Consider the following 57,671-nt stretch of genomic DNA (forward strand, 5'->3'; position numbering starts at 1 on the left):
CCAAAAACGCACGATTCTACGTAAACGCTCTCTAGGGCTAGAACCGCTTCGAACACGCAAACTCGCTATCATATAACCAATGGCAGCGCTTAAACAAAGCAAAAGAAAATTAGCGTAGTGGTTCTTATATACATAACTTCCCGTGGCGATATGCGAAACAGGTAACTTAAACACCAAGCTATATTGCAAACCAGACAATACTTCTAACGAGCCATATATAGCCTGAAACACGCCGGCAGCACTTATCACTATTAGTATATACCTAAGTCGCTTGCCGGAATTAACCAGAGTTAGCGTTATAAAAAATAAGAAACAATAGGCGAGGGACTTAAAGAATATTACGTCGCTTTGGCCCACATCGAAGCTAAGAGGGAGCCATTGCGAGCTTATACTTTCCATGCCCAGTGCATTTTTATTAAGTAGAAGACTTGCGCGTTCGGGGCGCAGAGTTTCAACCAAAGAAAAGGGCAGAGGGACTATATTGATAAGCTGCCACGTTAAGAATACTAACCAAACAATTACCAGCAGTTTATATTGTTTGTATAGCTTTGAAAGTAGAGACTCGCGAGTGAGTAATAAAATGCCGCCAAGAAAGAAAACCGACATTTGCATTAGTGCCCACGCCCACGGGCGGTTGGCACCTAGTGATAAAGGCAGCCAGAACAAGGTAAACAAAAGAAAACCGAAAAGAAACTTTTCGGTTTTCTGGGTATTAAAAATAGGCACTTACAACGTACTAGCGCAAAATTTAAATGTAATGGGCTTTAGTTCGCTGAAATAGTGGTATCGCCACCGCCAGCACCAGCAGCACCAGTACCTACACCTAGCGGAGAGAAGGTATTTCCAGCAGCGCCTGCAGCGGTTGCCGTTAAGGTGCTAGGGTCTACACCTGCATTAATAACTGCTAATAGCGCATCTTCTTCACTGATGACTTGCATCTGAAGGGCAATATTGTAAATTTCGTTAGCGTCTTCTGGGAACATCAAAATAGCGATAGTTACTACTTGTTCTGGTTGCTCAGGTAGTTCACCAAAACCTGCTATAGCAATTTCAAAGCCGGTTGCGTTGTCGTTCAGTAGGCTCACCATCAATTGATAAGCAGCTTGGTTCTCGCTTAAGTATGATAAGCCAGCGGCATCAAAAAACATACCTTCGTCAAGTACGGTCTGGCTTACTTCACTAGCGGCTTGCTCAACCGCGGCACCTTCTTCAATTTCAGTAACTAAAAGGTTTCTAACTTGTAGGCCTGGTACGCTACCTTCTTGTGCAAAAGAAACTGTCGAAAAAGCGATTAAAGCGCTTAAAAGCACAGATAAAAAAACGTTGCTACGCATAACTTATCCTTAGATTAAAAACGTCGGGTTAGCTTCTTGCTAACGCCATATGGCCATATTGTACAACAAGTAAACGTACAATATCTCGCTTTTGTTGTACATCTATTTACGTTTGCTTATTTTACGCGTGTATTAATACTGCCACAGCGAAGGTTTCGCGAAATAAAACCCTTGCTGATATGAAACATCTAACTTACACAAAGCGACACATTCCGCTTCATTCTCAACAAGCTCAGCAATAATGTTAATACTTAACCCACGAGCGATACTCAATAAACTACTTACAAACAGCTGACTGTCTTTGTCTGAGTGAATATCTTTCGTAAGTTTGCCGGAAATTTTTACAAAATGAGGCTGAATAGCCCTCAACCCAACTAACGATGCAAGATTGTCTCCAAAATGTTCAATGGTAATCTTGCAGCCTAAATTAACCAGCGACTTACAAAATGATACCGCGTCGTTCTTGTGGTGTATTAACGCAGAATCTTCTAATTCAAAGATCAAATAAGTGCATAGCGCTTCATTTTGGTTCAGTAAACCTAATAACCACTGTCTAAACGAAGCATTGGCTAGCGACGCGTTCGCAATGTTAATGGCAACATTGCGTTTATCTTTTGCTAGCTTATTAAGCACTAGGCTTACCACCAACTTATCTACCTCAGGAATTAAGTTCAAGCGCTCTGACGCCGGAATTAATTGAGACATTGGTATAGGGTTGCCAGTATCTTTATCTTTAAATCGTGCAAATGCTTCGAAATAAGCGGGCGTGTTTTGGTCAATGTTCATTACAGGCTGAATAAGTATATCGGCATACTGCTGGTGTAATATTTGGTTCAAACGCTCTTTCCACGCCGTATTACTGTGAATATGAGAAAGCTCAGACGCAAATTGCCAACCGTTTGGTTGTTTTGTAGCGGCCATAAGCGCGCTATCAGCATTTTCCATAATTTCAGAAAAAGACTGTTCATCATTAAAATGCGCAGCGCCAATCCATACCGCTTTACTGCCATCTTTAAGCGAGTTGCAGTGAGACAAAGTGGTATTGAGTACCTGCAGGTGCGCTTCGCATTCTTGCTTTGTCATTGCCTCTGTAACTAATACAAAATCAGCGCCCGATATCCTAAACAAAAATGATGTTTCTTGAGCGCTAGATGAGAAGTTTTTAAGCTCTTCAGCTACACCCGTAACGTACTTATCGCCATCTTGTGCGCCTAATGTCATGTTAATAGCGTTTAGTTGTGCAAGACGTATTAAAATTACATAGCCTTCATCCGAGGTGGCAGTTTTACTCAGTAGCGCGTTCATATGACGGGTAAAAGCGTTTCTATTTTGCACACCGGTCAGACTGTCTTCAAAAGCTTGAATTCTGAACTGCTCGGCTTTTTGGGTTAACTCTTTAAACATAACCTCAACAGACGAAGAAAGCCGGTTTACCGCCTGGGTTATAAAGGAAAGTTCTTTGGTGAAAGGTTCGTAGTTAATGTGGGAAAACTTTTGGTTTTGAATATCTTCAATTTTGTTCACTACAATGCGAAGCGGTTTCGTAATAGCAGTGATAATAAAGAGTAGGGCAATATAAGCAAAAACAAAGGCTGCAAAAAACATAAACGCACTTTGTTTAACGCTTTCCCATAAAGTTTCATTGGCAAGCCCCGGGTGACTTTGAACCGCAAGCTCGCCCGCCATCGTCCAACCATTATTTAATTCGGTTTTCTCTACCGGTGGTGTAACTTCCACAATATTAGTAAACCAGTCTGGCACCGAGTCAATGGTATTAGGGTTGCGCCTTTCAATTAGTAAATTCCCTTCCATATCCGTAATGGTTATGTATTGATAAAAACCTCTGTCGAAAATAGCGTTTACCATGGTTTCGGCTACCGCAATACCGTTGCCTTCACTTAAATATGGGGTGATAGATAGCCCCAACGAAGTCGCGGTATCTTGCGCGTGGGTGGCAAGCTGCTCGTTTACATATTCTCTGGTTAACTTAACGTTTATTATGAAAGAACCAGCAAACACTAGTATCAAAAAAACGAGTAAGCTTGTACTTAGTTGGGTAGATAGTCTCATTATTCTTCTTTATCTCCGTACATAACGCGGTCTAGCCGCTCTACCATATCGTCCCACATCTTCATCGGGCCGCTTCCCCTCAGCTTACGGCCCGTTCCCATAGCTTTTGCGGCCCACAAGCCGTTACCGTTAAAGCTATAAATGGGTGACAAATCTCTTCTTTTATTAGCAGGCAATATACGCCTATTTATATTATCCAAAACAAGTGGAATAGAGGTTGGGGTTTCATAATACGCCAAAACCATGTGGGGTTGGCGTAATTCTAAGGCGGTTACATACATTAATCGCAACTGTTGTTCAGGAACACCAAGTTCAATTAAGGAGAAGTATTTGGCTATAGTGTAGTCTTCACAGTCGCCCGCACCCGTGGAAATAAATTCAATTGGCGTTGCCCAATAATCTTTTTGTTGCCAGTGAACAAGGTCGTCTACAAAATCAAAACGATTGAAAAAGCGGTTTATTTCGTAAAGCTTTTCGTCTAGGTCTTCATTTTGTAATTCAGCAACTAATTGTCGCCAATTAGCAACGTCTTCGCTAGCTTCAGTGCCATAAATTGAACCAATACGTGCATAAACTTGCGGCGTAAATACGGTTTTTTGTTGGGCAATAGGCGATGTAACCGCTAGTAAGATAAGACCTACAACAACAGCCGAGCGAACAGCGGTTAACATGCTGCGCACAGTAAAACGGTTAAGAAAAGGAGAGTAAAAACGTTTCTTTTGGTGCAAACCGTGGCTACTTTATGCAATAGATTAAGGCAAGTGTAAAAAATCTTTCACCACTATGCGATAGCATAGCTTGCCGACCAATAAAGCAATGATGGCAAACTTATTAGGAACTTGAAAGGTATTTCAAATACCCAAAAGTTTTTTTGTTTGTTTTTGATCTTTTTGGCACATTTTATGTTTAATCTATCTTCGAATAGAGTTTTGAACATATAAGTAAAGGGTGTGGGTTATGCACTAACACACCTTCTGGTATCATTCCCCAGCTTTGTAGTAAATTTACAACGAAAAGGAACTTTCATGGAGTACTCAGCGCGTCCAGCGGTGTTTATCATTAATTCACTTGAAGGCGGTGGCGCTGAACGAGTAATGGTTAAACTGTTAACCATAATGCAATCTTATTTCGTTGCTAAAAACATTCCCGTACATCTTATTCTGCTAGATGACTTGCCTGAATCTCAAGTTTGCCCCGAGTACGTTAATAAAATAGTGCTTAATTCCCAGGGAAGTTTAGTTTCAGGTTATCAACAGCTTAAGCCCGTTGTAGCAGAATTAAACCCAGAATATTGCTTTAGCTTTTTAACGCGAAGTAACTTCTTAAACGTTACGTTAGCCAAGCGCTTAAAGTTTAAAGCTATAATTAGCGAGCGGGTTAATACAACAAGCCATCTTTCTGGCGGCCTAAAGGATGGTGTAAGCCGTTTGTTGGTTCGTTTGCTTTACAATAAAGCCGACAGCGTTGTAGCTGTATCTGAAGGCGTAAAAGCCGACCTTATCGATAACTATTCAGTATCAAGAGACAAGGTATCGGTGTTGTATAACCCTTACGATATAAATCAACTTCAGGCCCAGGCATCAGAAAGTGTGTCGGACCTACCCACTAAGCCTTACATTATTGGCGTAGGGCGCTTAGTTAAGAATAAAAACTTCTCCTTACTACTTAACGCCTACGCCAAAGCTAACATAGTCGAAAACCTGGTAATTCTGGGCGTGGGCGATGAAGAATCGAACCTTAAAGCGCTAGTTAAAGAACTAGGAATTGATAGCAAGGTTCAGTTTCTTGGCTTTAAAGCAAACCCATATCCTTATTTAAGCAATGCCGAATACTTTGTAAGTACGTCGAACGCTGAAGGCTTTCCTAATGCTATTGTTGAAGCTATGTGTTTAGAAAAAGCAGTAATAGCAACAAACTGTGAGTCGGGCCCTGCGGAAATTATTGCAAAACAATACCCTTACAGAGTAACTGGCGCTAGCGAGGAAAAAAACGGTATTCTGTGTGAGTTAAATAACGCTGAAGGCATTGCAAGAGCGTTAAGCTTATTCAGTAATGAAAGCGTTCGGGTATCTTACGCCGCAAAAAGCAAAATCTGTGCAAAGCAATTTTCTTACAATGCCTTTCAAGAAAAAGTAATAGCCATTATTGAAAAGGTTTGCAAATAAACATGTTTGAAGGGTTAAAGGTAGTTGTTGGCCTAATAAGCTTCATTATGGTGTATCGCACCATAACGGGGAACTGCAATAAATATTTAGCGTTTGCTATTTGCGCTATATGGCTGCGATTCTTTTTGTCTGCGTTTCATAGCATTACTTACCCGTCATTAGTAGCTGGATTTTCAATAAATGCTTTGGGAAGTATTGGGGTGGCTGGCTTAGGTTTGCTTTTAATACCTACCGCCGTTTTTACGTTAAGAAAACTATTTCCCTATTATCTTTTCTTCGCTGCGATAGCAGCAAGCGGCATAGTAAATTTAGAAATACCCGGTACCATCAATGTTTTAGTTAAATGGTGTTATTTCTTAGTTCTATCTGGTGCGCTGTTTCTTTCAATCCGCATGCAGGGGCATTCTGAAACGTTCAAAAAGCTTGTGGTTGCTTTTGTTATGCCTGTTACTTTACAAGCTTTTTCTCTGCTATTGGGTGAGGTTAAAGCTACTGAGGCAGATGGTTCGGCCAGCTACATTGGCGGTTATAATCATGAAGCGGCCTTTTCTATGATTATCGCAAGCTTCGTTTTTGTTATTGGATTAACTGAGCGGGGTAGTATTAGGTTTCGCAGCACATTGTTCACATTAGCCGTGATTTTACTTATGTTGGTTAATTATAGAACTGCAATGCTAGCAGTTTTGCCTATAGTTGCTGTTTTCTATTACAACCTCATTGAACAGCGAATTAAACCATCTCAGAAAGTATCAGTAATGACGCTTGTAACTATGGTTATTATTTTGTCCTTTATGGCGGTGTCTATATCAATGCGTGAGCGATTCGCTGACGTCGGAACCTTAATTTCAAACCTAGATTTGGTATTAAAAGCACCTATTTATTTTAGCGAGGCTGAAAAGGATATTATGTCAGCTAGAGTTTACATTTGGAGTTTGTATATAAATGCCTTTGTAAACGCTGATCTCTTAAATCAAGTTTTCGGATTTGGACCTGGTGCCTGGAACAAAGCATTTGACCTTTACGCCCACAACACATTTGTGTCTTATTTATATGAATACGGAGTTATTGGGCTTTCGCTATTTATACTGTTGTGCATTTCTATTGTACTTCAAGCAATCTCGGTATTTGATCAGGGATTGAGAAAGTTATTATTGCTATCATTCATAGGCTTTTTGACCATGAATATGGCTACAATGCCCTTGTGGAATATAGAAGGGCTTATTTTCTTTAGCTTAATAGGCGCTCAGGTTTTCGCAAGTAAACCGAATAACCAACGCAAAACACCAGCTTCGGGAATTGAGAAAATTATGGGAATCAATCCAACACAGGGAAATGCTACTTAATGAATATTGTTGTAATCGGGTTGCGCGGAATTCCTGACGTAATGGGCGGAATTGAGTCTCATTGCCAAAATATTTACCCTCGAATGAAAAGTGGTGATTTCAATATTACTGTTATTGGGCGCTCGCCGTATTTAAGTAAAAAAGCTTACGAGTATGAAGGCGTTGAAGTGCGGTCAGTTTGGGCAGTGCGAAACAAATTTCTAGAAACTTTTCTGCACACTTTTATCGCAATTTTTTATGCACGTTTGTTTTTGAAACCCGATGTCATTCATCTTCACGCTATAGGCCCAGCACTCTTCACACCTGTTGCACGATTGCTGGGTATGAAGGTTGTAGTTACCCATCATGGTGCAGATTACGACAGGCAAAAGTGGAATAGTTTTGCAAAAAGCATTTTAAAATTTGGGGAAAAAATGGGCGTTGTTTTTTCTCAGAAGATGTTTGTGGTTGGCAAGTCTCTAACAGCGCGGCTAAAAGAACAGTACCCAAAACATGCACACAAAATACACTATGTACCCAACGGTATGTTGCCATCGTTTACTGGCCAATCAACAGCGAGTGACTTGCCTGCTGAACTTAGCCTTACTAGTAACGGGTACATTGTAACTGTAGGGCGCTTAGTACCCGAGAAAGGTTTTCATAACCTAGTAAACGCTTATAAAAATGCAAACACCCAACTTAAACTAGTGATAGTAGGTAGTACCGACCACGAGGACGAATACTCAGCCTCGCTAAAAGCAATGGCATCTGAAAATATCATTTTCGCAGGGCGGCGTTCTGGCAGCGAACTAAAAGCATTGTACCAACATGCAAAAGTTTTCGTATTGCCTTCTTATCACGAAGGCCTTCCAATTGTTGCGTTAGAAGCAATCAGTTCAGGCACTAATGTATTACTAAGTAATATTACACCTAATTTAGATATAGAAGCGCCTGAAGATACGTACTTTGAAGTAGGCAACGAACAAATGCTTGCGGAAAAGATAGAAGAACTTGATGGTCTAGACCTGCATATAGACAGAGATAAATTTTTGATTCAGTTCGATTGGGATCAAATTGCGTTTTACACTAAAAAATACATCCGATCTGTAAATCAGAGCAATAGGAATGCTGATTAAATGAGAGACCTTAAAATAGATACTCTTCGTGGTTTAGCTTGCATCTTATTGGTTGCATATCACGTGGTAGGGAATAATCCTTCTATAGGGCTTCAATTAGAGTCGGGCTTCTTACGTGAAATAAGCGATCTCTTAAAAACGGTTAGAATGCCTTTATTCACTTTTTTGTCAGGCATGGTATACGCTTACCGCCCTCTTACCGAAAATTGGCCAACATTCATAAAAGGGAAAGCACGTAGGTTACTCATCCCCATGCTAGTAGTCGGAACTGCATTTGCCATTATACAATCGCTTGTTCCGGGCACTTCGAATAAGGTAGAAAACTGGTGGCTGTTGCATATTGTCCCAGTCCAACACTTTTGGTTTGTAGAGGCGTTGTTTTGGGTATTTATATTTATTATTCCTTTCGAATTAAAAAGGTTATTCGATAATAAGATCATCGTAGCGACAGTTATTTGCCTTTTTATCTTATTAGCACTCCAGCAACCTTATTCAAAATATTTTGGGTTCAAGGGATTCATTTATTTAGCGCCATTCTTTTTGTTCGGGATGAGTATGGTACGTTTTGAACTTCGTACACTGTCGGTATTGCAAAGTATTTTAGGGTGTACTTTGTTAATGCTTGCTGTTTATTTTTTCGTAAATGATGTGGACGGCAGAAGCTTTGTAGGCTGTATAACAGGTATGTTTGGCTGCTACTTTTTACTTGGGCTTAAACTTGAAGTTCGTTGGCTAGCTAAAATCGGAATCTACTCATACAGCATATACATTTTTCACGTATTTTTCACTGCAGGTAGCCGAATTATCTTGAAGCGACTACCAGAGTTTTACATAGAAGTAGACTTTTTAATCGGCTTAATACTGGGCATAGTCGGGCCAATAACTGTCTATTTCATCGCAAAAAGAATTCCTTTTGGACGCTTATTGTTACTAGGTGAAAAAGGTAAGAAAAAGACAGTTACACAGGGAGGTGCCTAGATGAAAATTTCAGTTGTAATAACGACATTTAATCGCCCCGACTTTTTGCAAGAAGCACTGATAGGTGTGAGCCAGCAAGAGCTCTCTGCTTACGAAATAATTATTATCGATGACTGTTCGACAAAATCATACGATGAGGTTTTTCCGTTGGTGGAAAAGCTGGATGCGCGATATTTGAAACAGAAATCAGGTGTGGGAGCAAATGCCGCCAGAAACATTGGTATTAAAGAATCGTCAGGTGACATCGTCGCCTTCTTAGATGATGACGATATTTGGTTGCCTAATTATCTCAAGGTGATTCATGAAGAATATTTGGGTGGTGCAGATGCTATTGTTAGTGGCTTTAAACAACTAGGCAAAGAAGAAGTAGTTGTAACAAATAAAGATTTAACTGTTACGAAATCTTCTCTTCTGAGAGGTAATACTTACTGCGGGATGAGTGGATTCAGTGCCAAGCGTGATTTACTTCTGCAAAATAGCTTCGACGAAACATTAAATAATGGGCAAGACTGGGACATGTATGTTCGGCTGTTCCAGAAAGAAATCAAATTTAAGAATATTCCAGAACCTATATTTTTATACCGTTTCCAAAATGAGGATGGTATAGGTGCAAAAGTACGTAAAATGAAACCCTCTGACATTGATAAAAGGCTAGGTTCTGCATATAAGCATAAGGTTTTTCTCGGTGACTATTGGTTTAAAAAACGTGTTTGTGAGCAAATCTTGTTTTCTCTGAAGCATAAGAATGAAAAGTCTCGCTGGATAATACAAGCTTTAAAAATGGCAGGTTTTAAAGCTACCTTCGTTTTCTTTTTTAATGCGTTGAGACGTAAAGTACTCAATAAGCCAATGTCCATATAAGAGTGTCTTACATGACTTCAAACGTAAAAGTTTCTGTAATTGTTCCCGTATGGAATGATGAACGAAGAGTTGTTAAATGCATTAAGGCGCTAAAGAATCAACAGTTTGCTCCTGAAGCTTACGAAATAATAATTATCGATAATGGCTCTACAGATAGGACTTTTGAAGAAATTCAAGGGATTGAAGGTATCACTGTTTTACAAGAGCTTAAGCCTGGTTCCTATGCTGCACGAAACAAAGGGCTTTCGGTTGCTAAAGGACACTACGTAGCATTTACAGACTCTGATTGCGTTCCAGATAAAAACTGGTTGGCTTCGCTTATTGAGTGTGCCGATACTCAGAGAGATATAGGTGTAGTCGCGGGTGATGTTAGCTTTTTCAAAGATGACGCTGAAACTATTGATGATGCATCTCTAGCATACGAGAGCTTTTTCTCAATGAATCAAGAAGATTATGCGAGGAAAGGCGTTTGCATCACAGCAAATTGGCTATCGAAAAAAGCGACACTTCTCGATTTAGGTGGGTTCAACGCCAAACTTAAATCGGGAGGAGATCATGATATGGCAAAGCGACTTACTAACAATGATTTAAGTGTTGTTTTTTGTAAGCAGGCAGTAGTTGCTCACCCAGCCAGAAATAAGCAAGAAATTCTTAAGAAAAGAAGGCGGGTTATCGGTGGCGCTTGGGATAAAACAGACGGCAAGCTCAAGTCCATAAAGCTGCTCTGGGAGGCCGTTAAACTATATATCAAACGTACGCTTCTTGTGTTTTTTTCGAATGAAGCCTCCCTTAAACAAAGGTTGTCGGTCTTTGGAATCATATCAGCGATATTCTTTGTATCGTTATCAGAAATAGTGAAGCTCACAGCTGGTCAACAAAGTACAAGAAGCTAAAAGGAATAATATAAATTGAGCAGGATAGTAAGTGCTACTTCATGGACGACATTATCTACTATTGTTAACCTGGCATTAACAATGATTCAGCTTGCTGTACTGGCGCGAATTCTCGCACCATCTGTATTTGGGCAGTTTGCCGTTATTAACATGGTAATGGAGATATTTGTTGCATTTGCACTTGGAGGTATTTCAAATTTCCTTATTTTTAGACAAGATGCAGATCAGAGTACTAATAATGCGATTTACTACTTAGCACTAGGAATTGGCAGTGTTTTCAGCGTAGTTTTTTACCTAGTTACACCAATATTAGCGACAGCGCTTGGCTATGAAGAAATAATACAAGAACTTAAGGTTGCGACCTTAATGTTGGTAATATCTTCTCTAGCCTCACAATATCAGGCTGTTGGAATGAAGTGTTTTAAGCATAAGCGCGTTGCACAGGTTGATATTATTGCTAAAACAGCTTCATTTATTTTTGCAATCAGCAACACACATTTAGGATTACTATGCTTGGTCGGAAGTGTTGTTATATACCAGTTGGTTAGATTGATTGGTTTTATGGCTGTACTGAGCAAAGATATGAATCTTTCACTTCATGTAAACAAGTCTATTTACCGAGAGGCATTTAATTATGGTATTTTTGATTTTGGTTCTCAAGCCCTCAATATTCTCGGCAGGCAGTTAGACGTTATCATCCTTTCTATTACTTTATCCAGCAGTCAGTTAGGGATATATCACGTACTTAAGCAGCTAGCAAGCAGGCCCGCCCAGGCATTACAGCCAGTAATCAACAAAGTAGCGTTGCCGGCGTTTGGAGAGATTAAAGAAGTCTTACAGAGGCTCAGTAGAACATACAAAGACTTTTATATTTTACAGCTGTTTGTTCTTGCATTCATTTATGTCCCTTTAATTATTTTCCCAGAACTAGTAGTTAGTCTATTCTTTGGGGAAGAGTACTCTTCCCAATATTTAGTATTTGCTCTTCTTTCCTGTTTTTGGTTTGTTAGAGTCTTTAGTTCAAATTTGGTAGGGCCGCTTGTTCAGGCTACAGGCCAAACTCGGAAGCACTTTATTTGGAATATAGCCATTCTTATACCAAATGCATGTGTTATCTATTTTTCTTCAAGTTATGGAGTTTTGCATTTAGTGGTGAGCATGCTCGCTTTTCAAACGATTCTTTTCCCTTTAGTCAATTATTATTTTGCTGGACCAATTGCCAACGTGACATTCAAATTTTCGTTTGGTGCAATGTTTATAGTTGTATCATTTATTACCGTTCCGTTACTAATCACAAGGTTTTTTATTACTAGGGTAGTTCCAGATGTCTTTCTGCTTAAGGAATCTTTAGTTGCCTTATTTACGGTCGGAGCTTCATTACTTTTATTTATTCAATACAAAGAAATAAAATCTTCTATTCAAAGAGTAAAAGGCTTTTAATATGTCTAATAACAAAAGAGTGTTATTTTTTGTTAGATCATTCCCTGTTTTATCTCAGACGTTTGTTCTAAACCAGGTAAAAGACCTCATTGCGAGGGGTATGGATGTTCACGTTCTTAGTGTTAATCCAACTATAGAAGCAGAAGTTACTCTTCGCTCTATCTTTGGCAGTAACTGGCGAGAAAAAGTCAGTTACCTTAAGCCATATAAAGAGTCTAAAATGTTTTATGTTTGGTCGCTACTAGGATTATTTTACTCATTAACATCAGTACACCGACTTAAGCTCGTTAAAGTTGCATTCTCTTTTGTCAAAAAGAAAAACTTTTTTCTAGCCAAAGAAATCCTCTCGATTGCTTGGTTGTTAAGAAATAAAGAGATAAATGCGAGTGTATGCATTGCTCACTTCGGTAGTAGCGGCGTCATATTTGATTATTTTCGCCAGGCCAAGCTTTTAAAATGCAACAGGCAGTTTACTATATTCCACGGATATGAAATAAGCCGATACGATGAATTGAAAGTATGGGAAAATGAATACGGCAAACTTGGAGGGGTTTTACTACCAATAAGTAACCATTGGAAAGAAAAGTTAATCTCTTTAGGCGTTAAAGAAAATTCAACTAAAGTTTTGCATATGGGGGTGAATGTCGAAAGGTTTACGTTTAACGATAAAGCAATCAGTAAGCCTTTACGCGTTCTTTCTGTTGCGAGGGCTACAGAGAAGAAAGGTCTTAAATATGCTATAGAAGCGATACTCGATTCTGACTTGGATGTTGAATACAATATTGTTGGAGATGGTAACCAACTTCCGGAGCTAAAGTCTTTAGCGTCGGCTCATGTAAATGGTTCGCGTATTAAGTTCAAAGGCGCTCAGTCTTCTGATTATGTTGCTCAGTCACTTGCATCTTCGGATGTATTTTTACTTCCTTCAATACGTGATAGCAACGGCGACAAAGAAGGTATACCCGTTTCATTAATGGAGGCTATGTCGTGCGGCGTAATTGCTTTATCAACTTATCACAGCGGAATTCCTGAACTAATAGAAGATAGAAAAACTGGCTTCTTGGTACCTGAAAAGTGTGCTGATGGTATTCAAAAAAAGTTAGTAGAAATAATTGAACATAAAAATTTAACTGATATAAGAAGACAGGCGCGAGTAAAGGTAGAAACAGAGTTTAACGCAAAAACCTTGATCGATGACCTAGTAAAAATTACCGAAATGAATCCTTAGTAATATCGAGGTTAGCTAGCACCTATCTTGATGACAAAATTATTCACCATTCAATAAAGCCCCAAGTTTGAAGAGGATTATATATTTAAACTTTTGGTGTCAGCTAAATTTACACTCTAATTAATCTTTATTTTGAATTTTAGGTAAGTTGTTGATGTATAGGTTGAATATTGGGTTGGCCTGTGTTTTGCTTTAATGTTTATCAGTTAGTGATAGTTCAAACAGTTATCGAGGTTAATAATGAAGAAGTACATAGCAGCGCTATTGGTTATGCTAACAACGACAGTATCCCATGCAGCGTTAATTGAATATAAATTTACCGCAGTAGACAGCACGTTTGACCCAAGCGAGAGTCTATTGGACTATATTAACAACAGTACGTCAGTAACGTCCTCTAATGTAACTTCGTTTGATATGGTGAACTCTGAAACTCAGTCTGTTTCACTTGTATCTTTTGAGTTCGATTTCTCATCTCTTGTCGAATTTACACTCTTTGCTGGACTTGACGCCGATTATGGTGCAGAAATCTACATCAACGGTGTTAACGTTTTAGACACAGAACAGAACCTTTGGTGGAGACGTTCATGGAATAATTCGTCTGTTCAAACCGTTGATGCAACAACTATCGGTCTGACACAAATTGACATAGTATGGGCAGAAGACTGCTGTGGTGGTCAAAGCAGCATAGCGTTTTCGTCAGATATTCTTGGTGGAGATTTGTTGGTTCTAAATGATCAAAATATTCAAGCGTTTAATGCTGCATCATCTAGCAATGCCACTCAAGTGCATGAGCCTTCAATTCTACTTCTTTCACTGATGGGAGCATTTTTCATCGGTGCTAGACGCCTAAAAAAGTAGTAAAACATATCAAATAAAAAAACCGCCTAGGCGGTTTTTTTTTGGTCAATATTCTTGTACTTAGTTGAATATCTTTTCATAAAGGTTGTTAGCAACGTATTACTTTCATATTGTTCAATTTTGATTCGCCTTTGGATCTTTACTAACACTTTCATAGTCAACCGAACTATTTAATTTCTGTAATTGTGATGTCACTGAAGTTAGCTCTATCAATATTCTTCCAGCTTTTAACATTGTCGTTATCCAACACAAGTATGAAGTAGTCTACTTCACCCGTTATGTATTTACCTACCGGAAATGACACTACCCCTGCATTCACATCGTAAAATGTTTCTGCTCTGATACCCCAAGCTTGTGTTCCGAAAAACTTAACTATTCGCGAACTACTTAATTTGTTATCGGTTTCGAAACCTACACCAACAATGTCTGGGTTCCCTTCAACTTCCAGAACCAAACTTAAAACTGAATCTTTTGTTAAAGTGAAGTCGACAGGAAACATTCGCCAATTATTACCAGTGAGCGTTACGGTGTTGTCTTCTGAAATTACGGTAGCACCATATCTGTATTGATTAGCAAAGCCAGAGTGTTCTATCTCGTAAGCGTTAAGTTGCCAAGAAGTTACACTTGGTCGCGTTGATAAAATAGGGTTCCCAGTAGGTGAAAAGTTTGGAATTCTGAATTCCTCTTGTACCTCTAGTTTAGGGGCGTTGGTATTTTTTAATTGCGCAATGTATTCATAGTTATCTGAATAAGGGTGTTCGACCAAATTATCCAAATCAAAATCGTATCTCGAATCCATAGCTGCTTCGTTATAGCAGAGGTCGTTATTTGATGAACTGCCTATGTATTTTTCCTTATCGAGGATGCAGTAACCCACGTTATTGTTCTTATATTTTGTAAAAACCATATTGTTCTGTGAAGTAATCCAAAATGTACTATCACCATTGACACCCGATGAAGCTATTCCATTACGATTTACATCTATAAAATTTTCAAATACATAGGTTCTTCCTCCTGGCTTTGACATCAAACCGCCTGCTTTAATAGCGGTCCATTCTTTTCCTCTGTCGTCACCTAAATTATGTATATGATTATGGAATATGTAGCTAGGTCCAAGCATGTTTGGCGCCACGCTAACCCCTGCATACCCCTGTTCCATTTCATTGTTATACACCAACACGTTTTGCTGGCCACCATCAATTTCGATTAAGTCATCATTGGCATAGGCTAGGTAGTTGCCATAAATTGCAGAATTACGGACAAAGCCACCGCGCCGTTCGAAATTCATTCGACCCTCAATGACGTCATTAAACCTGTGATTTGGAGCACCGTAAAAACGATTATTTCTTACTATAAATTCACCCCTGTACTCATTGCTGTCGTGATATGCCCAAACTTGAAGCGCGTTTGCACCTTTAGGGTGACCAACTGACCAGTTGTTTGCGCCTAGATTGGGGCTATGTATTTCACACTCTTCAATTACAGCAATTCCGCTTCGCTCTAGATAAATGCCAGAGTCGTAGTTTATGGGAGAACTGCTAGTAGGGCTTGAGTAAGCTTTACCGTTTCTAATATCAACGGCTTCTCTGCCATACTCAGATACGTTGCAGCCTTTGATCCATATATGATGTGCTTTTTTAGCAAATATACCGTAACGCTGCCCGCCCTTGACGGTGAGGTTTTCTAGCATTACGTACGAGTTGTTTCCAATATTCACTGCTGAAAGTACATCACTTCCAGCATCAATTATTGGGCCGTCACCTATTATTTTTGCGTAACCATTTACACTTCCCGCTATATTTAAGGCTTCTAGGTCCAATTGTCCGCCTGAATAAATCTCTGATAAGTAATAAACTTTGCTCGGATCAATAGGTGGGGTGTTGGCCTTTGTTTTAGTTTGAATGGTATGTTCCGCAATGTCGCCATTAACATTCGTAATTTGAACTTGAATGTCATAAGTTGTGTCTGCCTCAAGATACACTAAACTTCCAGCATAGGAGCCGTAAATTGGCTCCCAAGACAAGTCTAACCCTTTTTGCCAATTTGTTTCGTTATGCGCTTTAAACTGGACAGTGGCTACACTATCTTCATCCTGACCGTAAATAACTATACCGATAGAGTTAATAAGAGGAGTGGCAGTGTCGGCAAAGCCCGATGCCGAGGCAGCGAACACTATTGATGGATCTAACCCAGCCGCAATAGCAGATTCATAAATTTCATTTTTGCTTAGCATTGAATGAGTTGATACGATCCTCATCCATTTGGCGGTGTCTAAAGGAAATAATGCAAAAAGTGCTGTGACTTCTGCCGAGGAGAGTGAACTAATGTCCCCACCAATGCTGCTTTGGTTCCGTGAATCTGAATAGTTAAACACTTTTTTTTCATAGAGGCTTGCAATACTAGTATCATATTTTTCAATAAGTTGTACTAGCTTTTCGTCCCCAGTGTAATGTTTCAAAACGCTTTCGATGTTATGATCTGGTCCAGTATTAGTTTCAAGATATGCGTAGATTTTTTCACCTGGCTGAAAGGCGCTTGTTTCTCGGCTTTTTTCAGTCGAATGATTAGCGCAAGAGATGAGAAAAAGTGAGAGTAAGATAATAAGCCAGGCTTTGGCGTAGATTCTACAATATTCCATATAGATGCCCCGTCCACTTGATAGATGTAAAAAGAAAAAGTTGTCACACTTAAAAGGGTAGTGGTTAAGGTAATAGCTAGCAAGTAGGCAGCGATATTTTAAGCACGGTAGGAAAGTTAACCTAGCGAAGCATTAGCATATAAAGTGGAACTAATCTTGCGTAATTTCAGCTTTGCTATTCTGTACTCAAAAAGGCGAATAATGCCCTTCGTGTATCTGAGGTTTAATATTCTTGAAAGATTAATGCGTTAGAACTCTATCTAACTACTAAATATCAATACTTATTTAAAACGTATAACAACAGCTTTTTGTGCGACACATTGAAAAGGACAGTAGTGACGTGTTCGAAAACTTAGAATCATTTCTTAATAAACACCCGAGCGACAATATAGCTGCGAAGGATGGAGATCGCAGTGTTACTTATGCAGAGCTATTATTAGAAGCTAAGCAAGTAAGTGAAAATTTCTGTAGTGAAAGAAGTGTAATTATATTGGAATGTAACCCGTCTATTGATTGGCTGGTTGCGTACTTAGCGACATTAATGAGAAATCATGTTGCGTTACTATTACCCAATGATAAGCCAGACTTAAGTGCGCATTTTAGTGAGTTGTACGGTGCACGTTATATTGTAAATACTGATAATGAAATTTCGATTGCACTACAGAATAATGAAACTGCAATTTTAAATGATGACTTATGCATTATGCTGTCTACTTCGGGCTCTACTGGAAGCCCGAAATGTGTGAAATTGTCACACAGTAATTTGACATCGAACGCGGCGTCGATTGCTGAATATTTAAATATCACAACTGATGATGTCGGTGTTGTCAATCTTCCGACAAATTACTCCTATGGATTATCTATTGTTAATAGCCATTTATACATGGGAGGAGCAATTCTCTTTAACCAGTACTCTGTAGTTGATGATGAGTTTTGGCAACTCTGTGATAAAGAAAAAGCAACAAGCTTCGCTGGGGTTCCACATAGTTACGAACTACTATCAAGAACTAATTACCAGACAAAGATACCTCCATCAATGAGGTATTTCACGCAGGCCGGTGGAAAATTAAGTCGAGATAAAGTAATCGAGTTTTCGGACTTTGCGAAACAGAATAGTATGAAGTTTTTTGTGATGTATGGGCAAACTGAAGCATCCCCAAGAATTTCTTATTTATCGCCAGAAATTGCTTCTGAATACCCAGACTCAATAGGCCAAGCTATTCCCGGTGGTGAGCTGAAAGTGCTAAATGAAGCGGGTGAAGATGAAGTCGATGGAGCAGAAGGCGAGCTTGCCTATTTTGGGCCTAATGTGATGATGGGCTACGCAAGAAACCGCTTTGACTTGTCAAAGAGTAAAGAGTTAAGTTGCTTAATGACCGGTGATATCGCTAAGAAATTAGAGAATGGATTGTTTGTGATCACAGGACGGAAAAGCCGATTCATAAAATTGTTCGGTAACCGCGTGAGCCTTGATCAAGTTGAAGTTATTTTAAAGGCAGAGAAATTAAACTGTGTTGCTACAGGGCATGACGACAAACTGATTGTTTTTACAGTAGAGAAAGAAAAGTCTGATTTAATTGAAAAGCATCTGTCAGAAGTTTTAAAAATACCAACTAGTAGTATTCAGATTGTTTTCGGTAAAAATTTTCCAACGCTTCAAACAGGGAAAATAGACTACGCTTCAATTCTGGCCATTGCTTCCACAAATTCAGAAACTGACACGAGTTCGGTCATAGGTATTTTTTCAGAGATATTCGGAGCGGCTAAAATCGATCAAAATAAGTCATTTTCAGATTTAGGAGGTGACTCTTTAAATTACGTGAAAGTCTCTATTTACCTAGAAGAGCTTATTGGTGAGCTACCAGAAAATTGGGTACATTTAAAAATTCTAGAACTACAAGAATTAGCTAATAATGTTAAACAAAGCTCCGTTTCAAATAAACCAAAGGTTGCTAAGCTTGCAAACGTTGATACGCTGCGAGCGATTGTCTGTTTCTTGGTAGTGGCTTACCACGTTTTTGGTAGTACACCAGACTTTGGATTGAATATAGCCAAGGATTCGCCATATAGATCTGCATTTCAAATATTAGACTTAATTAGAATGCCATTGTTTACTGCCCTTGCCGGTATGCTATTCATTGCTATGGCACCAAACAAGCTTGAATTCCCAAAAATTGTTCTCAATCGAGTTTCTACTTTATTAGTCCCAGCCTTAGTGGTTTCGATTATATATTTCTATTTGAGAAGCTTGATAGGTAAAGAAGTGGGGGAGCTTACTACTGCGCTTTTACATGGTTATATGCATTTGTGGTACTTATATGCTCTATTTCTTATGGTTGTAGTAATAGGTGGTATTCAAGTTCTATTTAAACCATCACTTACAACCTACATGATTCTTATACCAGTTACTTTCGTAGTTTCGAGAGTGGTAAAAGAAATAGATTTCTTACGAATCGCAGAAGCTATTGAATTGACGCCTTATTTCATCTTAGGAATAGTTATTTATCAGCATACGCAATTGTTTTTGAAGAAAAGAGTTATCTACACTGCAGCGTTGATAACTGCTTTAGGGTGTGTATTAAAAGCGCTCCTATTTTTAAAAGTTGTTAACTTGCCATTTAACGCCTCTTTCCTATGGTTTGTAGTGTCAACAAGTTTTATAGTCACCTGCTATCAATTTGTTCCGAAATTATCTTCAATACAGTGGGTAGGAGTCTATACCTATGCCATTTATCTATGGCATCCGATGGCTAATGCCAGTGCTCGAACATTATTGACGAAACTCGGGTTAGATAATCAGTTATTTTTATTCATCGTAGGGCTTTTTGTAGGTGTGCTTGTTCCAATTATGATGTATAAGGCTGCAAATATATTACCTAAAGTTGTTAGACAGTCTCTGATGGGGAGGTAGGGAAATGGTTATGGTTAACAAACCTATGATTGACGGGATTCAAATTCTCAGAGGGCTGGCAGCATTCCTAGTTATTGTTAGGCATGGCACTAAAGAAATCGATGGCTTTAATTTTTCGGTAGGACAATTTGGTGTTGCCCTCTTTTTTGTTATTAGTGGCTTTGTTATTTATCTCACATCTAGAAATGTTGATTTGTCCACTTTCGCGACGAAAAGGCTAGTTAGAATAGTACCGTTATATTGGCTTGTACCACCTGATAGGCTGGAAGAACCACAATGAAATAGAACGACTGAAGCTACTGCAATAGTTCTTAACCCATCAATATCGGGCCTGTAATTTAGAGTATATTTCTATTCTGATTCTTAACTATAGTTTACATTACGCTTATCTAAATTATAGAAAAATTTTTTTCATTTTGTTAATTTAATGTTTTTTTAACTTAAGTGTCTCGACGGCGTAGCAAAATTTAAAATATTGTATGATAAAAGTCATATTATTAACTAAATGATTTTTATAAATACCTAGAAAGCACCTAGTCTTATCGTATAATGTGTCATAGACTAATACTATAATTAATTTACGTAATTCGATGCATAATCGTGCCGAAAAACTTTTCATCTAAGGAAACTGTTTTGGCTCAGAAAGGAAGTCATTCACTACTATCACTTTTTTCTAAATTCCTAACAGTAGGTATTGTGAACACCGCAATACACTGGATAACGTTCTACGTATTGTTGAAATTTGATTTCTCGCAGTCTTTTTCAAATTTATTTGCTTTTGCAACAGCTGTTACATTTTCTTTTTACGTAAATGGCAAGTACACATTTCAATCGAAGACTTCATTAAAAAGGTACGTGACTTTCACCGCGTTTATGGGTGTTATTGCTTTCACTTTTGGGTTAGCTTCAGATTATTTTAAGTTACCTGGTTTGGTAACATTAATATTATTCTCTGGAACGAGTTTGGTCATCGGTTTTCTGTTTTCAAAATACGTTGTTTTCAAAGAGGTCTAGGCAAAGCCATGGAAAAAATTTCTTTAGTCGTTCCTGTATTCAACGAAGAGGAAGTCATTGACATCTTTTATGACAAAGTCAAAGCAGAGCTGAGTCAGTACCAGGTACAGGTCGTTTTTATAGATGATGGCAGTTCTGACAAGACACTTGAAATCATTTCTCGAATAGCTGCTAGTGATGAAAATGTGAAAGCACTTTCCTTCATAAAAAACTTTGGCAAAGAACCCGCGCTATTTGCCGGTTTAGAGCACAGTGATGGTGACGCCGTTATTCCCATAGATGTTGACCTGCAAGATCCAATCGAAGTTGTCCATGAGTTGATTGCTAAGTGGCGAGAGGGCTACGAAATGGTGCTCGCTAAACGTGCCAATCGAGATTCAGATACTTACCTCAAGCGTAAAACAGCACAGTGGTTTTACTCTTTCCACAATAAAATAAGCAATACTAAAATAGAAGAAAACGTTGGCGATTTTAGGCTTCTAGATAAAAAGATAGTTCAAAGTATTATTCAGCTTGAAGAGCGTAATCTCTTTATGAAAGCTATTTTATCTTGGTGTGGCGGCAAAACCGCAATTGTAGAATACACTCGCGATGAACGTGCAGCTGGTACGACAAAGTTTAATGGCTGGAAGTTATGGAATCTGGCATTAGAGGGGATTACAGGTTTCTCAACAGTACCTCTTAGAATGTGGACCTATATTGGCTTCGCTATCTCTTCGCTGGCATTTGCCTACGGCTTGATGATGATTGTTGAAAAGCTTATATGGGGTAATGACGTTCCGGGATACCCGTCATTAATGGTATCTGTTCTTTTCCTAGGTGGAGTTCAACTTATAGGGATAGGTGTTCTTGGAGAATATATAGGTCGCATTTACGTAGAAACTAAAAAGCGCCCTAGGTATATTTTAAGAAGTAACAATAAATAGAAACATTCGTTTTTATCTGTATCTGCCAAATATAGGTAATCATTTGGAATCGCGCATTGTGTTTTAGGTTTTTTGCGTAAGTTTAAGCAGAGAAACAGGTGAATAGCTATTGTAACTATTATAACCAGATGCAGCTCTCTGTAACTGAAAAGAAAAAATGATAACCAGTTATTTCGATAAAATTGCCTCAACAGTAATTTATTTTGGGATAAAAGTTAGTTAGCGAATGAATAAGTTAAGGCGATTTGGTATTCATAATCGTTATTACAACTTTCTAAAACTGGGTACGGGAAGCTCCAAAGGTAGGATGATGTGACAGAAAGATTGAAATGGATAGATGCTCTTAAAGGAATCAGTATTATTCTAGTTGTGTATTTCCATGTCATTTTAATGGGATATAACGTACCTTTTGAATCAGAGATATTCAACAAGACTATTTTCGACAGAGTAAACTTTTTCATTGCATATAATTTGGTACCACTACGAATGCCTCTCTTTTTTCTCATCTCGGGCTTTTTGGCTAGTAGATCAGTCTTGGTTAAATCCTGGGGGCAGACCTTTCACTCAAAAATAGGTGTTAATATATACATAATAGCTATTTGGCTGGTAATACTTAATATTTCCTTTCTTTTGATAAATGAAATGAGCTTTGACAATCTCACCATGGCTAAGCTTTTTAATACAATAGAGATAGAAGGGATTACCCGAGCTATTTCCCTCGGTCGAAGTACTCTATGGTATCTGTATGCTTTAGTTATTTTTTTCACAGTAACAAAAATTTTTAGGAACAAAGTTCTGTCTCTTTTAGCTCTTGCACTGTTCCTAAACACGGTATCTCTTATAAAGGGTTGGAAATATGACTTAGGTCATATGTCATTTTGTTATCTCTTTTTTGTCGGCGGTGTATTTTGGGGAAAACTTATATTTCATAAAATAGAGGCCCTAAGATGGCGCGATAATCTATTTATATTTACAGTAGGAATGGTAATACTTCTGATTACACAATTTATGGGCCTTAGGTATAAAACATTCGAAAGTATATTTTCAATTTATATTGTGACTCTAACTGTAATCAAGTTATTTTCTTTTGGATTTAAATTCAGAGTGCTTTCGTATATAGGGAAGAATACATTGCCTATCTATATAATACACAGGCCTATAATTGAATTTTCTGCGGTATTTGTTGTCCCTTGGATAATTTGCTTACCTACTGCGTCAGGTCGCGGGCACGTTGTTTACTCACTATTTTTTCCGATTATTTTAACGTTAATGTGCACTTTTTTTGCTTTATTTATATGGAAAATAACTAATAAATCAATTGGTAGATACCTTTATAGTTATGAAGTTGTTAAAAATCAAGCGTAGGCGAAGGTGCCTTTGCAGTTCGACTAACTCGCTCGTAGTTCCAACTTTATCGTGAAAGCACGTACTATCAATTGTCTGTTTGTCTTGTTTAAAGTTGTAGAGCAATAAATATCTAATTCGACACACATTATTCACAATGTGTATAGTTTGTGTTAATAATTTTGAGTGCTTCCGGTTGCGCTTTTGACTCTTTGGCATCAATCAGTGTCCGGCAAGAAGGTGGCTGCTCACTAATAGTACATGAAGTCTTGTCATTATATAGATTGCTGTCTTTGCAGAATAAATCGTGCTTTGTTAAGTGATTTATATTTCCTTGACTGGCTTTGTACAAAATAAACCTTGCCAAGTTACGCTCTTTCCATGGTTCTTCAAGGTTAATATTCAATGTTTCATTTTTAATTACTTCTACTGCGTGTCTTACAATTTTATCTCTCTTATTGACTTCCTCTGTAAACACAAAAAAGCCAGAAATAGTTAACAACGTAAAAGCTATGTATGTTAGAGGGGCAATAATTACAAATTTGCTCGTTTTCGTACATACGATGTATATAGAAAAAGCTAAATATATTAAGTAATTATAATAAGTAAATGTGTTATAGGCCCCCATTGATTGGCTCACTAATAGACAGTAGAGCACCATGGGCATACAGGACAGTATCAGAACAGCGTATAGGTCAAATCGAGCTCTTACAGTCATAAATACTGCGATGATAGAAATTAAAGTCAACTCTATAAAATTGTCACTAACGTATTCTGTAAGACTATTATCTCTTTTGGCTACATATTCAGGGTTCAACTCTCCTCCCAGAAGAAAGAACGAGAGAAACCAGAGCAGGCAAGGTAAAAGGAATATAACCTCAACGTGAGCAAAAGGATTTTTTATATAATCTGAAATAACTTTGTAGTTAAAAGCTTTCAAAGCCTCAAAGTTTCTTAAAATGAAGATTAAGCCCAGGAATGAAGTTAAATACAGTATCGTAGTTTCTTTGAAATAAAGAGATATGAAAAATAATGACACTGAGAAAAATAAAGCTAATTTAGCATTTAATACCTCTTTTATACCTAGCCGTAAAAAGAGAGTACTAGCTACAAGAAAGAGAAGGATATTTCTTTCAGAGTAAATTGCTGAAGAATATATGTTAACAATTGGGGGAGAAACGGCGATTAAGCTTAGAAGCACAAAACGCCTGTTTTTAGGAATAAAATCAAAAGTAAAGTAGGCAAGTGTCATTAGAAGAATAAAATGAACTATCAGATATACTTTTAAAGCACTAAAACTTTTAAAAAACTTGAGCAGAACTGCATTGTCGACATGAGATAAGGGAAAGAACCTGCCGTTCCACATTTGAAATTTTATTTCATCTTTAATAAGAAAGTTTAGTTGAACGGACATGGAGTCGTAGTCGACACTAAAATCTGTGAAGTTATATGTACTCAAGCAAATCGAAACGGCACAGGATATTAATAGAAGGGGTAGAGCTGTTATCGAGACATCTTTGTTTTTTATATCTGGAGCATCAGAAACCTTTAGTTTGCCGAAGTTAACCGTGGAAAACTGACTAACTAGATAAATAAGTACTAAAGAAGCGAATAAAAATATAACAAGAGCTGCTGATGAAGACATCTAAATCCCTTTAAGTAAATCAACAGATTTAGTCTGTTAAAGGCGGTAAGTTAATCGAGTGGGTAAGGCTGAACTCGATAATAGTATAATGCCAAGATTAATCGCTGTTTGGTAGAGCTTTATCACGAAAATAAACGAAAATGAGACCTTACCTCGAGGCGAGCTTTGCATATGTCATATCTGACGTTCACTCTTGTTCCCACAAAATTTCGCCATTATCAGCTATATAAGGTAGCGGTAATGTCTGTCACTCGTATAACCTACCGCTTTTATTTCAGGCAAGCCTTAGCGCACAGAAAAATTTTTCCTATGCTTTGGCCATGTAGTCATCATGTAAATTGAGGAAAACATGGAGCTTGACGCTATTATCAACCAAGTACAAAGGCAGTCACTTCACCAAAACACACGTGACAGAAGGTAAGAATAACTGCGCAATCTTACGACCTTTATAGGAGTTTACGCCTTTCAGAAAGGTTTCCATTATTGAAAAGTAAAAGCGGGGCATCCGCACGTGAATGTTCTTCGCGCTCCAGTAATATTTAACCTGCTCGAAGCCCATGTCATCTACCGATTTAACTTCTTCAAATGTCCATTCTTTCAAGTGAAAGCACTCCGGAATATCAGAAAAATATTGAGATACGTCGTGTGGACCACAAAAGGCATGCGGCGTTCTGAAAGCGTAAGCTCCGCCCTTTTTCAAAATCTGGTTAACGATAATAAAGTGATGTTCAACATCTTCGTCGTGTAAATGCTCAATTAGTTGGTCACTAAAAACTAAATCTACGCTTTCATTTTCTATTTGAGATAAATCATAGCCGTCATACACTACAACAGAGGTGTTTTCTGGAAAATGTTCGCTTTCGTCCCTTTGGTCAGATATGTCTACACCGATTGCCCTTCGGCAATATTGAGATGCTTTCTTAAGCAGCCTGCCATCTCCGGAGGCAAATTCAACGAATACTTTATCTCGTTTAAGAAAGCGTTTTATAAAAGCCATTCTATGTCTTACTTTTTTACGACTTTCAGTTTCATCATTTCGTTTTGTTAAACGTGGATGGTCAGGAACTTTTGAGAACAGCTCATCATACATTTTGCTGTAGATTTCTTTACGTGACTCTCTGTTTGCAGCTTTTAGCTGCGAAGCGAGGTTTTTTTCAACTTGGTAATGGTTGAGTACCTGTTCGTATGTGCGGTTTGATGGAAGCGGTTTCCTTATCTGCATTCTACTATCCCTGTATATTTAAAACGCTTTTGTTCTTTTACTTAGGAGATATTAAAGAATGTGAAGAGATGTTCAAGGCATTTCTGCGGACAATAAGTTGATTGAAGAGATTGTGCACTAAATCCCATATGTTTGATCAAGAAATCGCTTCTCTCTCACGATTTCTATTATCCACTCACCAAAATTTCGCCATTATCAGCTATATAGGGTAGCGGTAATGTCTGTCACTCGTGTAAACTACCGCTTTTATTTCAGGCAAGCCTTAGCGCACAGAAAAATTCTTCCTATGCTTTGGCCATGCAGTCATCATGTAAATTGAGGAAAACATGGAGCTTGACGCTATTATCAATCAGGCACAAAGCCAGATTGACGCTGCACAAGATGCAGCCACATTAGACCAAGTTAGGGTCGAATTCATGGGTAAGAAAGGTAAACTTACCGACTTACTTAAAGGGCTTGGAAAGTTATCGAACGAAGAACGTCCTGCCGCAGGCCAAAAGATTAACCAAGCTAAGCAGGTTATTCAGCAAGCTATTTCTGCAAAAGGTGAGTTTTTACGCACTGAAGAGCTTAACAAAAAGCTAGCCGAAGAAGCCATTGATGTAACTTTGCCTGGTCGTACAGAAAAGCCAGGTAACTTGCACCCGGTTAGCCGCACTATTGCGCGTATTGAATCTTTCTTTGGTGAGCTTGGTTTCTCGGTAAAGACCGGCCCTGAAATTGAAGATGGTTTTCACAACTTCGACGCACTGAACATTCCTGCGAATCACCCAGCGCGTGCCGATCACGATACCTTCTATTTCAACCCAGACATGATGCTTCGTACGCAAACCTCTGGTGTTCAAATTCGCACCATGGAAGCGGAAAAGCCGCCATTGCGTATTATCTCGCCAGGGCGCGTGTATCGTAACGACTACGATCAAACTCACACGCCAATGTTCCACCAGGTGGAAGGTTTGATGGTTGATAAGAACGTTAGCTTTACCGACCTTAAAGGTATTCTGCACGACTTCTTACATCACTTCTTTGAAGAGTCGCTAGAAATTCGCTTCCGTCCGTCTTACTTCCCGTTTACAGAGCCTTCAGCTGAAGTAGACGTTATGGGTAAAAACGGTCAGTGGCTTGAAGTACTAGGCTGCGGCATGGTGCACCCAAATGTACTTAAAGCAGTGGGTATCGACCCAGAAGAGTACACAGGTTTTGCCTTTGGTATGGGCGTAGAGCGCTTAACTATGCTTCGTTACGGTGTTAACGACTTGCGCGCGTTCTTTGAAAACGATCTTCGTTTCCTTAAGCAGTTCAACTAAGGCAGAGAGTACACATGAAATTCAGTGAAAAATGGCTAAGAGAGTGGGTTAACCCGTCGCTGTCGGCACATGACCTGTCTGAACAGTTGAGCATGGCTGGCCTTGAAGTAGACGGCGTTGAGCCAGTAGCAGGCGATTTTAAAGGCGTGCTAGTAGGTGAAGTAGTGGAGTGCGGTCAGCACCCGAATGCCGATAAACTGCGCGTAACTAAAATTAACGTAGGTGGCGATGAACTGCTAGATATCGTTTGTGGTGCACCTAACTGTCGTCAGGGCATTAAAGTAGCGGTAGCGGTTGTTGGCGCAGTATTGCCAGGCGATTTTAAAATTAAAAAAGCGAAGCTTCGCGGCGAGCCGTCATTCGGCATGCTATGTAGCTTTTCTGAGCTAGGTATTAGCGACGACCACGACGGTATTATCGAGCTTCCAGCCGATGCCCCTATTGGCGAAGACATTCGCGATTACCTTGGTCTTGATGATAACGCTATTGAAGTAGACCTAACACCAAACCGTGCAGATTGTTTGGGTATTCGCGGTATTGCCCGTGAAGTAGGCGTGCTTAATAACCTTGACGTGTGCGAGCCTGAAGTAGCATCTGTAGAGGCTACTATTGATGATAAATTATCAATTACGTTAAGCGCGGATGACGCATGCCCACGTTATTTAGGCCGTGTGGTTAAAGGCGTTAACGTAAAAGCAGCATCGCCACTATGGTTGGTTGAAAAGCTACGTCGTTGCGGTATTCGCAGCATCGACCCCATTGTAGATGTGACTAACTTTGTATTGCTAGAGCTTGGCCAGCCAATGCACGCGTTTAACCTTGCCAGCATTGAAGGCAACATTAACGTGCGTATGGCGAATGAAGGCGAAGCCCTTACGCTACTTGATGAAACCGAAGCTAAGCTGCAAAGCAATACGTTAGTTATTGCTGATGACAACAAAGCGCTAGCAATGGCGGGTATTTTCGGTGGCCTACACTCTGGTGTAACTACTGAAACCCAAGATATTTTGCTTGAAAGTGCGTTCTTTAGCCGTGATGCCATTATGGGCCGTGCCCGTCAGTACGGTTTGCATACCGATGCCTCACACCGCTATGAGCGTGGTGTAGACCCGCTACTTCAGCGTAAAGCCATGGAGCGCGCTACTGCACTAGTTCTTGAAATTTGTGGTGGTGAAGCTGGCCCTGTGGTTGAAGCTGTGGCTGAAGACAAGCTACCTAAGCAGGCAACGGTTACGCTTCATCGCGAACGTTTAGCGCGTGTACTAGGTATTAGCATTGACGATGCAAAAGTAACAGAAATGCTTAACCGCCTTGGTTTAGACGTTACACAAACTGAAGCAGGCTGGGAAGCGGTTGCACCAAGCTATCGTTTTGATATTTCAATTGAAGAAGATTTGATTGAAGAAATTGCGCGCGTTTATGGCTACAACAACATTCCAAACGTGGCGCCAAAAGCTACGCTAGCAATGCTACCTTCGCAAGAAGCTAAGTTGCCGCTAAACACTATGAAGTCGTTGCTACTTAGCCGTGGCTACAATGAAGCAATTACTTACTCGTTTGTAGACCCTAAAATTCAAAACGCATTGTTCCCAGACGTGAAAGGCATGGTGTTACCACACCCAATTTCATCTGATATGTCGGTAATGCGCGTAAGTTTATGGCCGGGTTTGCTAGGTGCTACTGCTTATAATCAGAAGCGTCAGCAACAACGTGTTCGCATGTTTGAAACCGGATTACGCTTTATTCCTCAACAAGATGCGCCTAATGGTGTATTGCAACAGCAAGTAATTGGTGGTGTAGTAGCAGGGCGTCGTAATGAAGAACATTGGGACTTGGGCGATAGCCCGGTTGATTTCTTCGATGCAAAAGCCGATGTTGAGGCGTTGTTGGCACTTACAGGTAAAACCGGTGAGTTCCAGTTCGTTACAGGGCAACATAGTGCGTTGCACCCTGGCATGACGGCAAAAATTTTGCTTAATGATGAAGAAGTTGGCTATATTGGTGCTATACACCCGCAGTTTACTAAATTGCTTGGTGTCAACGGCCGCGTATTTGTGTTCGAACTAGTGGTAGATGCCATTACCGATCGTAAATTACCGTCAGCCGTACCAGTATCGCGCTTCCCATCGAATCGCCGTGATATTGCTATTACGGTTAAAGATGAAGTGCGTGTAGGAAATGTTCTTTCTTACATAGAAAATATTGGCGTAAATCAACTAGTTGCTCTAAACTTGTTCGATGAGTACAAAGGCAAGGGAATTGAGCCTGGCTATAAGAGCCTTGCTTTGTCACTTCATTTACAAGATCCGGATAAAACCTTGGAAGAAGCTGAAATTCAGCAAGCTGTAGATACTGTGGTTAAAGGTCTGGAATCTGAGTTTGGGGCCGCGTTAAGAGAGTAAACTATGGCATTGACCAAAGCCGAGATGGCTGAACACCTATTCGAGAAACTAGGCATTAACAAGCGTGATGCGAAGGATCTGGTAGAGCTTTTTTTCGAAGAGATTAAAGGCGCTCTGGAATCTGGTGAGCAAGTAAAACTGTCAGGTTTTGGTAACTTTGACCTGCGTGATAAAAACGAACGTCCTGGCCGTAATCCTAAAACCGGCGAAGACATTCCAATTAAAGCGCGCCGCGTGGTTACATTCCGCCCGGGTCAAAAACTGAAAAGCCGAGTTGAAAACTCTGAGCCTGTCGACCAATAATCTTTAGGTCGTTACAATACTGAAAAAGAGCGAGATCTCTCGCTTTTTTTGTATTGCTTCTTTTTTACAGTGCACCCGCACTGATTTCTATATGCAATGTTTTTGGAGGAAAGTGTGAAAAAAGCACTTGTCGTTCTTGCTATTATTATTGCCGCTACCTTTTCATGGTTTGCTTATTTGTCGCTAGATGCAGACAAGCGAGATCAAGACGCAGCGCAAGTTCCGCTTATTACAGTGATGGAAATTCTTCACGCCAGCGATTTGCAGCAAGGTGTAAAGCAAGCTGTTAAAGAAGGGAATGTTGAAGCTGTAGATTCATGGATGGAGCAAGCCCGTGAAGTAGGGCAGGCCGCTAATTTATCTGCAGAAGATTTGGATTATCTTAATTCGGAAACCGCAAAAGACTACGTGGTATTTAATGCTAAACGTCAGCTATATAACGAAGCATTTGAAGCGCGCTATTATGCCTTAGAAGATGTTGTATCGTTGAAGGCTGAATATCCTGAAGCCAAAGATTTATTTCCACGCACTGATGCGCTGATTAAAAAGCGCGACGCAATTATTCAGCAAATTGCTGTAGCTATTTCGGGCAACGAACAGCCCGATGAAGCAGCGCTTGAGGAAGCGCGCAAGCAGTGGTTAGCGCAGGCGAGTAACTAGGCTATGTCTAAGGCTATGTCTTAGGCTATTGCTCGCGCTGCATTCAAACACTCATCAGAAACCTATACCACAGACCAGCTTCATACCCCTTCCTACTTTTCATACTATAAATTTATTGAAAGCTTAATTTGAAAGTGTACGCAAGTTGGCGTACATTTGGGGTGCTTGATGGGTTACAAGGAAATAAAGCGACAGGTCATTGATTGTCTAAATAAAGGATGCGTTTCCCATGAGCAGAGAAACGATTATTCTTCCAGCGTTCATCATTTTGATAGCGGTATTACAGTACATGTAATTAAGACAAGGCTAGCCGGCCATAATTGGTATGTTAAATGGTATTTCGTAGAGCCGAATAGCGTTTTTATTAGCGTCCATCATTAAGGAAAAGATATGAAAATTTTCAAAGTAGGCGAGTCGCAGAAAGCGGCATGCAATACGTGCCAGTCATTTGAAAATGCGACATTTCAATTAAGAGATGTGCCTTTCAGTGATGGTACGGGTGTGGTTAAAAAGGTCTTGGTGGGGGTATGTGATAAGTGTGAAAGTGTGACTGTGTTACCTCACCAATCTACACCTGCGGTTAAACGTCAATATGAAGCAAAGCGAAAGCCAGTGGAAGGACGTTTACCAGCGCATTTAATCGATATTCTAAATTTAGCGACAATGGAAATTGGTGCAACTATAGACTTTGTTCCAAGCATGATGAAGTACTACATTCACTCATTGTCTGAAGATGAAAAGTCAGCGAAAAAGATAGCGAGTTATCTTCAAAGTGACTTGGCAAAAGGTAGATCAGAAAAGCGCCTATCGCTAAAAGGGCGTAAGATTTTCGAAGACATAGAGCATCTTAAGTCACTATCGCACATAGAAAATACTACTGATTTACTGAAAGGTATTATCCTTAAGATAAACGAAGATGTGTTGATTAAAAAAAGGCTTAAACCAATCGAAAACCTTAAGAACATAATGGCAGCAGTCGCATAACCAAATAACGCGTAATTAGTTTTTGCTAGCGCAGTTAACGATGTTTTAAATTGCGCTAAGTTAACTTACCGAAATATCTGCAAATTTAGCGCTTGTTAGCGAAGCTAAATCGGCAGGGGCTAGGGCCACTTCTAACCCTCGTTTCCCGGCACTCACGTGCATAGTAGTAAGGCTTTCAGCGCTTTTATGAATTACGCTGGCTAACCGTTTTTTCTGGCCCAACGGGCTTACTCCACCTAACACATACCCCGTGGCAACCATTACCGCGTTTGCCTGTGCCATTTCTACCTTTTTTACACCTAATGCTTTTGCCATTTTCTTTTCGCTTAGCTTGGTGTTAACGGGTACTACAGCAACAGCCAGTGTTTTGGAATTTGTACTCACCACTAAGGTTTTAAATACGGTATTCGCGTCTAGGTTTAGCTTTTCAACCGCTTCTAGCCCGTAGGATGCTGAGTTTGCATCGTGGTCATACTTTAATACCTTGTGGGCTATACGCTTTTTGGTAAGTAGTGTGATTGCAGGTGTCATTCAGCCTCTTTTTTATAGAATGTTCGACTGTGTATAGGTTCGCTCGGTAGTAGAGGCGTTGCCGCATGGGTGGCATAGTCGTTGAAACCTGCTGTAAAAAAATCTGACAGCGGGTGTCCGCTCTGCCCACCAGGTAAGGTTAAAATGGCATCTTCTAAATGACCAGGGCTCACAAAGAATCGTTCCGATGCACCAAAGCTAGGCGCTTGAACTGCAGGCATATAGGTATCGCCAAAGCCTTCTACTTGCTGCATATTCAACATGCTTCCTACTAGAGGAATTTGGCTAGCGAAAGGGTGCTCTACTGATAAAGCGTTGACCTTACCCCAGGCTAAGGTTTCCATGTCAGCCTCTACTGGGGAATACTTATCTAATAATTTGTGTTTGGCGCGTCTGTAAGCATCTACTAATAACTCGTCAAAACTTTCAGTGTCGGCGGGCAGCCAAGAGTCTGGCTGGCTATGAATAAGCTGCCAGGTGGCTGGTTCAATGCCTCTAAGCAACGTGCGGCTGTTTACATCTTGTTGGTCTAAGTGTGAAAGCATCCCACCAAAAAGAGTTTGTATTACCTCGCGCCTAAAATGCTTGACTAAGGTGTAGCCAACCGAGTCTTCACACGCGCACTCTTTCCAAGTGTTTAGATAAGCAAGGTCTGGTTTGAACTCAATGTCTTGCATATTTAACAAGCCGTACAATAGATGTTGCCATGGAATTAGGAAGCGAGCGTGATTATCTAGCTGAATAGCGTAAAAGTCGGTTTCACTGAAGGTGTCTTTTTCGAAAAGCCTGTCTCTTATTTGTTGCCCGCGGGCACCAAGGGCATAGCCACCGTCGCCCCATACTTTAAAATCTTCGGCCGATATAACTCTGGCATTCGCTGTCCATATTCTTCCCGTTTCTGGGTTTACTACCATGGGAAGCTTTGCTGCCCGTTGTGGCGGTGTGTTTAGTGCGCTTTGTTCTTGTATGGCCGTGAACGATGCTTGTTGCCTATCCATCACAGCGCCGCCAGGTAGCCACGCAGCACTGCCGTTTTCATCAACAATAACCAGGTTCTGAGTAGGGATGGCGATGCGCTGGCCTGTTCTTACTGCCGCTTGAACACTTTTTACGGTACCAAAATTGATAATACCCAAATTAGCCGCAAAAGGATGGTGCGCAACCCAGTTCAGCGCGTAGCGTTTGCCGTTGAGTTCTTTTACCGGGCCGTATTTGCTTACTTCAAATGTGAATTCATGTTCGCCATCGGGTAGGGGAATACGCTCTGTTACCGTGTTGGTAGGCGTTGTTTCCTCTAATTCAATCCAGTCCACATTATCTAGATTTGCGTTAGTGAAACCCCACGCGATATGACCGTTCGTGCCTACTACTACGCCCGGAATACCAGGCAAAGACACGCCTGTTACCTGCACATCGTTACCCGATTCTTGGTAGTTAAGCTGGGCGCGATACCAAATGATAGGTACACGCAAGCCTAAATGCATATCGTTCGCTAAAAGGCCAGCGCCGGTAGCGGTGTGACTCCCGGTAACCGCCCAGTTATTGCTGCCGATGTCAGGAAGCTCTGTGCCGTTATATTGAGCACGAGCAATCGCTGTGTTGTTGTTATCCCTGTAGCTCGCCGTAGTTGCGGTAGGGGCATCAGCAATTTCTTCAGTGCTTTGGTTGCTTTCGTTATTTTGTTTGTTGCTAGTAGAGCGAAGGGAAACGGGGTAGGGTGGGATCTCGGCCTCGAGCAAGGGAATTTCGCTAGCATCTAATGCTGCTTGATAGTTACTTGGCTGCGTAATAAAACTATAAATATCGTTCCCAAACGTGGTGAGTAAAGCTTCTCTCGCTAAATCAATTTCTACCTGCGTACCTTGTAAGTCTAAATACATGCTGTAAATAACTAGAATGCTGTCGGTGGGTTGCCACTGTTCTATGTCAACGCCAGCAGCTACGTACTCAAACGGCGGCAGGGTGAATTCCGACAGAGCGTCATTAACACCGTGCGCATAGCGAACCAAAAGCTCTTGTTGTTTAGAGGGAAGATGATCAAACACGGCTTTTGCTCGTTTTTCAAATTGGTGAAAGCGAGCTTTTTTATCGATATCAAGTGCCACGTCGCCTACCCACCGCGACAAACCACCCGACGCGGCGCGGCGCTGAAGGTCCATTTGAAAAATGCGGTCTTGGGCGTGAGCAAAGCCCAGAGCGTAGGCAGCATCAAAAATATCGTCGGCTTTAATAACGGCGTGACCTAAGCTGTCGCGGCTTAATTTGGTAGGGGCGTTTACGTGATAAGTAGTGCTATTCCCATCGAGCGCAGGCAAACTTAGGCGAAGGGACATATAAAGCCCCAAAGCCGCTAATAAAAGCAGTGTTAAAACACTTAAAACCAACCACTTGAACCAATTTATCACGTGTAAAACTCCCTATTTTTCTCTATCCTAACCACAGAATTAGCAAAATTGAAGTGATGTTTTATGACACATACTAAGGCGGTACTGTGGGGCCATTAATGTTGGACTGTCAGGCTGAAGAACTTGCGCCTGAAGAAAAGGAAAAGTTAGCACACCCAGTGGTAGGGGGCGTAATTTTATTTAGCCGTAACTATCATGATAAACACCAGCTTTTTGCGCTGGTTAAAGATATAAGACGCTATGCAAAACGGCCAGTGTTAATAGCGGTCGATCACGAAGGGGGCCGCGTTCAGCGCTTTCGCGAGGGTTTTACTGCAGTACCTGCAATGGGTGATATTTTAAGGCAGTCTGAGCATAAAGATGAAAGCGCTGCGTATGCTAAAGCATGTGGTTTAGTGCTGGCACATGAACTTAAAACCTTAGATATCGATTTTAGTTTTGCACCTGTGCTTGATATAAACGGTGTATCACAAGTCATTGGCGATAGGGCATTTGCAGATAACGCAAATGAAGTCATACGCCTGGCAACGCATCTTGTTCAAGGCTTGAAAGCCGTAAATATGCCAGCTATTGGGAAACACTTTCCGGGTCACGGCAGCGTGGCTCCCGATTCTCATGTAGCGCTTCCGGTTGATGAGCGAGACTTCGATGAGATTCGCAGTACAGATATGGTGGTGTTTGAACGCTTAATTGAGCGCGCAATGCTAGATGGTGTTATGCCTGCCCATGTTATTTATAACAAGGTGTGCGATAAGCCGGCAGGTTTTTCACCGAAATGGCTGCAAGATGTGCTTAAGCGCGACTTGAGCTTTGGTGGCGCTATGTTTTCTGATGATTTGTCTATGCATGGTGCGAGCGTCGCGGGAAGCTACTTAGAGCGTGCTGAAGCTGCGCTCGATGCTGGTTGTGACATGGTACTTGCTTGCAATAACCCTGAAGGGGCTGAGAGTATTCTGGATGGATTAGAAACACGCTTTTCTCGCTTAAATGAGGTCGATTCACAGAAGCAAGAGCGTGTTATGGCGCTTTATGGGCGGGTTATGCCCGCAGGTCTTAAAGATAAATACGACAGTGCGGTTGAATTGGTAAAGCGTCTGAACGAACGGTAGGTGTTATGCCTACCGTTTTATTCTTCGTTTATGCAAGCAAGTTATCTCGGTGTACGTTTGCCTGTTTTATCGCTGATTTTAAGGCTGCCTGTTTCTCTGGGCGCATCATTGGTAAGTCGATACCGATACCGGCACTTTACACCTTAGTTTCGTCTTCCCCGGCTTCAACATTCATTAAGCGCGCAAATGTGAATAGGAAATCGCTTAAACGGTTCAAATACGCGTGTACCACTTCGGGTACGTCGTAGTGTTTAGAAAGGCTGATAACCGCGCGTTCAGCACGGCGACATACAGCACGACAGACATGTGCCTGCGCGGCAGCTTTACATCCTCCGGGCAGCACAAATGAAGTGTTAGGCGGCATTTGATTAGTTAAACTGTCTATCTGGTTTTCTAAGCTTTCAACGTCGGCATGTTTAAGTGTGGAACTTGCAGAGATAGCGAAGCCAGCTTGGAACAGGTTACGCTGAATATCGTGCAGCATAGGCTTATGCTGCTCAGCAACATAGGCCGCTAGTAAACCAATATGGCTATTAAGTTCGTCCATGTCGCCGTAGCTTTGCACTACCAAATCGTCTTTATCAACACGTACGGCTTTGTCAGCATAAATTTGGGTGCTGCCTTTATCGCCAGTGCGAGTGTAAATCTTCATAAAACCTTTTTCTCTTAACTAAATCTTTTGCTGTTTCTATCCGTTGCCATAACTTGATGCTGAAAACTAGCAGCTAGAAAACTTTGCAACGTAGAAAACGTCCAAGCTTAAGCGAGCGCGCAAAGCGCTACTCGCTGACATCTGGTCGATTGTAACGGCGAATTTGTACCACAAAGCCAAATAGAGGGTGGTCGAAATAGTGTAGCTGAGTACTTATTACTCGACGTTGCTCGGCTAGCGGAACTGAAACCAATTTATACTCAGTCGGCGTTGCTTGACCGTTCGCAGTACTGCTAATTGCTTCATTACTGAAATAGCTTAGTGGTACAGGCTGGCGATAAAACATTTCACCATCTATGTGCAGATAGGGCACGCGGTTAATGTATTTAAGAAAGACTTTTATGGTGCCGTCAATTTCCCAAATAGGGGTTCTTAACGATGCATTTGTTGCGTCGTCTTGATCTTGCTCCACAATCATGGCCGTATCCAGTGCTTTCAAGGCTTCATAATCGATAGCTTGTGGGTTCGATAAGCGACGGTCTAGGTCTGCAAAAATATCTGTAGTGGGCACAAGTTTACTGGCATTTCGAGCCGTTGACACACTTGCTTTAACTGCGAGTCTGTTGTCTGCAGTCCTTTCGGCAAGCGGGGAGCCTACCTCACTTATACTAAGCGCATTTTGATTGCTTTCACTGTTATTCAAATCTGCGGTTGCGTCATAGCCAAATTCCGCCTTGCTATTGGTCGAGCCAACAAGCACTGCGCTAGTTTGTTGCGCCCGCATGTCGCCATTTAAGTCAAACCGCTGCGCGTAGTTTTGACCGCCGTATAGGCGAACGTTAAAGGCCTTGTTTTTGCCAAACATTACAGGCTGGCGCCAAGTTGCATGAAACAGGCGCTCTAAATCTCGATTTGAACGTATTTGGCGGGATATAGACGATAACGCCTGTTGCTCACTGGTAAGTAGGTGCGCTTTTGAAGCTAGAGGCCAGTCGTGCCCTTCAATAACAATGGGGAGGCTCGCAGGAGCGGGCAGTCTGTTGTCAGGCTTGTTAACCTTCCATACAATAGCTGGTTTCAGTGCAGACTGAATTGAGGGTGTTTGGTCTGAGGTACCGTTTGCTAGTGCCTTGTTGGTTACGTCACTCTCTGTTGATGCCATAACGCTTAGTACAGTGGTAACTTCTGCGCTGAGCCAAGGTTTTTCTTCTTCACAATATTTAAATTTGGGAACACTAACAGGCTTGGTTTCTTTTACCCCAAAGAACCATGTCCAGTAGCTTGCGATAGTTGCTGCATCTGGCGCGTCACTTATATCAGTGTATTCATTTGAATAACCTGCATCGCTTGCAAAACCCTTCGATGAATAAGGCTGGTTATCTTGGCTGGTATTGAAACCTTCGTTACTTTGCGTGCCTACGTTAAACGCAGCTGAAGAGGCCGTTTCCGCATGGCTTGAAGCATTAGTGTCGCTGCCGGTATCGTCAGAGTATGAAACATCAGTCTTATCACCATACTGTGCAGTGTCTTGAGTACTGTTTGGAATATACCCTTGAGCGCTATCTTGCTGTGCGCTGTTGACAATAGGATGCAACAAGAAATCAATGTCTTTTGAAGGAATATCAAAAAGGGTCTCGTTTGGCCATTTTATCGAAACATCTGCGCCACAAACGGCTAAGCCTTGCTTCAAATAGCTAATATCTGGCGCAATAACGTCGCTGATGATGTCTGCCTGTGCGCGAGGAGTTGACAGGTCGTCAGCCAATAAAAACTGCTCTTCTAACTCAGTAAGCGCCATATTGCGCTTAAACGCGATCACTTCCACATCAAACCACCAATTGTCATTGGCGTGGGCCGTGGTTGAAAATGTTGTTAGCAATACGGCGCTAATTGATGCGACTAACGGGCACCAGCGAGATAACTTCATGTTATCGCGACTCCTTTGCAAAATCGGCAATAATATCGCTAATAAACGCGATGCGCTCTTTAGCTGTTTCGGTCTTCTTCACCAAACGTAGTTTTTGGCTTCCTTCAAACTTAAAGGTATTCGGTTTGGTTTGCACAAGGCTAATAATATAGCCTGGGTTGACCTTAGTGGTTTCTTTAAACTCTATGGTACCGCCTTGGGCCGACAAGTCTACTTTTAGAATGCCTAAGGCTTGGGCTTTTATTTTAATTTCAGCCACTTCTATCAAGTTTCTAGCAGGCTCTGGCAATAGACCAAAGCGGTCAATACATTCTACCTGAAACTCATCAATATCGTCTTGCGTCGTGCAGCTTGCTAGGCGCTTATATAGCGATAGGCGAGTATTCACGTCGGCAATATAATCTTCAGGCAACAGGGCTGGAATACGTAATTCGACTTCGGTATGGCCTGACGTTGCATCATCTAGTGACGGCTCTCGACCTTCTTTAAGTGCGTTAACGGCCTTATCAAGCATGTCCATGTACAAACTAAAACCAATGCTGGCGATTTGCCCTGACTGGTCGTCACCTAAAAGCTCACCGGCACCACGAATTTCCAAGTCGTGAGTGGCAAGGGCGAAACCAGCACCTAAATCTTCAAGTTGAGATATAGCTTCTAAGCGTTTCACTGCATCTTTGGTCATACGCTTTGGATGCGGTGTTAGCAGGTAAGCGTAGGCTTGGTGATGCGAACGACCCACTCGGCCGCGAAGCTGGTGCAGCTGCGCTAAGCCTAAATGATCGGCCCTGTCCATAATAATGGTGTTTGCGCTTGGTACGTCGATACCGGTTTCGATGATAGTGGTACAAACCAGTACATTGTAGCGCTGGTGGTAGAAGTCGCTCATTACGCCTTCCAGTTCGCGCTCGCGCATTTGACCGTGCCCCATTGCAATGCGTGCTTCAGGAACAATTTCGGCTATTTCTTCCACGGTTCGAGCAATGCTTTCCACTTCATTGTGAAGGAAATAAACCTGACCACCACGTAAAATTTCGCGCATGATGGCCTCGCGAATAACGGCTTTGTTACGCTGCTGTACAAAGGTTTTAATTGATAAACGGCGGGCAGGCGCTGTAGCGATAATAGATAAGTCGCGCATGCCTGATAACGCCATGTTTAGCGTACGAGGAATAGGCGTTGCTGTAAGGGTGAGAATATCAACATCTGCACGTAACGATTTAAGCTTTTCTTTTTGACGCACACCAAAGCGGTGTTCTTCGTCGATGATCACAAGGCCTAAGTCTTTGTACTTGATATCGCTAGATAGCAACTTATGTGTGCCTACCACGATATCAACTTTACCTTCGCCAATACGCTCAACCACAGCCTTTTGCGCTTTGCCGCTTACAAATCGGCTCATGACTTCAATTTCAAACGGCCATGCCGCGAAACGGTCTTTAAAGTTCTCATAGTGTTGCTGCGCAAGCAGGGTGGTAGGCACTAATATGGCCACCTGTTTACCAGCATTAGCGGCAAGGAAGGCTGCGCGCATAGCAACTTCTGTCTTACCAAAGCCTACGTCGCCGCATACTAAGCGGTCCATCGCTGAAGGACTGCCCATATCGTGCATAACCGCAGCAATGGCTTGAGCCTGATCAGGCGTTTCTTCAAATGGGAAACTGTCTGAAAACGCTTGGTAGTCATCCCAATTTATATTGTAAGCGAAACCGGGCTTAGCAGCGCGGCGGGCATATACATCAAGCAGTTCGGCAGCCACATCACGGACTTTTTCAGCGGCTTTTTGCTTGGCTTTCGTCCAGGCGTCAGAACCTAAAGCACTTACTGGTGCGCTATCTGCGTCTCCGCCCGTGTAGCGCGAAATCAAGTGAAGTGAGGCAACGGGTACGTACAATTTTGATTGTTTGGCGTACTCAATACACAAGTATTCGGTTGCTACACCGCCCGCATCGAGTGTTTGTAGCCCTAGGTAACGGCCAACGCCATGGTCTAAATGCACGACCGGTTGCCCAATAGAGAGCTCGGCTAGGTTGCGAATAATCGCGCTCTCATCGGTGGCCGTGCGCTTATCGCGCAGACGGCGCTGGCTTACTTTTTGGCCTAGTAACTCTGTTTCCGTAATAAATAACAGCTCGCCTTCCTGGGTTTGCCAGCGGAAGCTGTTATCAACCATACCTACGGTAATACCAATGTTGTCGTGGCTTGCAATAAAATCACTAAAGCTATCGACTATATTTGGCTTAATGCCCGCTTTGGCAAGTACTGTAAGCAAACCTTCTCGTCTGCCTTGGGTTTCAGCACAAAACAGTACTTTAGCCCCGTTGTCAGTGGCGTGATTTACGGTTTTAATAAGTCGTTCAGCAGGTACTTTTTTCTGCGAGTTAATCGCAATGTCATCAAGCTTTTCACACTGAAGGTTGCTAGAACCTTGTTTTTCTTCAAGTATCTTGCTGGAAAGAGATGCTCTAGGCCACTGTTTAATAGCACCGAATAACTCGTTAATAGGTAAAAATAGCTCATCTGGCGCAAGCAATGGGCGGGCTAGGTTGTAGCGGTATTGTTCGTAGCGTTCTTGCACGTCGGCCCAAAAAAATTCGCTAGCGTCTTGCACGTCGCCGTGAAGTAATAGCAGGCTTTTTGGGTGAAGGTAGTCAAAAAGCGTAGCGGTTTTTTCGAAGAAAAGGGGGAGGTAATACTCCACACCGCTTGGCATAGTGCCCTTGCTTACCTGAGAAAATACGCTTTCAGATGCATTGTTTGCGTCGAACTTTTCTAAAAACTGCTGGCGGAAAAGGGTGATTGCTTCTTTATCTGTTGGGAACTCACGAGCCGGTAGTAAGCGAATTTTGTTTACCGCTTCGCCTGAGCGTTGGCTTTCCGTATCGAAATAGCGAATAGAGTCGATTTCATCGTCGAATAAGTCTATTCGAAACGGCTGGTCGCTTCCCATTGGGAACAGGTCGATAATGCTGCCGCGTACTGAGAACTCGCTGTGGCTCATCACCTGGCTTACGTGTAGGTAGCCAGCTTGCTCTAGGTTGCGCCTAAATTGATCTCTATCTAATGTATCGCCCTTATTTAGCATCAATAGGTATTTTGCTAAATAGTCGGTAGGGGCAAGGCGCTGCATTAGCGTGTTAACAGGCACAATGAATATGCCATCGCCTTGTTGCGTAAAGCGGAACAGGGTTTCTAATCGCTGAGAAACAATGTCTTGATGAGGCGAAAACGAATCGTAGGGCAGTGTTTCCCAATCTGGGAATAAAGTAATGGGCGTATTCTTTTGATCATCGCTTAAGAAAAACGCTATTTCTTTTTCAAGCTTCATTGCCGATGGCGTATCGGCAGTGATTAACACAATAGGGCCTTTATACTGGCTGAGGGCTTGGCTAATGCAGAGCGCAGCGCTGCTGCCTTGAAGTTGGCCCCATTGTTTGTGATCTTGTGATGAGGCTTCTTTTTTAGGCGCAGGTAATGGTAGCGATAATAAAGTGGCTGTCATGACGTCCTGTTTTTAAGTGCAAGAAAAGTTTTACGGCTTATATACTGTTTTTGGGGGTTATTCAGATCCCGCCTTTTTTTCTTTCGCCCGTTTTCTTAGTTGTTGCGTTTGAATATGCAAACTGGCTCGAACCAAAAGCTCTTGGTCTTGCTCTCGAATGGTATTAAAAATAAAGGCGATATGGTAACTGTCTTCAACTTGCTCGCAAGTAATTACTTCGCCAAAACAAAAGATTGCTGCGGCTTCGGCATCTAGGAAAAGTTTAAGTTCAGCGTGTGTGCCTATTTCTAGTGGATCACTCGATTCGATAATAACGCCACCGCCGCCAAGTTTCACCGTTTTGAAGCGATATTCTGGTTCGTCTTGCTGGTGCAATACAAACGACATCATCAGGTCAATTTTACGGGACTGATGATTAAGGTATTCGGCCAAGGTTTCAGCGTGATCGCCCAAGTTTCTCAAAGGGCGGATTGCTTGTGCTTCTAGGGCAGCCATTTCACTGGCAATGCGAAATGCATAGGGCATCGACTCTTCAAGGTTTTCTTCATCAGGTACTTTTTCATCATTGGCTAATGGGCGCACGTTTGCATTAATACTGTGTGCGATAGAAAAGTACTCATCGAATTGGGCTTTTTTTTGTTCTAGGCTTAGTTCGCTCACATTATTCCTCTGCCACTAATTCTTGTGCAGTTAGTAACTTATAAGTAGTATACCGACCACGTAGTATACCCACTTTACTATTTTGGGGTTAACCCGTCATCTCGCCTTTGGGCTACTTATCTGAATTTTTTATTCATTAAGCATAGCTAAATGTAAGGCAGATTACCGTATTACTGAAAAGCAAGGCGCTATGTTTTATCCTCTTTCTGCATTCATTGCTTATCGTTATGCCAAGTCTAACAAAGCAAGCCAAACCAGTTTTGTCTCATTTATCAACCGATTTTCAGTGGCGGGCATCGCATTAGGTCTAATGGCACTTATCATTGTCGTATCAGTGATGAACGGCCTAGAAGGCCAGCTAAAACAGCGCATACTAGGCATAGTCCCTCATATCGAAATTACAAAGACACCCATCGCAACAGAAAACCTTAACAAGACACCCATTCAAAACGACGTTACAGAGACACCCACCTCAACAACTCGAAAGTCAGAAATTACAGAGACACCCACCTCTACGATGAATACGAACAAGGATGGCAATAGGGCAGTAAGCAAGACACCCACTCAAAAAACGTCCAACTCGAAGCTTTTAGCTATAGAGGAAATTAGCATGACACCCATGGAAGATGTTGTGACCACCATGGGTTACAGAGAGGCAGAGGCAGTTGTGCAATCTCGCTCAGACCTTCGCGGCGTGCAGGTTCACGGCGTTCAACCCGATGTGATGATTGAGCATACTTTGGTTGCAAATCATATGGAACAAGGTCGATTTAACGATTTAACGGAAGGGAGCTTCGCCGCCATAATTGGGCGCTCTCTTGCCATTAAGCTTGAAGCGCGCGTTGGCGACCGCTTGCGAGTTATGGTTGCTGGCGCCAGTGTGTATACCCCATTGGGAAGAATGCCTAGTCAACGGCTTGTTACAGTGGTGGGTGTCTTCGATATGGGCTCACAGATGGATGATAAGGTGATGTACATGAACCTTGCCGATGTGAATCGCCTAATGCGTGACCCTAAAGGAGGCGAACAATCGCTTCGGTTGTTTTTAAATGATGCGTTTAACTACCAAGCGGTGGTTGATGAATTAGTTGATAGGGTGGGTGTCTCTGCAAACAATATTATAACGTGGCGTGAGCGTCAGGGGCCATTATTTGACGCGGTGAAAATGGAAAAGAACATGATGACGCTTATGCTGCTGCTTATAATTGCGGTGGCGGCGTTTAACATAGTGTCGGCACTGGTAATGGTAGTTACCGAAAAGCAGGGCGATATTGCGGTACTTCAAACTCAGGGCATGTTGCCGAGTTCAGTAATGTGGATATTTGTCTTAAATGGTTTGTTTAACGGGGTGAAAGGTGCGGGTATTGGTCTGCTTTTAGGTGTAATTATTACGCTAAATCTCAACAATATCTTGGACGCGATAGGATCGCCATTAGCGCTTGCCGCAGACGGTAGCGGCTTGCCAATTGACATGGATGTAGTGCAAATAATAAGCATCACATTATTGTCTTTATTGTTATGCGTTTTAGCCAGTGTTTATCCTGCACGCAAAGCGATGAAAATAGCACCATCACAAGCACTTCAAAACGAATAAATAGTTGAATTTACCGTGCAAAAGGCCGCGAAATTCACTATACTCGCGGTCTTTTAAACTTTGCCCAGTGAGACGTCATGAACAAGAATTTTATCACCTCGCAATCGCTTCTACAGGATTCCTTTCGCTTAGCGGCAAAGGTGTATGAAGACGGATTCCGCCCTGACTTTATTATTGGTATTTGGCGTGGTGGTGCTCCAATTGGTATCGCAGTTCAAGAGTTCTTCGAATTCAAGAATACGTCAACCGACCACATCGCAGTACGTACATCGTCTTACTATGGAATCAATAAACAGTCGAAAGAAATCCGTGTTCATGGGTTGCATTACTTGGTTGAAAATGCCAATGCTGACGACAAGCTATTGATTGTTGACGATGTTTTCGATTCAGGCCGAAGTGTTGACGCACTTATCAAGCAAATTAATAAGCTTATGCGCCTAAACATGCCAAAAGATATTCGCATTGCATGTCCATGGTACAAGCCTCAAAACAACACTACTGATATCGTGCCAGATTACTACGTTAATGAAAGTGACGAGTGGCTTGTGTTCCCTCATGAAATAGCAGGTTTGTCAGAAGAAGAAATTCGCGAAGGCAAAGGCGAGCTGTCTGACGTTATGGATATTTTGTTCCAAAAGTAGCTGCTATATAGCGCTTGCAGCTATCAAGAATCGCTATCAAACGTATCTAAACCGCACGAAGGTGCGGTTTTTTTATTGGCGTTCGTTGACGGGAAAGAAAGTGTAAAAGTGGTACCAACGTTAACTTCGCTATCAACGGCAATAGTGCCCCCCATGGCTTCTACAATAGAAAAAGAAATATACAGGCCCAGTCCAGTCCCTTTTCCCGTAGGTTTGGTGGTGTAAAAAGGCTCAAAAAGCTTTTGAAGCGCATGTTTTTCGATGCCACATCCCGTATCTTTTACCGTAATAACGGTATTGTTGCCTTCTTCATATGAAGAAATCGTAAGCTTGTCTCCATCCTCCATTGCTTGCGCGGCGTTGACAAAAAGATTAACCAGAACCTGGTTTAGCTTACCTGTCTTACCTTTGATGAAAGCTACGTCATTCAGGTGCTGCTGTATTTTTATGCGGTGCTTTAACTCACTGTTTACGAGCCTCAGGGCATGCGCAATGCAATCGTTCACATTGATGGTTTCGTCATCAGGGATATCTGCATCATGTGAGAAAGAACGAAGGCTTGTTATAATGTCGGTTACTCTGTTTAAACCTTCTTCGGACTCCCCACAAATATCAGCGATTTCGTCACTGAGTGAATCAATTTTATTGTGCGATTTCCACAATATTGCTGCTTCGGCAACCTCTGCTCTTTCTTCAGAGCTAGAGCTAGACGCCAGTTTCAATACGATTTCCTGCATTTGTGATAGTGCAGGCAGTACGTTTCTAAGGAAATGAATATTGCTGTTAATAAATGCAATGGGGTTGTTAATTTCATGAGCAACGCCTGCGGCTAGCAAACCAAGCGAAGCCATTTTTTCAGAATCGATTAGACTTTTTTCTACCCTAGCTTTTTCTTCTTTCAACCTGACGGTTTCTAACGCCATTAACTTTGCCTGCATCCCCATAGCCATCTGTTCAGTGAAAGTTCGGTATCTATTTGCCATATCGACATATTCTTGGGTGTAGTAACCCAATGATTGATGGCAGAAAACAATAACGGCCTGTTGTTGGTGCACTTTAAATGGGCAATAAAGTACAGATGTAACAGGGGTTTCAAATAAGGAGATGTGCTGTTGCCACGTTGGCTGCTGTTGAATGTTGAACAAAGCTACGGGTTCACTTTTCACGGCACGGGAAAGCGTGTCGTCTATTTTCCATATAGTATTTAACAAAGCGTCATTAGTGCTATTAATACACCTCATTTTACCTGCACTTTCATTCTCTAAGACAAAGCATACTTCATAGTTATAAAGCCCTTTAAAAACGCTAAACATTTTCTTGTAAAGATCTGCTTCATCCTCAGCGGTAAGGAGTACTCGCGTACCTTCAAGTAAAGCGTCGCTTTCTTTTTTATGCGCTTCAGCTTGCTGTTTTAAGCGGTAAACAAGCGCTAGATCTTCTAAAACATTTTCGTAATCTTTATTCATCGAGAAAACACTACTGCTGAAATCATTAGGTTGCCATGCCTGTTCATACCGTCTAAGAATCGCCCTTGTTCGCCAAAAGTAAATGGCCCGCAAATGGGTAATGATGAGAATCGTTTTTGTAATGACTCCAGCATCGAATTTATTTCAGCGCCGACCATCAACCGGCACCCTGCACAGTAAATCATCAATACGCCAATTGGCTTCTTGTTTTCAGGTAATAGCATGATCGCGTTATTAATAACGCGCTCGGCGCGTGAGGTGAGGCTAGAGATGCTTCCCTCCATCAACACAAGGTCTTCGCCTTCCTTTACTTCAGAAAAAACATTTAACGCACCATGTTCAACAGAGTCGGGGTGGCAAAGAAGGTAATTTACAGCGCTATTGTCCAACTCTACTGGCCTGCCTAATGGTGCTGAAGAAGTTAGCCCCAAGATTTGTCCACCGTCAAGCTGGTGTGAGATTAAACCTTTCGTTGCTTGATTGTAGGCGATACTCGCTTGTTCATTATTAAGTTGTTGTATTTGCCGCCCCTGGGCTTTTGTGGTTCTTAGCACAGTATCGGTAGGTTTATAACCAGAACTATAACTTGAGCCAAGCGGTGTTGAAGGATATAAAACGGCTACCGCAATGGTTTCAGGTCCCGCTGATGTTTTTGTGATCGTACGCCAGTTGCCTTCAACCGTATTGTCTGCCATGGAGCCACCAAAGATAGGAACTTTTGCTCCTACAACGCTGGCAAACCCTTCTAGTATCAGTTCTTCATTACCTGGGGGGAGCGCACACCAAATAAGTGCAGGGCTTTCGTAAGGCCTTTCGGCACTTGCTAGCGCTTGCTGCAACGCTGTTGCTCCTGCCTCAAACGGGCCGTACTCAGATACATCAGCACTGCCTACACCGTAAGCGCCACTATCGTCATTGATGCAAAACAGCGCTAAGTCGCATTTGGCGGATACCGTTTTATCGTCGCAAAGCAAAGCGCCTAAGCAAGAGCTAGAAATGAAAAAGGGGAGTGTCGAGACGCCTATTATTGATGGAAGTGCTTCTAAAGGAAAATCGGTATTGCCATAACCTATGAGTAATGAAGGCTTCTCATTGTCTAATACAGACGTCATTTCCGAAGTTAAGCTTTCTATATCATTGCACTTCAATGCAAATGTCTGAATTTTCATATCAGCCCACCAATCAAACACACTCTTTAATAGTAGATTGAATTCAGGATAACCTTATTAACCATTAGTTTAAAAAGTTTCAAAAGTGAAATGAAAAGAGACGATAAACTGTTTAATTGTCTAGATAAAATTTGTCGTGAAAGGTGTACACCCACGTAGGTTGGTATATGACAAGAAGGGTAATAGCCATGCCGTTGAGTAGTGCTTCTGGAAACACCAATAGCGGGATAAGTAAAATATAGTTATCAAAAACAATGTCCCACGTGTACGTACCCTCAATGTAGTAGAAGGCACCTAACGAGAGTGTTTTTAGTGCAATTGAAAGGGCGGCAGGAAAGAATGCACACAGGAATATGTAGACAAAAAGCTGTCGAGGTATGCGGTGAAACGACAGCATATAGAAAAGGTACGTGATGCCTATAGGGAGGATAGTGCCTAATAGACCGTTGACCCCAAAATTCTCCCACGTTCCATAGCCCGCTACGTTTGCCCCTAAAAGCGCGATAAATGAAGCAATGATGGCGTTTCTAAAACCTAACATCAATGTGAGTACGGAAAGGCCAAGAAAATGCACATCTAGGCCTTCAAAAATTCCCGCTTTAAACAACCACAGCACAAATAAACAAGCAGCAGTGCCGAAGATGAGGTGTTGTTGCTGCTTGTTTCGCGTAAAGTAAGTAAAGTCGATATGCTTCACTGCGCCCAAACAAAATGCGCCATAAATCAGCCATGCAAACAACTGTAATGAACTCACTGTTACTCCTCTATCGGCGCTGCTTTTATTCGCAATCGACCAACTACTTCTTATATTCAGCCCAAATGGGGGCGTGGTCAGACGGCTTTTCAATGCCCCTTAACTCATAATCGATGCCTGCGTCATGAAGGCTGGCGTGCAAAGGTTTGGTGGCAAGTATCAGGTCTATACGCAGGCCGCGATTGTCGTTGAAACCTTTCGAGCGATAGTCAAACCACGAAAACTTGTCATTAGTTTCTGGATTAAGCGTTCGAAAGCTATCTTCGAAGCCCCAGTCTATGAGTGTATTCAACCATTCGCGCTCTTCTGGTAGGAAGCTACACTTACCTGTTCTCAGCCAGCGTTTTTTGTTTCCCTCTCCAATACCGATGTCTAAATCTGTATGAGAAATGTTCACATCACCCATCACAATCACGTTTTCGTCTGGCGTATGGTTATCATTTAAGTAGGTCATTAAGTCTTTGTAAAACTTACGTTTGGCGGGGTACTTTGTCTCGTGCTTTTCATTCTCGCCTTGAGGAAAGTAACCATTAAGAACCGTCACTGGCTCTCCAGCTTCATCAGTGGTTTTTAATATAATCATTCTGCGCTGGGCGTCTTCATCATCGGTTGGGAAGCCCATTGCCACAGAAGCAGGCTCTTTCTTCGCTAAAAATGCAACGCCATAATGGCTTTTCTGGCCGTGAAAATAAACGTGATAGCCCATGGCCTCTACTGCTTCAACGGGAAATTGCTCGTTGTGAACTTTAATTTCCTGCAAACCAATAATGTCTGGTTGGTGGGCATCAATAACCGCTTGAAGCTGATGGAGGCGAGCACGGATACCGTTTATATTAAATGAGATTACTTTCATGTTTTATATTAATGTTGTTTCTAGGTTAGTTTAAGTTTACCAGAAACTAAGCGACCGCTTAACGATGAACTGACGTTATAATAATGCATTCAGCCGATAGACTAAATTAAGTTTATTTATAGCTTTAAAGTTGAGTGGTTATAAAAACTGGGGGGCATCAGCCTAACCGCAGGCAATGTTAGACTGAAGATAGGCTAAAAGGCCCTATTGAAGGGCGTTATTGAATCGTAAAGCCTTTTGAAGGTGATAACTCGCTTAACTCTATATCAATGCGTCTACCTTAAGCCTCATCTCTCCTTTTACAACGTCAGCGAGTGAAATCAAATGCTCAAACCAAGCATTTGCATCCTCAACTATATCTTCTACAAAGCCTTCTTCGTTTTTGGCGAGCTCAGGTAGAAGAGATTCAACTTCTTGTTTGAAAGACACCCATGCTTTCGCGCAACCTGCCATGGCCTGATAGTAATTCGTGGGTACGTTTTGCTCCATCGCGTTTAATCTTCTTACGATGATATTTGCGCCCATTGAGGAACCCAACCATACGTAAATCGCTGCAATGGCTTGGCTAGTCGACGAATTGCAGCTTGGAATTAACAGACCCTCTGAGTGGGTGCCTTGATTAGACGATTGTAATGATAAGGCCTCAGATGTCTTTGCATGGGAGTCAACACAAAGCGTCTGAATGTCTGTATTCAGAGCGCTTAGAACTGCGTTGCTATTTATCATACTGGAGACTTTGGAAAGAATAGGCGCACTGCTCTGTGCTTGCTGAACGGCGTCAGCAGTCGCTTGATGGAACAATGTCATTATCTTCAAAATAGCGAGATAGGCGGTGTCATCAAATACATTGTCGTTGTGATAGATGGAAAAAGGAAACGTATTTTCCAAAATACTGTGGTTGACGTGAGTGTCTTGCTTTAGAGCAGTAAATAGGTTTCGCATGAGGTACAGATCTTTGCGTTTAAACGTTTCGTGATGGTGAACAACTTTAGCATGGGTGTCAGTGTAAGGGGTAGGGAATTGAATAGCCGTTTAAATTTTAGAGAAACTTTTTATGAGCGTGTGGTTAAGGTGGGTGCCTTTATAAGAAGTATTTTGGTGACTATTACATTGCGCCTTGTGCTGGGGAGGGTATACTTGCCGCAAATTTTAAGATAGGTGAATAAACGTGTTCCCAGAAACAACTGCCGACAAGTTAAGCGATGCTGTCATCGAACAAGCCATGAAATTAAATGCGGAAGACCGTCAAGAACTTGTTGTTAGCTATATTGCAAAAGCAAACGAAGTTTGGATGGTACAGGGTACTGAAGGTTTTGTAATGTTCGAAGGTGGTGATAGTGTTCAGTTACCCGTTTTTCCTCATCGCGATTTGGCGCAAAAGTTTGTGGAAATAAACGACATTGAAGGTCAGTGTGTGAGTGTATCACTTGACGAGTTTGCACAAACTTGGTTGCCAGGCCTTACCAAAAACGGTGTGGAGTTGGTTATGTTTCCAACTACCAGTGACGTTGAAAACCTTGTAATGACTGCAGAAGATTTGGCTTCTGAACTAAGCGGTAATTAAGCTGGGCGTTTAGCAAATGAGTACGGATGACACCTTGCTTCCTCTTGCTTCTTCACTTGCCAATTCAAAGGGATGGGATGATTTTACGCGCACGCTTATGCTAGCGGGCAAGTCTTTAACGCCTCTCCCTATAGATGAACGCACTTCCGACACTGCCGTTGATGGGTGCGAAAGCCCTGTGTGGTTGGCTTATCTCACGGAACAAAGTAGCTTAATGGCATATTCGCCCAGCAAAGTTATTCGCGGTGTGCTTGCTGTATTACTAGAAAAGGCCAATGCATTGACCGACGAGGAGCGTCGTAATTTCGATTTCGAAGATTATTTGTCTCGCTGTCAACTAGGGCGTTACCTTAGTCAGTCGCGCGGAAATGGGATCAAGTCTGTTATCTCTCGGTTGAAGGGCATTTAGGCGCTAAGCCAGCAGGTGCCTCCTTTACTTTCCGACTCACTTGTTCTTTGCTTCAATCCATTGGCTCATATATTTACTCGCAGTAAGCGTTTGATGCCACAACAAACTTTGCATAAACAAACTGCTTCTGTGCTTGCCTAGGGTTTGCTGTAAGTTACACATCCTTTCGATGAATGGCACATCTGGCTGCTTGTTTTCAAATGAAGTAAGCACGCTCTTGCTCATTATACTCGCCAAAGTCCAACTGTTTTCATCGTTATAGAGGGCGATGGCTTTATCAACATAGTCCTGCACTGCGTTCAATTCAGATGTGCGCGTGCTGCAAAGAGCACCGGGCCACAGCCTAGTATCTGCGCTTTCATCAGTGTCTAAAATTTGATCACTTGAAATAATACCTTCTGCACCTATCCAGGTTGTAATACTTGGCGTAGCACAGCGCATCGCATCAAGTAATTTTCCTTTTATTCCTGCGCCAAATCGCAATGGGGCTATCAGCACCTTAGCGTTTGCCATTACCGTTTCAACATCTTTTGCCCATCCTTTTACCAAAAAACCTTGTTTCTCGTTGTGAAGCTGTGTCGCTTTTTTCGGTGGGTAAGCGCCGTATATATGCAGCTCGGCACGGGGTAACGCTTTTTTGATTGAAGGCCAAAGGTGTTGCTTTAGCTGTAACACCGCATCCCAGTTTGGCGCGTGACGGAAGTTGCCAATATGAACGAAGTGCGAACGTTCCTTAAACGATGGAGTAGGGGCAATAGACCTCCCAACTGCAAGCGGATGATACTGAAGCTGGGACTCTGGTATTGCGTAATGTTCTTTCAACAATGCCATTTCTCGTTTTGAAATCACTAAGGTGAGATCACTTCGTATGATGGCAGCGACTTCCCGCTGTGCTAGTTCGGTATTAAGTTGCCCCAGACGTGCGTCACCGTGCTGCTTTACCGCGTCGTGTCTTGCTTGGCGGAGGCTGTGAAGGTCTTCGGTATTAAGAATTCGAAGAGCATTAGGGCAAACCTCTTTTACACGCCAAGAAAACTGCTCCTCTGTCATGTAGCGGTCGAAGATGACGACATCAGGCAATATTTGCTCTAAAAGGGTATTAAACGAGCTGCAGTTTAACGCTACGGGCTTCACGCTTACGCCGATTGCTTCAAGATCTGCTTTATGTTCACTATCGGTGGCTGATGTTAAAAACGTCACGTTGAAATTAGCCACTAAGCAACGTTCGATAATAGACAGCATGTTCTGCCCAGCAGCAGAGGAGTTTGGCTCGGGCCATACATAACCAATGACGACAACATTTAACATGGAAAATATTACAACTTTTACGTAAAGAACTAGGAGGTACAGCACTGTTATTTCATACGAGATGCTACCACAAAATTGCAATCGTCATTACTTTAAAGATGTACTCCTTAGAAATTCTAATTCTTGTAGGTAGTTACCCTAAGTTTTTCTTAAAAATCGTATTTTGGTTAGGTATTAATATGCGGCTCGTTATAATGCCTGAGTTTCCGTGCGGGTTGGGAAACGCCAACATGTTTTTTCAGTCTACGGTATTGGCTTAATTGATAATGCTCAAATTTGAACAAACCGCTTATACTAGCCAATAAGTAGTAATGAAAAATGATTCAATTACGTTTTTTTAACTTTCTGATTAGTAAAGAAATCATACTTTTTTACTAGGTGAAAATAATTGACCTCCTAGGTTTTACCGCCTATACCTTACATGAGTAAGGCGAATGGAGGTGCCTTAACACGATGATTATAAAGGCTGCATTGAAGAGAGTGCACGAATGAATTTAGATGAATTAGTTTCGAAAGCGGAAGACCTCTTTGTATTACCTGATTCGGTAACGCGACTTAAAGCTTGTATGGATGATGAAGCTTCAAGTATTGACGATATCGGTGACATTATTGCTTTCGACCCGTCATTGGCCACGCAATTACTGAGGGTGGCAAATTCGGCGCTTTATCGGTTTCCTAATAAAATAGATACGGTAACAAAAGCCATTCAGGTCGTGGGTACACGCTCTACCTACGACCTCGCTCTTGCGTATGGTGTAAGCCAGGCATTTAGTGATGTCGACGGTCAATCTATAGACCTAGACAAATTCTGGGAACAGAGCGTTTCCTGCGGACTGCTTGCGAAGTATTTTGCCGACATGCGCAGTATTCGTGAGCCGGAGCGTCTTTTCGTATCAGGATTGCTGCACAACATTGGAGAACTGATAACGGTTTCGGTCATGCCCGAGTCGGCTACTCGTTGTCAGGCATTCAATACCCGTGTAAGCCCTGCTGAGCTTCAATTTGGCGTTTTAGGGTTCACTTACACAGAGCTGTCTGCAAGACTTATAGAAAAGTGGGGTATCCCAAGCTCGATTTACTTGCCTATTGCCAGCATTCATAAAGGCGAAGACGCGGTAACGGGTATAGAAGAGTCAATTCTTCAACTGTCTTATGTGTTGGCGTTAGATAACGTAAATCCGGAAATCTACCCAAGCTATCACAACTTAAAGCCTGAACTTCACGAAGCGTTATCGCTCGAACGTGAAGATTTGGAAGACGCGCTAGATATAACCAATTTGCAATGTATATCTGTTATCTCACTGTTTAACCCCAACGCGTTTATGCTTTACTAGGCTTTACAGCTTAGACAAAAGCCATTGCCGTAGCGATTAATCGAAAATCGCTACGGTTTGTCTGCTAATTGCAATGACTTCGTTATCTTTGTCCCAAATTGTCGCCTCTGTATGGCCATAACCATCTGCTGCCTGCCTGGTATGCGCTTTGTAACCAAACCAATCCGTGGGGCTTACCGGCTTATGTGGATGAATGAATTCTAAATTCCAGCTCACGGTGCTTGCAGGAGCTGGCAATTTCATCATTTGTAAAAGCGTGGGCGGCCATGCATCTATCATGGTGATGATGTGTGCATCAGTTATGGCCTCTGGCGCTTGCTTAAATCGCATGAAACCGTGGTAATGACTGGTTTTTCGTCGGGTAAATGGTATACCACCATCTTCAATAGCTAAGTCAAAGTAGCGCAAGAACTTCGGTGTTACTTTTGGTATCTGCGGGATGAATTTTGCTTTGCTAGGCAAAGGCATATCGTGCTTTTCTGTATTCTCAACGCTTATACCTGAAGCTCTCGCCACGCCAAAGCAAGCCTGTGAGAAAACACAGCTTTTGCCGTCTTGAATGGCATGTGCAGTGTATTGTGAGACGTTTTTACCTGTTCTTAAAAGGGTAACTTCGATAGAAAAGGGCGATTCAAGAGATAGAGGACCGACAAAATTTGTAGTAAACGAGCGTAAAACGCGGTTATCAGTAACTTGTTGCTTTACTGCCGTGTACAACATGCCGGCAGAGATGCCGCCAAACGCGGTTCTTCCTTGTCCCCAGGTTTTAGGAATAACGAGCCCATCAACCTTCCAAGTGTTTTCCGATGTTTGTGATAATTGGGGAATATTGAGTAATTCATCTACTGTCATAGCTGTGCATCTGGTCTGATGAGTTGGGTGAGTGTCATCCTACCTTAAGCGCTATAGAACGAAAAGCCTCTGTTAGAAATTTTCGTTATGTTAACAAATAAGTAACAATTAGTTGTTTATTTTTTTACCTAGTGCGTAGACTGGGGTTATCGTCACTTAAAAGGACTGTTATGGCCCATACGCACGTTGAAGGTATTCCAGCAAGTGAAGCTGGAGCATCTAGAAGTTACCGCAATTACGTTCTATTCATATTAACCTTGGTATACGCTTTTAACTTTATTGATAGGCAAATTATTGGGATATTGTCGCCTTTTATAAAAGCTGACTTGGGATTAGATGACGCTCAACTCGGATGGCTTAAAGGCATATATTTCGCGCTTCTATACACGGTGATGGGCATTCCAATCGCTTGGCTCGCCGACCGTTACAGCCGAGTGAATATTATCGCTATTTCTCTAACGCTCTGGAGTGGCTTTACTGCTGCGTCTGGTTTAGCGGCAAACTATATGCAACTGGCTATTGCACGTATCGGTGTGGGGATTGGCGAGGCAGGGGGAAGTCCACCGTCACACAGCATTATTTCCGATCTTTTCCCTAAAGAAAAACGCGCTGGCGCACTGGCAATATATTCTTTAGGTATTCCGTTTGGTGTAATGCTTGCGTTTTTTGCCTCAGCATTTTTTCTACAGGGCGGTTCAGCCGATTGGCGCACGGTAATGTACAGTGTTGGTATACCCGGAGTGTTGCTTGCTATCTTGCTAAAGCTTACGGTTAAAGAGCCTGCAAGAACGGTCTCAGCTCCAACGGGCGATGAAGCTAACAAGCCAAGTGTAAAGTCATCTTTGAGAATGCTGCTGAAAATTCCAACATGGTGGGGAATGGCGCTTGGCATATCGTTTGGCTCGTTCGGTAACTATGCGATATCGACTTGGGTTATCGATTACTACGTGCGCGCGTTTGCAGGGTTAGATATTACACAACTGCTTATTGTATTTGGCATCATAAACGGAACAGCCTACGCACTGGGCGTGTGGCTTGGCGGCTACATTGCTGACAGATGGGGTAAGCATAACAAGAAAGCGTATGCTCTATTACCAGCTATTGCCCTTATTATTGGGGTTCCTGCATTGTATGCATCATTACAGGTGCAAGACTTATGGTTGTCGGTAGGACTTATGGCATTGTTGCTATTTACGAGTGGCTCTTATTTAGGGCCGAGTTTTGCGATGGCACAAACGCTTGCACCAATTAATGTTAGGGCTATGTCGACGGCACTGTTCTTCTTTGTTTTGAACATTATTGCATTGGGCGGCGGGCCCACACTGACTGGTATAATTAGTCAATCACTGGTTCCGTCACTTGGCGAGACAGAAGCTTTGAGACAAGCACTCCTTTACTTGGTCGTGCCCTATGCGATATCAATCGCGGTGTTCTTATGGACCAGTACCAAGATAGTGAAAGATTGGGAAATGGCAGAAGCCAGAGGCTTGTAGTAATATCGAATATTCATTCTAAGGGGCTGATTTAAAGCCCCTTTGTTGTTTGGATATTAAGGAGAATGTTGGTGTCCTCGACCGAGTTGAGTTTTCATTTTGCCCATGCGAACGGGTTTCCTGCAGGAAGCTACAATGCCATGTTTTCTGCGTTACCTAGCCACTTTAACCGTTTGCATGTTGATCGTTTTGGTCACGACCCACAGCTTCCGGTAAATGGCAACTGGCGCAACCAAGTTCAAGAATTAATCAAACATATAAGAAGAGAGAATACCGATGCTCGCGGTGTCTATGGAATCGGACATTCATTTGGTGCCGTCATTACCTACATGGCTGCGTGCGAGGCACCTGAATTATTCAGAGGCGTTATTTTATTCGACCCGCCGTTAGTGGTTGGTCCGCTTAGTTACTTTTTCAAATTCGCAAAACATACGCCGTTAATTAACAAATTGACACCGGCAAAGCTAGCACAGACGCGCAATACCAGTTGGCCAAGCAACACGGATATGGTGTCATACTTTCATGGTAAAGCGCTTTTCAGGGATATGGATAAGCGATGTGTTCGCGATTACGTGAAATCCGTGACAGCGGTAAAAGGTGACAAAATCTCGCTCACGTTTCGAGCGGATGTTGAAGCAGAGTTATTCCGCAATGTCCCTCACAACTTAGGAAAATACAAGGGCAAGCTGAAGTGTCCGGCAATATTGGCTACGGGTAACAAAAGCAATGTATGCAAACCTGAAATGTATTCACGCCTTATGAAACATAATGCGATTGAACATGTAGCTTTAGAAGGTGGTCATATGTTTCCGTTGGAGCACCCTGAGAAAGTTGCCAGCTTTATAGAGCAAACGCTAGAGCAGTGGAATCGTGCGGAGTAGTTGTTACGGGTTTAGGCTGGCGTATGGCTTAAATTATTGGTGCAGCGAGATGATGTGAGAGATAAAGGTAAGAAGGTTAGTCAGTGTTTTTGTTTGCTCTTAACCAGGATGAGGAGATTGATATTGGTGTAGGGGCCAATATCAATCTGATTAACTTCTAACGCGACTATCAATCTTGCTTTGTTGACTTGCTAAGGCCGCCTACAGGCTGACCTAGCATTTCGCGGGTTACGAGTACTACGCCTTTTTCAGAGACGCGGAAACCTCGCGCTCTATCTTGCTCATGGTCGTAACCAATTGTAGTTCCTTCGGGTATCACACAGCCGCGGTCTATGATGACTTTTTTCAATTTACAATGGCGCTTAATTTCCACGTCAGGAAGAATAACCGCATCTTCAATAAGTCCGTAAGAGTGTACTCGAACATTAGAAAAACAAATAGAAGAGCGCAGTGTAGAGCCGGATATAATACAGCCGCCTGAGACGACAGAGTTAATGGCCTCGCCTCGTCTGTCGTGGTCTTCCCAGACAAATTTTGCTGGTGGAAGTTGCTCTTGATAGGTCCATATGGGCCACTTCCTATCGTATAAGTTCAGCTGAGGCACTGGCGCCACCATTTCCATATTGGCTTCCCAGAAAGAATCAATGGTACCTACGTCACGCCAGTAAGCGTTATCGCCACCGCTTTGTTCAAATGGATAGGCATAAACCGGGTGGTCAGCAATGATTGAAGGAATAATATCTTTACCAAAGTCACGCTGAGAGCCCATGTTTTCAGAGTCTACTCTTAGCTGTTCAAACAAAAATTCTGTGTCGAATACATAGTTGCCCATAGACGCTAAGCAACGAGTGGGATCGTTAGGTAACGGCGTAGGGTTGGCTGGTTTTTCTTCAAAACCGTTGATACGATAATTTTCGTCTACAGACATC

General features: G+C 41.9%; 48 protein-coding genes (2 of these 48 running past the window's edge). 27 read left to right on the forward strand and 21 right to left on the reverse strand.

Going from position 1 to position 57,671, the window contains the following annotated elements; genetic code table 11:
- From ACXAGV_RS07400 to ACXAGV_RS07415, 4 genes are all read right to left on the reverse strand, one after another.
- Positions 1-720 carry the 5' portion of an O-antigen ligase family protein gene (locus tag ACXAGV_RS07400; RefSeq protein WP_474872919.1) on the reverse strand. It extends 687 nt beyond the left edge of the window, so only the first 720 of its 1,407 coding nucleotides appear in the window; the start codon lies at positions 718-720; its stop codon lies off the left edge, out of view.
- Positions 721-764: 44 nt separating this feature from the next.
- Positions 765-1,334, reverse strand: coding sequence for a hypothetical protein (locus tag ACXAGV_RS07405; protein WP_474872692.1), 570 nt, complete (start codon positions 1,332-1,334; stop codon positions 765-767).
- 132 nt (positions 1,335-1,466) lie between these two features.
- Positions 1,467-3,404 carry a bifunctional diguanylate cyclase/phosphodiesterase gene (locus tag ACXAGV_RS07410; RefSeq protein WP_474872693.1) on the reverse strand — a complete coding sequence of 646 codons (1,938 nt, stop codon included), beginning with the start codon at positions 3,402-3,404 and terminating at the stop codon, positions 1,467-1,469.
- The gene (locus tag ACXAGV_RS07415) at positions 3,404-4,132 is read right to left on the reverse strand and encodes a transglutaminase-like cysteine peptidase (protein WP_474872694.1); all 729 of its coding nucleotides are present in this window, start codon (positions 4,130-4,132) and stop codon (positions 3,404-3,406) included. The genes ACXAGV_RS07410 and ACXAGV_RS07415 overlap by 1 nt, the downstream gene beginning before the upstream one ends.
- Before the next feature lie 297 nt (positions 4,133-4,429).
- Between ACXAGV_RS07415 and ACXAGV_RS07420 the strand changes: the two genes are divergently transcribed.
- The 9 genes from ACXAGV_RS07420 to ACXAGV_RS07460 all read left to right on the forward strand — a co-directional run bounded on the left by ACXAGV_RS07420 (position 4,430) and on the right by ACXAGV_RS07460 (position 14,285).
- The gene (locus ACXAGV_RS07420) at positions 4,430-5,569 is read left to right on the forward strand and encodes a glycosyltransferase (RefSeq protein WP_474872695.1); all 1,140 of its coding nucleotides are present in this window, start codon (positions 4,430-4,432) and stop codon (positions 5,567-5,569) included.
- Between the two features lie 2 nt (positions 5,570-5,571).
- Positions 5,572-6,912 (forward strand): O-antigen ligase family protein, encoded by a 1,341-nt coding sequence (locus tag ACXAGV_RS07425; protein ID WP_474872696.1) that lies wholly within the window; start codon positions 5,572-5,574, stop codon positions 6,910-6,912.
- Positions 6,912-8,027, forward strand: a complete 1,116-nt coding sequence (locus tag ACXAGV_RS07430) for a glycosyltransferase family 4 protein (protein ID WP_474872697.1) — start codon at positions 6,912-6,914, stop codon at positions 8,025-8,027. Before ACXAGV_RS07425 ends, ACXAGV_RS07430 begins: the two co-directional genes overlap by 1 nt.
- Positions 8,028-9,005, forward strand: coding sequence for an acyltransferase family protein (locus ACXAGV_RS07435; protein WP_474872698.1), 978 nt, complete (start codon positions 8,028-8,030; stop codon positions 9,003-9,005). It begins immediately after the preceding gene.
- A complete protein-coding gene (locus tag ACXAGV_RS07440; protein WP_474872699.1) occupies positions 9,006-9,866 on the forward strand; it encodes a glycosyltransferase family 2 protein in 861 nt (286 codons plus the stop codon).
- An 11-nt stretch (positions 9,867-9,877) separates the two neighbouring features.
- A complete protein-coding gene (locus tag ACXAGV_RS07445) occupies positions 9,878-10,759 on the forward strand; it encodes a glycosyltransferase family 2 protein (RefSeq protein WP_474872700.1) in 882 nt (293 codons plus the stop codon).
- 15 nt (positions 10,760-10,774) lie between these two features.
- Positions 10,775-12,199 (forward strand): oligosaccharide flippase family protein, encoded by a 1,425-nt coding sequence (locus ACXAGV_RS07450; protein ID WP_474872701.1) that lies wholly within the window; start codon positions 10,775-10,777, stop codon positions 12,197-12,199.
- A gap of 1 nt (position 12,200) precedes the next feature.
- Positions 12,201-13,427 (forward strand): glycosyltransferase, encoded by a 1,227-nt coding sequence (locus ACXAGV_RS07455; RefSeq protein ID WP_474872702.1) that lies wholly within the window; start codon positions 12,201-12,203, stop codon positions 13,425-13,427.
- Positions 13,428-13,667: 240 nt separating this feature from the next.
- A complete protein-coding gene (locus tag ACXAGV_RS07460) occupies positions 13,668-14,285 on the forward strand; it encodes a hypothetical protein (protein WP_474872703.1) in 618 nt (205 codons plus the stop codon).
- Between the two features lie 166 nt (positions 14,286-14,451).
- Here the strand turns inward: ACXAGV_RS07460 and ACXAGV_RS07465 are convergent, their stop codons facing one another.
- Positions 14,452-16,923: a right-handed parallel beta-helix repeat-containing protein gene (locus tag ACXAGV_RS07465; protein WP_474872704.1), complete on the reverse strand. Its 2,472-nt coding sequence runs from the start codon at positions 16,921-16,923 to the stop codon at positions 14,452-14,454.
- 340 nt (positions 16,924-17,263) lie between these two features.
- Here ACXAGV_RS07465 and ACXAGV_RS07470 point away from each other — a divergent pair, with 340 nt between their 5' ends.
- The 5 genes from ACXAGV_RS07470 (at position 17,264) to ACXAGV_RS07490 (ending at position 23,139) form a co-directional block, all read left to right on the forward strand.
- Entirely contained in the window at positions 17,264-19,834 is a 2,571-nt protein-coding gene (locus ACXAGV_RS07470; protein WP_474872705.1) for an AMP-binding protein, read from the forward strand.
- A 10-nt stretch (positions 19,835-19,844) separates the two neighbouring features.
- A complete protein-coding gene (locus ACXAGV_RS07475) occupies positions 19,845-20,114 on the forward strand; it encodes an acyltransferase family protein (RefSeq protein WP_474872706.1) in 270 nt (89 codons plus the stop codon).
- A gap of 320 nt (positions 20,115-20,434) precedes the next feature.
- Positions 20,435-20,848 (forward strand): GtrA family protein, encoded by a 414-nt coding sequence (locus tag ACXAGV_RS07480; protein ID WP_474872707.1) that lies wholly within the window; start codon positions 20,435-20,437, stop codon positions 20,846-20,848.
- An 8-nt stretch (positions 20,849-20,856) separates the two neighbouring features.
- The gene (locus tag ACXAGV_RS07485) at positions 20,857-21,774 is read left to right on the forward strand and encodes a glycosyltransferase family 2 protein (protein WP_474872708.1); all 918 of its coding nucleotides are present in this window, start codon (positions 20,857-20,859) and stop codon (positions 21,772-21,774) included.
- 312 nt (positions 21,775-22,086) lie between these two features.
- Entirely contained in the window at positions 22,087-23,139 is a 1,053-nt protein-coding gene (locus ACXAGV_RS07490) for an acyltransferase family protein (protein ID WP_474872709.1), read from the forward strand.
- 127 nt (positions 23,140-23,266) lie between these two features.
- On the opposite strand, the gene ACXAGV_RS07495 is transcribed toward ACXAGV_RS07490, so the two are convergent.
- The gene (locus ACXAGV_RS07495; RefSeq protein ID WP_474872710.1) at positions 23,267-24,763 is read right to left on the reverse strand and encodes a hypothetical protein; all 1,497 of its coding nucleotides are present in this window, start codon (positions 24,761-24,763) and stop codon (positions 23,267-23,269) included.
- A gap of 388 nt (positions 24,764-25,151) precedes the next feature.
- Entirely contained in the window at positions 25,152-25,985 is an 834-nt protein-coding gene (locus ACXAGV_RS07500; protein ID WP_474872711.1) for a class I SAM-dependent methyltransferase, read from the reverse strand.
- Positions 25,986-26,311: 326 nt separating this feature from the next.
- Here ACXAGV_RS07500 and pheS point away from each other — a divergent pair, with 326 nt between their 5' ends.
- The 5 genes from pheS (at position 26,312) to ACXAGV_RS07525 (ending at position 31,641) form a co-directional block, all read left to right on the forward strand.
- Positions 26,312-27,292, forward strand: coding sequence for a phenylalanine--tRNA ligase subunit alpha (pheS, locus tag ACXAGV_RS07505; RefSeq protein WP_015066912.1), 981 nt, complete (start codon positions 26,312-26,314; stop codon positions 27,290-27,292).
- 14 nt (positions 27,293-27,306) lie between these two features.
- A complete protein-coding gene (gene pheT / locus ACXAGV_RS07510; protein WP_474872712.1) occupies positions 27,307-29,694 on the forward strand; it encodes a phenylalanine--tRNA ligase subunit beta in 2,388 nt (795 codons plus the stop codon).
- A 3-nt stretch (positions 29,695-29,697) separates the two neighbouring features.
- Positions 29,698-29,997, forward strand: a complete 300-nt coding sequence (gene ihfA, locus ACXAGV_RS07515; protein ID WP_012518129.1) for an integration host factor subunit alpha — start codon at positions 29,698-29,700, stop codon at positions 29,995-29,997.
- A gap of 114 nt (positions 29,998-30,111) precedes the next feature.
- Positions 30,112-30,657: a hypothetical protein gene (locus tag ACXAGV_RS07520; protein ID WP_474872713.1), complete on the forward strand. Its 546-nt coding sequence runs from the start codon at positions 30,112-30,114 to the stop codon at positions 30,655-30,657.
- Between the two features lie 390 nt (positions 30,658-31,047).
- A complete protein-coding gene (locus ACXAGV_RS07525) occupies positions 31,048-31,641 on the forward strand; it encodes a hypothetical protein (protein ID WP_474872714.1) in 594 nt (197 codons plus the stop codon).
- Between the two features lie 60 nt (positions 31,642-31,701).
- Here the strand turns inward: ACXAGV_RS07525 and ybaK are convergent, their stop codons facing one another.
- On the reverse strand, positions 31,702-32,172 hold the full coding sequence (ybaK, locus tag ACXAGV_RS07530) for a Cys-tRNA(Pro) deacylase (protein ID WP_474872715.1): 471 nt from the start codon (positions 32,170-32,172) through the stop codon (positions 31,702-31,704).
- The gene (locus tag ACXAGV_RS07535; RefSeq protein ID WP_474872716.1) at positions 32,169-34,577 is read right to left on the reverse strand and encodes a penicillin acylase family protein; all 2,409 of its coding nucleotides are present in this window, start codon (positions 34,575-34,577) and stop codon (positions 32,169-32,171) included. Before ACXAGV_RS07535 ends, ybaK begins: the two co-directional genes overlap by 4 nt.
- Before the next feature lie 98 nt (positions 34,578-34,675).
- Between ACXAGV_RS07535 and nagZ the strand changes: the two genes are divergently transcribed.
- Positions 34,676-35,686: a beta-N-acetylhexosaminidase gene (gene nagZ / locus ACXAGV_RS07540; RefSeq protein ID WP_474872920.1), complete on the forward strand. Its 1,011-nt coding sequence runs from the start codon at positions 34,676-34,678 to the stop codon at positions 35,684-35,686.
- 136 nt (positions 35,687-35,822) lie between these two features.
- Here the strand turns inward: nagZ and ACXAGV_RS07545 are convergent, their stop codons facing one another.
- The 4 genes from ACXAGV_RS07545 to ACXAGV_RS07560 all read right to left on the reverse strand — a co-directional run bounded on the left by ACXAGV_RS07545 (position 35,823) and on the right by ACXAGV_RS07560 (position 42,424).
- Positions 35,823-36,338 (reverse strand): cob(I)yrinic acid a,c-diamide adenosyltransferase, encoded by a 516-nt coding sequence (locus ACXAGV_RS07545; protein WP_474872717.1) that lies wholly within the window; start codon positions 36,336-36,338, stop codon positions 35,823-35,825.
- Positions 36,339-36,465: 127 nt separating this feature from the next.
- Positions 36,466-38,265 (reverse strand): CsiV family protein, encoded by a 1,800-nt coding sequence (locus ACXAGV_RS07550; protein WP_474872718.1) that lies wholly within the window; start codon positions 38,263-38,265, stop codon positions 36,466-36,468.
- Between the two features lies 1 nt (position 38,266).
- Positions 38,267-41,764: a transcription-repair coupling factor gene (gene mfd / locus ACXAGV_RS07555; protein WP_474872719.1), complete on the reverse strand. Its 3,498-nt coding sequence runs from the start codon at positions 41,762-41,764 to the stop codon at positions 38,267-38,269.
- Between the two features lie 57 nt (positions 41,765-41,821).
- Positions 41,822-42,424 carry a PilZ domain-containing protein gene (locus ACXAGV_RS07560; protein ID WP_474872720.1) on the reverse strand — a complete coding sequence of 201 codons (603 nt, stop codon included), beginning with the start codon at positions 42,422-42,424 and terminating at the stop codon, positions 41,822-41,824.
- 190 nt (positions 42,425-42,614) lie between these two features.
- On the opposite strand from ACXAGV_RS07560, the gene ACXAGV_RS07565 reads away from it, so the two are divergent.
- Positions 42,615-44,018: an FtsX-like permease family protein gene (locus ACXAGV_RS07565; RefSeq protein WP_474872721.1), complete on the forward strand. Its 1,404-nt coding sequence runs from the start codon at positions 42,615-42,617 to the stop codon at positions 44,016-44,018.
- 77 nt (positions 44,019-44,095) lie between these two features.
- Entirely contained in the window at positions 44,096-44,659 is a 564-nt protein-coding gene (locus tag ACXAGV_RS07570; protein ID WP_474872722.1) for a phosphoribosyltransferase, read from the forward strand.
- A gap of 23 nt (positions 44,660-44,682) precedes the next feature.
- Here ACXAGV_RS07570 and ACXAGV_RS07575 read toward each other — a convergent pair whose 3' ends face one another.
- The 5 genes from ACXAGV_RS07575 to ACXAGV_RS07595 form a co-directional block, all read right to left on the reverse strand.
- Positions 44,683-46,125, reverse strand: coding sequence for an ATP-binding protein (locus tag ACXAGV_RS07575; protein ID WP_474872723.1), 1,443 nt, complete (start codon positions 46,123-46,125; stop codon positions 44,683-44,685).
- The gene (locus ACXAGV_RS07580) at positions 46,122-47,294 is read right to left on the reverse strand and encodes an FIST signal transduction protein (protein ID WP_474872724.1); all 1,173 of its coding nucleotides are present in this window, start codon (positions 47,292-47,294) and stop codon (positions 46,122-46,124) included. The genes ACXAGV_RS07575 and ACXAGV_RS07580 overlap by 4 nt, the downstream gene beginning before the upstream one ends.
- A gap of 112 nt (positions 47,295-47,406) precedes the next feature.
- Positions 47,407-48,048 (reverse strand): energy-coupling factor ABC transporter permease, encoded by a 642-nt coding sequence (locus ACXAGV_RS07585; RefSeq protein WP_474872725.1) that lies wholly within the window; start codon positions 48,046-48,048, stop codon positions 47,407-47,409.
- A gap of 43 nt (positions 48,049-48,091) precedes the next feature.
- Positions 48,092-48,901 carry an exodeoxyribonuclease III gene (gene xthA, locus ACXAGV_RS07590; RefSeq protein ID WP_474872726.1) on the reverse strand — a complete coding sequence of 270 codons (810 nt, stop codon included), beginning with the start codon at positions 48,899-48,901 and terminating at the stop codon, positions 48,092-48,094.
- 261 nt (positions 48,902-49,162) lie between these two features.
- Entirely contained in the window at positions 49,163-49,843 is a 681-nt protein-coding gene (locus tag ACXAGV_RS07595) for a biliverdin-producing heme oxygenase (protein ID WP_474872727.1), read from the reverse strand.
- Between the two features lie 226 nt (positions 49,844-50,069).
- Here ACXAGV_RS07595 and ACXAGV_RS07600 point away from each other — a divergent pair, with 226 nt between their 5' ends.
- Positions 50,070-50,465, forward strand: coding sequence for a DUF2750 domain-containing protein (locus ACXAGV_RS07600; protein ID WP_474872728.1), 396 nt, complete (start codon positions 50,070-50,072; stop codon positions 50,463-50,465).
- 16 nt (positions 50,466-50,481) lie between these two features.
- A complete protein-coding gene (locus ACXAGV_RS07605) occupies positions 50,482-50,874 on the forward strand; it encodes a SufE family protein (RefSeq protein WP_474872729.1) in 393 nt (130 codons plus the stop codon).
- Positions 50,875-50,910: 36 nt separating this feature from the next.
- On the opposite strand, the gene ACXAGV_RS07610 is transcribed toward ACXAGV_RS07605, so the two are convergent.
- Entirely contained in the window at positions 50,911-52,182 is a 1,272-nt protein-coding gene (locus ACXAGV_RS07610) for a glycosyltransferase (RefSeq protein ID WP_474872730.1), read from the reverse strand.
- Positions 52,183-52,670: 488 nt separating this feature from the next.
- Between ACXAGV_RS07610 and ACXAGV_RS07615 the strand changes: the two genes are divergently transcribed.
- Positions 52,671-53,516, forward strand: coding sequence for an HDOD domain-containing protein (locus tag ACXAGV_RS07615; RefSeq protein ID WP_474872731.1), 846 nt, complete (start codon positions 52,671-52,673; stop codon positions 53,514-53,516).
- A 36-nt stretch (positions 53,517-53,552) separates the two neighbouring features.
- Here the strand turns inward: ACXAGV_RS07615 and ACXAGV_RS07620 are convergent, their stop codons facing one another.
- Positions 53,553-54,368 (reverse strand): acyl-CoA thioesterase, encoded by an 816-nt coding sequence (locus ACXAGV_RS07620; protein WP_474872732.1) that lies wholly within the window; start codon positions 54,366-54,368, stop codon positions 53,553-53,555.
- Positions 54,369-54,538: 170 nt separating this feature from the next.
- Here ACXAGV_RS07620 and ACXAGV_RS07625 point away from each other — a divergent pair, with 170 nt between their 5' ends.
- On the forward strand, positions 54,539-55,861 hold the full coding sequence (locus ACXAGV_RS07625; protein WP_474872733.1) for a spinster family MFS transporter: 1,323 nt from the start codon (positions 54,539-54,541) through the stop codon (positions 55,859-55,861).
- 71 nt (positions 55,862-55,932) lie between these two features.
- A complete protein-coding gene (locus ACXAGV_RS07630; RefSeq protein ID WP_474872734.1) occupies positions 55,933-56,742 on the forward strand; it encodes an alpha/beta fold hydrolase in 810 nt (269 codons plus the stop codon).
- 169 nt (positions 56,743-56,911) lie between these two features.
- On the opposite strand, the gene glgC is transcribed toward ACXAGV_RS07630, so the two are convergent.
- Positions 56,912-57,671: the 3' portion of a glucose-1-phosphate adenylyltransferase gene (gene glgC / locus ACXAGV_RS07635; protein ID WP_474872735.1), read on the reverse strand. 527 nt of this gene lie beyond the right edge of the window; the window shows 760 of its 1,287 coding nt (coding positions 528-1,287); its start codon lies beyond the right edge, outside the window; its stop codon occupies positions 56,912-56,914.

The sequence above is a fragment of the Alteromonas sp. ABH4_453 genome (assembly GCF_056160665.1).

Bases quoted from the DNA above. Each gene is read 5' to 3' on its own strand.
- ACXAGV_RS07405 (WP_474872692.1), bottom strand. From the start codon at position 1,334: ATGCGTAGCAACGTTTTTTTATCTGTGCTTTTAAGCGCTTTAATCGCT.
- ACXAGV_RS07410 (WP_474872693.1), bottom strand. From the start codon at position 3,404: ATGAGACTATCTACCCAACTAAGTACAAGCTTACTCGTTTTTTTGATA.
- ACXAGV_RS07420 (WP_474872695.1), top strand. From the start codon at position 4,430: ATGGAGTACTCAGCGCGTCCAGCGGTGTTTATCATTAATTCACTTGAA.
- ACXAGV_RS07425 (WP_474872696.1), top strand. From the start codon at position 5,572: ATGTTTGAAGGGTTAAAGGTAGTTGTTGGCCTAATAAGCTTCATTATG.
- ACXAGV_RS07430 (WP_474872697.1), top strand. From the start codon at position 6,912: ATGAATATTGTTGTAATCGGGTTGCGCGGAATTCCTGACGTAATGGGC.
- ACXAGV_RS07435 (WP_474872698.1), top strand. From the start codon at position 8,028: ATGAGAGACCTTAAAATAGATACTCTTCGTGGTTTAGCTTGCATCTTA.
- ACXAGV_RS07440 (WP_474872699.1), top strand. From the start codon at position 9,006: ATGAAAATTTCAGTTGTAATAACGACATTTAATCGCCCCGACTTTTTG.
- ACXAGV_RS07445 (WP_474872700.1), top strand. From the start codon at position 9,878: ATGACTTCAAACGTAAAAGTTTCTGTAATTGTTCCCGTATGGAATGAT.
- ACXAGV_RS07455 (WP_474872702.1), top strand. From the start codon at position 12,201: ATGTCTAATAACAAAAGAGTGTTATTTTTTGTTAGATCATTCCCTGTT.
- ACXAGV_RS07460 (WP_474872703.1), top strand. From the start codon at position 13,668: ATGAAGAAGTACATAGCAGCGCTATTGGTTATGCTAACAACGACAGTA.
- ACXAGV_RS07465 (WP_474872704.1), bottom strand. From the start codon at position 16,923: ATGGAATATTGTAGAATCTACGCCAAAGCCTGGCTTATTATCTTACTC.
- ACXAGV_RS07475 (WP_474872706.1), top strand. From the start codon at position 19,845: ATGGTTAACAAACCTATGATTGACGGGATTCAAATTCTCAGAGGGCTG.
- ACXAGV_RS07485 (WP_474872708.1), top strand. From the start codon at position 20,857: ATGGAAAAAATTTCTTTAGTCGTTCCTGTATTCAACGAAGAGGAAGTC.
- ACXAGV_RS07495 (WP_474872710.1), bottom strand. From the start codon at position 24,763: ATGTCTTCATCAGCAGCTCTTGTTATATTTTTATTCGCTTCTTTAGTA.
- ACXAGV_RS07500 (WP_474872711.1), bottom strand. From the start codon at position 25,985: ATGCAGATAAGGAAACCGCTTCCATCAAACCGCACATACGAACAGGTA.
- pheS (WP_015066912.1), top strand. From the start codon at position 26,312: ATGGAGCTTGACGCTATTATCAATCAGGCACAAAGCCAGATTGACGCT.
- pheT (WP_474872712.1), top strand. From the start codon at position 27,307: ATGAAATTCAGTGAAAAATGGCTAAGAGAGTGGGTTAACCCGTCGCTG.
- ihfA (WP_012518129.1), top strand. From the start codon at position 29,698: ATGGCATTGACCAAAGCCGAGATGGCTGAACACCTATTCGAGAAACTA.
- ACXAGV_RS07525 (WP_474872714.1), top strand. From the start codon at position 31,048: ATGAAAATTTTCAAAGTAGGCGAGTCGCAGAAAGCGGCATGCAATACG.
- ybaK (WP_474872715.1), bottom strand. From the start codon at position 32,172: ATGACACCTGCAATCACACTACTTACCAAAAAGCGTATAGCCCACAAG.
- nagZ (WP_474872920.1), top strand. From the start codon at position 34,676: ATGTTGGACTGTCAGGCTGAAGAACTTGCGCCTGAAGAAAAGGAAAAG.
- ACXAGV_RS07545 (WP_474872717.1), bottom strand. From the start codon at position 36,338: ATGAAGATTTACACTCGCACTGGCGATAAAGGCAGCACCCAAATTTAT.
- ACXAGV_RS07550 (WP_474872718.1), bottom strand. From the start codon at position 38,265: ATGAAGTTATCTCGCTGGTGCCCGTTAGTCGCATCAATTAGCGCCGTA.
- mfd (WP_474872719.1), bottom strand. From the start codon at position 41,764: ATGACAGCCACTTTATTATCGCTACCATTACCTGCGCCTAAAAAAGAA.
- ACXAGV_RS07565 (WP_474872721.1), top strand. From the start codon at position 42,615: ATGTTTTATCCTCTTTCTGCATTCATTGCTTATCGTTATGCCAAGTCT.
- ACXAGV_RS07570 (WP_474872722.1), top strand. From the start codon at position 44,096: ATGAACAAGAATTTTATCACCTCGCAATCGCTTCTACAGGATTCCTTT.
- ACXAGV_RS07575 (WP_474872723.1), bottom strand. From the start codon at position 46,125: ATGAATAAAGATTACGAAAATGTTTTAGAAGATCTAGCGCTTGTTTAC.
- ACXAGV_RS07580 (WP_474872724.1), bottom strand. From the start codon at position 47,294: ATGAAAATTCAGACATTTGCATTGAAGTGCAATGATATAGAAAGCTTA.
- xthA (WP_474872726.1), bottom strand. From the start codon at position 48,901: ATGAAAGTAATCTCATTTAATATAAACGGTATCCGTGCTCGCCTCCAT.
- ACXAGV_RS07595 (WP_474872727.1), bottom strand. From the start codon at position 49,843: ATGCGAAACCTATTTACTGCTCTAAAGCAAGACACTCACGTCAACCAC.
- ACXAGV_RS07605 (WP_474872729.1), top strand. From the start codon at position 50,482: ATGAGTACGGATGACACCTTGCTTCCTCTTGCTTCTTCACTTGCCAAT.
- ACXAGV_RS07610 (WP_474872730.1), bottom strand. From the start codon at position 52,182: ATGTTAAATGTTGTCGTCATTGGTTATGTATGGCCCGAGCCAAACTCC.
- ACXAGV_RS07615 (WP_474872731.1), top strand. From the start codon at position 52,671: ATGAATTTAGATGAATTAGTTTCGAAAGCGGAAGACCTCTTTGTATTA.
- ACXAGV_RS07620 (WP_474872732.1), bottom strand. From the start codon at position 54,368: ATGACAGTAGATGAATTACTCAATATTCCCCAATTATCACAAACATCG.
- ACXAGV_RS07625 (WP_474872733.1), top strand. From the start codon at position 54,539: ATGGCCCATACGCACGTTGAAGGTATTCCAGCAAGTGAAGCTGGAGCA.